The following is a 57,388-nucleotide window of genomic DNA, read 5'->3' as shown; positions in this document are numbered from 1 at the left end:
AAGCTGAAATTGAAGAAAATTTGCGCTTTTTAGCTTCAGATGAGCTGCAGGGAAGAGCTACAGGAACCGAAGGGATAGAGAAAGCAGCTACTTTTATTGAAGAGTACTTTCAAGAGTATAATGTAGAGCCATATTTTGAAGATTATCGGGATCGCTTTGAAGTTGAAGGGAAAGAAGCATTTAATATTGTTGGCTTTTTAGAGGGGAATGATCCGGAATTAAAGGACGAGTTTATAATTATAGGCGCTCATTACGACCATATAGGCATAGGAGAAGCTGTAGGCAACGATTCTATTGCCAATGGCGCGAATGATAATGCAGCAGGGACAGTCGCAGTAATGGAACTGGCCAGAAAGTTCGCTTTAAAGGACAATAAAGGTAGGAGTATACTGTTCGTGCTCTTTTCCGGAGAAGAATTAGGTCTTACAGGTTCAGAACACATTGCGCAGAAGCTAAAAGCTGAAAATTTAGATTTATACGCGGTCGTTAACCTCGAAATGATTGGTATTCCGATGCAGGGAAAAAATCATCTGGCATATTTGACCGGCTACGAAAATTCAAACTTTGCTGAAAAATTCAACGAATATGCCGGTGAAAAAGTTTTGGGCTTTTTGCCACAGGCAAAAGAGTATAACCTTTTTCAGCGGAGCGATAATTATCCATTTTTTGAGGAATTTAATATTCCGGCGCAAACTATCAGTACTTTCGATTTCACCAATTATGAATATTATCACCACGTTTCAGACGAGGCCGATAATATGGATTTTCAGCATATGACCAATTTAATAGATGCAGTTTTTCCCGCCATATTAGAAATGACAAATACTGAAGAAAAAGAAATAAAACTCAACTAAAATGAAGCATGTGATCATCACCGGAACAAGCCGGGGAATTGGTTTTGAACTAACCAAAAAGTTTTCGGAAGCCGGACATAAGGTACTCGCCTTATCCCGTAATCCCGAGCCTGTTTCGGAACTTAAACTTGAAAATGTAGAAGTATTAGCTTGTGACATAACTAAAAAAGAAGATCTGGAAAAAGTCAGCAGTTTTGTTTCTTCAGAATGGAAAAATGTGGATATTCTTGTGAATAATGCAGGACTGCTTATTAATAAACCTTTTGCAGAGTTGAGCCTGGAAGATTTCAGCAGCGTTTACCAAACCAATGTAATGGGAGTAGTAGGACTGATTCAGAAAATGCTGCCTTTTATGGCAAAGGAAGCTCACGTGGTGAATATAAGTACGATGGGCGGAGTTCAGGGAAGCATGAAATTCCCCGGATTATCGGCCTATAGTTCCAGTAAAGCTGCCGTGATCACTTTAACTGAACTGCTTGCTGAAGAGTACAAAGAAACCGGTCCTTCTTTTAACGTTTTGGCACTAGGGGCTGTACAAACAGAAATGCTGGAAGAGGCTTTTCCCGGCTACAAAGCGCCACTTTCTGCGGAAGAAATGGCAGACTATATTTTCGAATTCAGTTTAACCGGAAATAAATTTTACAACGGCAAATTATTACAGGTTTCCAATAGTACTCCCTAATTTTAATGAAGCATATTCTTGAAAAATATTTACCAGGTCATGCGCTGGAGCCCGTTTTTGTGCTTATTCAGACCAATAATGTGCATCTTAAAATAGTCAATGAGCGCAGAACAAGGCATGGTGATTATCGAAAAATGCCGGATGGAGTACAGCAAATCACCATAAACGCGAATCTAAATAAGTACCGGTTTCTCATAACTTTAATACATGAAATCGCTCATCTAGTAGCTTTTAACAGATTCGGAAGGAATATAAAGCCGCATGGGCAGGAATGGAAACTTACTTTCCGCAATTTGATGTTACCCTTTATAAGGCCCGAAATTTTTCCGAATAAACTTTTACCTGTAATTGCTCATCATTTTCGCAACCCAAAAGCCAGTAGTGATACCGATGCAAGACTTTCAATAGCTTTAAAAAGTTACGACCCACAGAACGATAAAAATTATATCTTCGAGGTGCCTTTTGGAGCAGTTTTTCAAATTTACAATGGAAAGATCTTTAAGCGCGGCCCCAGGAGGATTAAGAGGTATGAATGTTTAGAGATTTCGACAGGAAAAATTTATTTATTTCAGCCAAACGCAGAAGTAGAAGTTTTAAAAAATTAATCACGAGTTAGATGAATAGTAACTATTACGCAATATTGATGGCTGGAGGTGTAGGTTCAAGGTTTTGGCCAGTAAGTACCTTAGCATGCCCTAAACAATTTCAGGATATATTAGGAGCCGGGGAAACACTTATCCAGACAACCTTTGCCCGTCTCGAAAAAATAGTACCATCGGAAAATATTATCATCCTCACCAATGAACGTTATGAGGAAACTGTAAAAAAACAAATTCCCACAATTAAACAGGAACAAATTGTACTGGAACCGGTGATGAGGGACACTGCTCCCAGTATACTGCTCGCGGCTTTAAAAATCCAGGAGAAGAACAAGGACGCCATTATGATGGTGGCACCAAGTGATCACTGGATCCAGGGGCTGGAAAAATTTGTGGATGATGTGAATTTTGCTTTTGAAGCTGTTCATGAAAATGATAAACTTGTTACTCTGGGAATTAAGCCAACTTTTCCAAATACAGGATATGGATACATAAAGTTTCAACAATCTGAAAATGAAAAACTCATTCCTGTAGAGCAATTTACAGAAAAACCTACCTTCAAAAGAGCTGAAAAATTTTTGGAAGAAGGCAATTATGCCTGGAATGCAGGAATTTTTATCTGGAAAACTTCTTCTATAATAGAGAATTTTAAAAAGTATCTGCCAGAGATGCATAATCTCTTTCAAAAAGGAAAAGAATACTGGAATACCGAAGAAGAGCAGGAGTTCATAAATGACAATTATCACCTTGCCAACAAAATATCCATAGACTACGGAATCATTGAAAAGGCTGAAAATGTTTATATGATTCCGGCCGATTTCGGGTGGAATGACCTGGGAACCTGGGGATCGCTGCAGGAGCAACTTCCTCAGGATGCAGACGGGAATACCGCAATTAATGCACGACTGCTTCCGTTTGAATCCGAAGGTAATATCGTTCGAGCATCGGAAAATAAGGTAGTTGTACTGGAAGGTCTTAAAGATTATATCGTTCTGGAGAACGAGCAGGTGCTGCTTATTGTTCCGAAGAAAAATGAACAGGGGATTAAAGAAATACGGCAAATGGCAATTGATAAGTTTGGGGATAAACTTGGATAATAGATGGAAAACAATGAAAATTCTTCGGGTACTTCCGGAGCCGAAAATGGGAATGGGAACAATATTCCTTCTGCAAAGCATATCATAAAACATTCGCGGTCGTTCTTTGGGGAGTTGCTGGATATCCTTAGCGATACAGACAGGGATAGCACCATAGAGACGGTAAAGAAGGATATTTCTTTTAAGGGCCATAACGCCTGGATCCTCATTTTTTCAATATTTGTGGCTTCCATTGGGCTAAATGTGAGCAGTCCTGCAGTGGTAATTGGGGCGATGCTTATTTCTCCATTAATGGGGCCTATTGTAGGAGTTGGTTTATCTGTTGCCATAAACGATATCGATACGTTAAAACGTTCTCTGGTAAATCTGGCCGTTATGGTGGTGCTGAGTGTGCTAACGGCTTACCTTTACTTTCTTATTTCTCCTATAGAGCAGGAGACACCAGAACTCGTCGCACGTACTTATCCAACTATTCTGGATGTTCTTGTCGCAATATTCGGTGGTCTGGCATTAATTGTAGCAAAAACCAAAAAAGGAACCATTGCCAGTGTAATTATGGGGGTGGCTATAGCCACAGCTCTTATGCCGCCACTTTGTACTGTTGGTTACGGCCTCGCAATTGCCAATTGGGAATATGCCGGCGGCGCCTTATATCTTTTCGCCATAAATTCGGTTTTTATAGCACTTTCGACATTTGTGGTCGCAAAGGTCCTGGGCTTTCCATTAGTAAAGTATGCAAATAGCAAACGCCGAAGAAATACTGCCAGGCTTGCTTCTTTGTTAGCAATACTTGTAATGATCCCAAGTATTTTTCTGTTTGTAAACCTTCTTAGAGAGCAGGTATTTGTGACCAGAACAAAAGAGTTTGTGGAAAATCAGATCGATTATCCCGGAGCTGAAGTAGTGAAATTTGCCCAGGATTATAAAACAAAGTTTGTGGATGTTTATTTAATTGGTCGTCCCGTACCTCAATCTCAAATTCAGGATTGGGTTGAGGAGATCAGATCTATGGAGGAATTACAGGAAGTCACCCTAAGAATTCATCAGGGAGCAGATCAGACTTCTGAAATGGCAGCGCGTCTTACTTCTGAAGTTAAATCTGGAATTCTGGAGGATTTGTACGTAAGAAATCAACAAGTAGTGGAAGATAAGGATGCACGTATTCAGCTTCTGGAAAACGAACTGCTAAGATACAGATCTGCCGGGATTCCGTTCCAGGCGATAAGCAGGGAGGCTAAGATTAATTATACCAACCTCGAGCAGCTAAGTTACTCAAATAATATTGTAACAGACTTTACCAAGATGGACACTATTCCGACTTTTAACGTGAAATGGGATAGTTCGATGTCGAGAAGCGCAAAACAACGGGAAATGAATAAGCTAAGAGAATGGTTGCAGGTGAGGTTATCCCTGGATACGCTTGCTGTACAATCTGTAAATTAGTTTAAAGCCCCTGAAGCTGGGCCTGTTTTACTTTTTTAAATAAGTCTGAAGAATATACAAAATCAGTTACGGCCTCATTGTCGGTTTTAAAGATCTGGCTTTTGTCACCTTTCCATGCAAGCACACCATCTTTAAGAAAAGCGATGTTTTCACCGATTTCCAATACAGAATTCATGTCGTGGGTGATCACGACGGTAGTAATATCATATTCGACAGTGAGCTCATGAATAAGATTGTCTATAACAGTGGCTGTTTTAGGATCAAGTCCTGAATTTGGCTCATCACAAAACAAATATTTTGGACGATTTACAATTGCACGGGCAATAGCCACCCTCTTTTGCATCCCACCACTTATTTCTGCAGGGAATTTTTTACCGTTTCCGGTAAGATTTACTCTTTCCAGAACTTCGTTTACCCGGTCAAGATGATCTTTTTTACGTCCTTTTTTAAACATTCTCAAAGGGAACATCACGTTTTCTTCAACCGTCATGGAATCAAATAAAGCACCACCCTGGAAAAGCATTCCTATTTCTTTCCGGAGTTCCCTTTTTTGCTCCGGACTAAAATTGGAGTAAGGTTTTCCGTCGTATTCAATAGTTCCTTTTTCCGGTGTAAACAGACCAAGCATAGACTTTAAGAGCACACTTTTACCAGACCCCGACTGTCCTATAATAAGGTTTGTTGTCCCGGTTTCGAAAACAAAACTTATCCCTTTCAGGACATCCTGTTCAGCAAAACTTTTATGTAGATCCTTTATTTCTATCATCTTAACTTAGTAATAATTGGGTTACAACATAATTGGTAATAATAATTACCACACTGGTCCATACAAACGAAGTGGTACTTGCTTTACCAACTTCCAGTGAACCACCCGTCATATAATAACCGTGATAAGCAGGAACAGTTGCCAAAATCATGGCAAACAGAAATGTTTTAAAGAAAGCATAAAACAATTGAAAGCCAACAAAATCATCCTGCAGTCCGCTTATAAATTCATCCGGTACCACAAAGCCACCCAATACTGCCGACATATAAGCACCTACGATTCCCAGGAACATCGAAATGGCAATAACAAACGGATAGGTAAGCATCGCAATGATCTTGGGGAAAATTAAGTAATTAAGGGAGTTTATTCCCATTACTTCCAGGGCGTCAATCTGCTCTGTAACCCTCATGGATCCTATGCTGGAAGTAATAAAAGATCCAACTTTTCCCGCCATAATAATAGAGATAAATGTAGGAGAAAATTCTAGAATTATGGATTGCCTCGCAGCGTAAGCAATTAATGCTTTTGGAATTAAAGGATTGTTTAGGTTTAAAGCCGTTTGAAGCGCAACTACCCCTCCAATGAAGAACGATAGAAAAGCCACAATTCCCAAAGAACCTATTATAAGTTCATTTATTTCCTTAAAAATTAATTCTTTCAGAACAGAGCGCTTGGTCATTCTTCCAAACACCCCTTTAATCATTAAAAAGTATTCACCAATAGAATGCAGATAACCCATCAAAGAATTTTTGTAAAGCTAAAATACAAAAAAGTAGCACGAAAGTATTTAACGTAGAATTAAAGTTTATGGTCCTGAGTTTATTATTTTTGAGCCATTCAACAAGAAACTATGATTCGAAATTTTTTTTTACTACTGACGACAATATGCACCTTCTCTCTGATTGCTCAGGAGGGCGATAAGGAGAAAACCAGGCTTGTGGTTGGTATAGTGGTAGATCAAATGCGATATGATTACCTCACCCGCTTTGGAGATAGGTATGGTGATGAAGGATTTAAAAGACTGATTAATGAGGGCTATAGCTTTAAAAATAATCATTTTAATTATGTGCCCACCTATACAGCCCCCGGCCATGCTTCGGTTTATACAGGGACAGGTCCTGCAAATCATGGGATCATAGGAAATAACTGGTATAACAAGTTTGAGGATGAACTCGTGTACTGCACGGGGGACGAAACTGTGCGGCCCGTGGGAACAAGTTCTGATGCCGGAGAAATGTCACCGCATAGAATGAAAGTGACCACCGTTGCAGATCAAAATCGCTTGCACACCCAGATGCGGGGAAAAACTATAGGAGTTTCTATAAAAGACCGCGGTTCAATATTACCTGCCGGCCATACTGCTAATGCAGCCTACTGGTTTCATGGCAAAGACGAAGGTAAGTTTATTACCAGTTCGTTTTATATGGAGGAGCTGCCGCAATGGGTGAAGGATTTTAACAATTCCAATGTTGCGGAATCGTATTTTAAAACCTGGAATACACTCTGTCCTATAGAAAGTTATACTGCAAGCGGAGTGGATATTAATAATTTTGAATATGGTTTTAAAGGTAAAGAAAACGCATCTTTTCCTTACGACCTTGCTGCTTTAAGAAGTAGCAACAACGAATTTGATCTTATTGCGAATACTCCGTTTGGAAATGATTTAACTCTCGATTTTGCCCTGGCTGCAATAAAAGCTGAAGAATTGGGACAGGATGAAGATACAGATTTTCTTACTCTAAGCTTTTCCAGTACAGATAAAGTGGGGCATAACTTTGGGGTAAATTCCAAGGAAATTGAAGATACCTATCTCAGGTTGGATAAGAATATAGCCACTTTGCTTCAGTATCTGGATGAAAATGTGGGTAAAGGAGCATATACTATTTTCCTTACTTCAGATCATGGTGGCGGTGATGTTTCAGCCTATCTCGAGTCTTTGAAAATTCCTGCAGGATATTTTGATTCCGACGATTTTACTGAAAAGCTAAACGAATTCGTAGTTAAAGAATTTGGGGAAGCTAATCTCATATCCAAAATTTATAATGACCAGGTGTTTTTTAATTATCAGGCACTGTACGATGCTGAAATTAATGCCGATGAACTTGAAGAAAAAATTACCCACTACATCCTTCAGCAGGAACAGATAGATAAGGTTTATACCCGATCACAGCTGGAAGACGGAAGTTATACAGATGGAATGGCAGCTGCTATCCAGGAGGGTTTTAACCAGAAGCGCAGTGGCGATGTCATTTATGTTTTAAACCCGGCGGTTGTTTCCTATTCTCCGCAAGGTTCGATGCATGGGAGTGGTTTTACTTACGATACCCACACCCCGCTTATTTTCTTCGGAAATGGTATTGACCACGGAAGTACAACAGAGCGTTCAGAAATTGTGGATATAGCGCCTACAATATCAGCATTACTGGGAATTGCATTTCCTAATGCAGCAACCGGTAAGCCATTGTATCAAATGTTGGATAGGGAATCATCAGAATAATTTTTTCCGGATATTTTTCCATCGGAAATTTCTAATAAAGCGGCCTTCTTCTTCGGAAACAAGAAAAGGTTGCTTTTCTTTTTCAGCTTTAACGTAGCCGGCAAGATACTCCTGAAGAATTTTTGGGTCCCTAAAGTTAATACTCATCTTCAAGGCGCTGAGGAAAGCCAGTCTAAAGCCGTATCTCATCTTATAAAGCGCTTCCCCCTGAAGTTTCTTTGCCTTTGGGTTATACGATTTTCCCGTTGGTCGCAGGTGCTTCACCTTTAGCGAAGGAACGGTCATTGTTCGATAATTGTAATATTTAGCCAGTAACTCATCTACCGTGTCCCAGCCAATAGAAGCTTTTAGTCCGCCTATTTTTTTAAAACATTCTGCAGAATAGAGTTTTACCGGTCCGCGAATATGCTCTTTATCTGAAATTTTTTCATGCACCCATTCTCCGTTTTGACTTTCAACATATACATTTCCGGCACACATTCCAAGATTAGGGTATTTGAGAAAATAATTCTTTATTTCTTCAAAGTAGTTTGGTGGAAGTAATACATCTGCATCAAATTTTCCTAAAAGATCATAATTTCGGGCACTAAATGAAAGTCCGAAGTAAAAATTATTAATTACTTTTGATCCCGGCATGTGCAGAGACTGAGAGTCATTTTTATAAACCTTTATCCAATCGTATTTTCTGCTAAATTCTTGAGCAATTAAAAATGTGCTGTCAGAGGAGTTATCATCGGCAACGATTAATTCATCCGGCACCGTCGTCTGGCTTACAAAAGAGGAAAGACAATCTGAAAGGTGTTCTTCTTCATTATATGCCGGAATAATAATGCTGAGTTTCATGCAGGGAATTGCTTCAATTTTCAACCAAATATGAAGAAAAACATCCAATTCTTTATAGGCTTCTGCTTTCTTTTTGTCAATTCAGTTGTTAGCCAGCAGTATGAGGTGGGATGCTATACCAAAATTGACAATTCTTCACAGAATTTTTCGGGTGCACTTAGTTCGGGGGATCAGTTTGGATATTCCGTAGATAATATCGGAGATCTTAATAATGATGGGATCGAAGATATTATAGTGGGAGCATTTACAGATGATGATGGCGGTGCAAACAAGGGAGCGGTTTATGTTCTTTTTTTAAATGAAGATGATACAGTAAATAATTTTCAGAAAATAAGCGATACACAGGGAGGCTTCAACGGAAACTTAGACAATAATGACGTCTTTGGTGCTTCTGTAGCATATCTGGGAGACCTTAATGGTGATGGCAAGCCTGAAGTTGCCGTTGGTGCTGAATATGATGGTGATGGAGGTTACTGGCATGGTGCCGTATATATTCTGAGCCTGAATACAGATGGTACGGTGGCTGCTCATGCGAAAATAAGCGACTTTGAAGGTGGTTTTTCAGGAATATTTGACGGGGAAGTTGTATTTGGAACAGATGTGGAAAATATCGGAGATTTTAATGGTGATGGTATTCAGGATATTGTGGTTGGCGCCCGTAGAGATCCGGATGGAGGATTAGAAACAGGTGCAATTTGGCTGCTTTTTCTAAATGATGATTTCACGGTAAAAGATTATAAGAAAATAAGTGAAACCCGGGGTGGATTTACTGGCAATCTTCAGTCGGGTGACTACTTTGGTGGGTCAGTTGCTTCTCTGGGGGATTTGGACGGCGATGGCGTGGTAGATCTGGCTGTGGGAACATACAGGGATGACGATGGAGGATCAGATTACGGCGCTTTTTATGTGCTGTTTTTAAACTCTGACGGATCTGTAAAAAACAGTCAGAAAATTTCGGCCACTACCGGTGGTGGTAACTTTTCCCTGAATTCTAATGCTATTTTTGCGAAGTCCATTGATACTTTATCGGATATTGACGGCGACGGATTAATAGAAATTCTTGTAGGATGTGCAAGATGTAATAATCCGGTAACCGGGCAGCAGACAGGTGCTTTTTTTATTGTAGAGTTGAATAGTGACGGGACGGTGAGTGAAAATTATCAGTATGCAGAGAATGTTGGCGGATTTGCCGGAGATCTTGTTTCCGGTGATTCTTTTGGGATTTCTGTCGCTTTTATTTCTAATTCTGATCCGTTAAAAGTAGTGGCAGGAGCTTTTAAAGACGAAGAAGGGGCTGTATGGATTATGAATTTTTCTGAAAATCTTTCTGATGTACAAATCGAAAGCAGCGCTTCTGAATGTAATAGTGAGAATGCTGAGTTAGTATTTTCTAACCTTGGTGCTAATTCCGAATATGATATTCATTATTCGCATAATGGTTCTTCTCAATCTACAGGTCTGCTTTCCAGTGATGCTAACGGCGAATTAAGAGTTTCCGGCCTGCCGGAAGGGGAGTATTCAGATTTCTCTATTACTAAAGGCCCGTGTACTTTTAATTATGACGACATTTTTACTTTGGAAAGTAGCGAAAGCCTGGATGTGCAATTCGAAACCGTTGCAACTTTAGGGTGTAGCGGGGAAGATGGGAGTCTCATTATTTCTGGTTTAAATCCTAATGCTCCTTATGAAATTAACTATACCTTTGATGAAACTACCCAGACTACCGGTTTTGTAAATAGTAACTCTGGCGGGGAAATAACTGTAGATTCTCTTGCTGCAGGAATCTATTCGGAATTTCAAATTATCAGCAGTGGTTGTACGTATAATTATACGGAAGAACTTCAGATTCAGACACCTCTGTCGGTAGAACCTGTAATCCAAACAAACAACCCCGGTTCCTGTTCTTCACAGGATGGTTCTATTTCTATTGCAGGACTGGATCCCACAGTTTCTTATTCAGTTTTATACGAATATGATTCAGAATTATTTGTACTCGAGGAAATTATTCCTGATGCTTCCGGTACGCTAATCATAGAGGATTTGGGAGTAGGGGTCTATACCAACTTCGAATTACTATACGATGACTGTAGTATTACTTTTAATGAAGATTTCACTTTAAATGCTGCGGAAATCTCTGTTGAAATTGAGGGGCTGATTCCTCCCGAATGTGAAACCGCCAATGGCAGTATTATCCTGAAAGGTGTGAATCTCAGTGCAGCCTATTCCGCTGAATTCAACTTAAATGGTGCAAATTTTCAGGTCGGTCCATTTTCTTCAGATGAAGAGGGGCAGCTTGTAATTAGTGATCTTGAACCGGGAGCATATTCAGATATTATAATTTTTGATAATGACTGTTCTTATCCTGTAGCGGATTTTATTCTGAATTGTAACACGCCTGAAGAGGAGGTATGCTATACTTTTCCTCTTTTCTTTACACCAAATAACGATGGAATAAACGATAATTGGAAAATTGAAGTTCCTAATGCGACCTGTAATCCAAATTTTGAGTGCTTTATCTTTGACAGGTATGGAAAATTACTGAAAATTCTTCGCGGGCCGGGCGAAACCTGGGATGGTATTTTTAACAACAGGCCAATGCCTTCAGACGATTACTGGATAAAAATTGAGTTTCCGGAGAATTTAGATGAAGAGGTAAAAAAGGCAAATATCAGCCTAATTCGATAAAATTACCGTCGTTCTGCATAAACAGCATAGTAACGCGGAGTAAACTTTCGTAATAACGGTCGCACTCCAATCTTTTTAACGGGATTAGTCCATTTTTTGGTGTTTTTTATCTCCCATCCGGCCTTTTCCAGCAGCCAGTCGAACTGCCAGTCCTCAAATTCATGGAAATGACGGTCCCATTTATCGGTTTTACTTCTGTAGGCACTGGAAAACCACAATTTCAACGGAATAGTAGCTACAAGTTTCTCTGCCTGTACATCTTTCAGAACATTATATGGGGCGACAAGATGTTCAAAGATCTCAAAAGCGGTCACAACATCAAAATTGCCATTTTGGACCGCAGATGTGTCGACATCCAAATCTTCCCCGCTGGTGTTTTGAACGGTATAATCATGCTCCTGCATAATTTTTACAAATGGATTTTCTACTCCCAGGTCGAGTACTTTGGCCGGAGCCGGTACATTTTCTTGTAGAAAATTGAGTGTTTCGCGATACCTTTTATGCGGAAAATTGTTTTCGTACATTCCTGTTAGTATTCGTAGACGATCGCGTTAATGTTCATTCCTGCACCAACACTGGCAAAAATCACAACATCTCCTTTTTCCAGTTTCTGGTCTTTCATTTCTCCTTTTACTACAAGGTCAAAAAGAGTTGGGACGGTGGCTACGCTACTGTTTCCGAGCTCCTGGATAGTCATGGGAGTTACATTTTCCGGCGCTTTTTTGCCATACAATTTGTAAAATCGTTCTATAATGGCATCATCCATCTTTGCATTTGCCTGATGAATAAAGATCTTCTTAAGATCATCTATGGACTTGCCACTGTTTTCAAGACAGGATTTCATTGCATTTGGGACATGCTTTAAAGCAAATTCGTAGATTTTACGGCCATTCATTTTTATATACCGCTCGTCTTCAGGGGATTCTGCTTTATTTGATTTTCCGAAGTAGATATAATTTGCTTCTTCATAAGAATGTGTTGCACTGCTATGGCAAAGGATTCCACCTGTATCTTCTGTAGCTTCCACCACCACTGCTCCCGCACCATCAGAAAAAATCATCGCATCCCTGTCGTGTTTATCTACGACACGTGATAAAGCTTCGGCTCCAATAACAAGGCATTTTTTGGCCATTCCGCAGCGAATAAAAGCTTGTGCCTGGATCATCCCTTCAATCCAGCCGGGACAACCAAAAAGAACATCATAGCCCACGCAAGACGGATTCTTTATTTGCAATTCATACTTTACGCGGGTAGCCATACTGGGTACCGTATCGCTCTGCATACTCTGGAATTTAACATCGCCGTAGTTGTGGGCAACTATGATATAATCTAAAGTTTCAGGATCTGTTCCGGAAGCCTTTATCGCCTTTTGTGCTGCGATAATTGCCATTTGCGAAGTAGTAAGGTCTTCATCGAGATAGCGTCTCTCCTTAATTCCTGTAATGGCTTTAAATTTTTCTATTGTGGTCTCATTATCCTGGGGAAAAGTAGAACCGTCTATATTATAAAATTTATGTTGATGAAAATCGGCATTTTTCGTGATCACATTTGGGATATAACTTCCCGTACCGGTAATTTTAATGTTCATCATGCAATATTCTGATTATTGGCTTCTAATTTAACGAAATATTAGGAATTGTCCCCGTCGCTCGGCGAATAATTACGATGTCTGAAAGACATTTCTTTTATAGAAATTAAAGAGGCTGCTTTAAAATGGCAGTTTTCGTCTAACTGTTTTTGAAGCAGCCTCATTTGATTCCTCAATTTTAATGGCTCGAAATTCTGAAATTTATTACCCAAAGAGTAATTTTCTCCGCAGAAATTCTCTGCTTTTATTGCTTAAGCATATTCTTCAGTAGGAGGGCAGGTACACATCAGGTTACGATCCCCAAAAGCTTCATCTACACGTCTCACACTTGGCCAGAATTTATTTTCAGCAATATAATTTAATGGATATGCAGCTTTTTCCCTGCTGTAAGGAAAACTCCATTCATCTGAAGTTAGCATCTGCAATGTATGCGGCGCATTTTTCAGAACATTATTATCTTCTTCAGCTGAAGTTTCACTAATCTCTTTTCTAATCGAAATAAGGGCATTACAAAACCTGTCTAATTCTGCTTTGCTTTCACTTTCTGTAGGCTCTATCATTACGGTTCCCGCTACCGGGAAAGATACAGTGGGAGCGTGGAAGCCGTAATCTATAAGCCGCTTCGCAATGTCGCTCACCTCAATTCCGTTTGCTTTAAAAGGCCTGCAGTCCACGATCATTTCATGCGCAGCGCGTCCTCTTTCTCCGGAATATAAAGTTTTGTAATGTTCACTTAAACGTTCTTTCACATAATTGGCATTCAGGATAGCGTGTTCTGTAGCTTTCTGAAGTCCCTTGCTGCCCAGCATTTTTACGTACCCGTAGGAAATAAGGCATACAAGCGCAGATCCCCATGGCGCAGAAGAAATAGCACCAATAGCATTTTCTCCGCCGGTTTTAATCACAGGATTTCCTGGTAAAAAGGGTGCCAGTTGTTTTGCTACACATATTGGTCCTACTCCAGGGCCGCCACCGCCATGTGGGATAGCAAATGTTTTATGTAGGTTGAGATGGCAAACATCGGCACCAATTGCACCTGGATTTGTCAATCCAACCTGGGCATTCATATTTGCGCCGTCCATATAAACCTGTCCGCCGTTGTTGTGGATAATCTGGGTAATTTCCTTAATGGCAGATTCAAATACTCCGTGAGTGGAAGGATAAGTCACCATCAACGCAGCCAGGTTATCCTTGTGTTTTATCGCTTTTTCCCGAAGGTCGTCCACATCAATATTACCATTTTCACTGGCTTTTGTCACTACCACCTTCATTCCGGCCAATACTGCAGAAGCTGGATTTGTTCCGTGAGCAGAGGACGGGATAAGACAGATATTGCGATGTTCTTCTCCAATCGATTTCTGATAAGCCCGAATCACCATTAACCCGGCATATTCCCCTTGGGCACCTGAGTTTGGCTGAAGTGAGGTCGCCGAAAAACCGGTAATTTCGGTTAACTGATCTTCCAGTCGTTTAAGGACAATCTGGTAACCTTCTGCCTGTTCCACGGGAACGAACGGATGAATATTCCCCCATTGCGGATTACTTAACGGAAGCATTTCTGAAGCGGCATTGAGCTTCATCGTGCAGGATCCCAGAGAGATCATGGAATGGGTAAGGGATAAATCTTTTCGTTCCAGTTTTTTGATGTAGCGCATCAACTCTGTTTCCGAGCGGTAAGAATTAAAAACATCATGAGTTAGAAACTCTTTTTTCCTGCTTAATTCTGTTGGAATAGCTTCGTTTTTCAAAAGTGTTTCAATCGAATCACATTCTTTGTCGGCTACTTCAGCGAAAACGGCATTTATCGCGTTAAGATCTTCCAGCGTGGTGGTTTCATTTATAGAAATAGAAACCGTTTCTGAATCTGGGTAATAGAAATTAATTTCATTTTCTTCAGCTATAGTTTTTACTGCTGTAGCATTAGCTTTAAGCCTTATCGTATCGAAGTAAGAAGTATTTAGCTGCTCAAATCCTAATCTTGCAAGTTGAGTAGCAAGATTTGTTGCAGAATAATGTACGGTGTCAGCAATATACTTGAGTCCATCAGGACCGTGATATACGGCATACATCCCCGCCATAACTGCAAGTAAAACCTGCGCAGTACATATATTGGAAGTGGCTTTGTCCCTCTTAATATGTTGTTCCCTGGTTTGCAGGGCCATTCTAAGGGCGTGGTTGCCATCCAGATCTTTGGTTACACCAATAATTCTTCCGGGTAAATTTCTCTTATATTCTTCTTTTGTGGCGAAATATGCAGCATGTGGCCCGCCATAGCCAAGCGGAATCCCAAAACGCTGAGTGGTTCCCACCACAACATCTACTCCCAGTTCTCCCGGAGCCTGTAATTTCACAAGGCTTAAAATATCTGCAGCAACAGCTATTTTAATTTCAGCTTCTTTACATTGAGACACAAATTCTGTGTAGTTGTGAACCTGTCCGTATTTTCCCGGATATTGAAGCAGCACTCCAAAAAACTCCGAAGAAAATTTAAATTCCTGATGATTTCCTATAACCAAATCGATCCCTAAGAAATCTGCCCTGGTGCTTAAAAGGGAAATAGTTTGAGGTAAAGTTTCTTCAGAAACAAAAAATTTATTTACATCATCTTTTTTTTGCTTTCTGTCGCGAACAGCATGCAGTAAAGCCATCGCTTCTGCCGCTGCTGTAGATTCGTCCAGAAGTGAGGCATTAGCAATCTCCATTCCGGTTAAATCGCTTACCATAGTCTGGAAATTAAGCAGCGCTTCAAGTCTTCCCTGTGCGATTTCTGCCTGGTAAGGGGTATAGGCAGTGTACCACCCCGGATTCTCCAGAACGTTTCGCTGAATCACAGCGGGTAATATTGCCTGGTGGTATCCTAAACCAATATACGTTTTGAAAATTTTATTTTTGGCAGCCAGTTTCCCGATATGCTCGGCATATTGATTCTCACTTAAGGCAGCCGGTAAGTTTAAAGGAGATTTTAGCCGAATGTCGTCCGGAATAGTTTCGTAAATTAACTGCTCCAGAGAGTCAACTCCAATAGTGTCCAACATTTCTTTTAGTTCGCTTTCCCTGGGGCCAATGTGGCGCAGTGCAAAAGAATCTGTTCTCATAAATATCGTTGTGGTTTTGTGCCGCGAAAATACGGATTTTAAATCTAAAAATTTATCATTTGAGGCTTTACAGATGTTAAGATTTAAGTCCTGCTGCCGGTGCATTTATTATGCTTAATTTTGACTAATGGGTTTTTTCAAAAATTCTATAGATCTCTATATAAACAGCAGCATTCATGTAGCTTTGGCGGTCGTTTCCCTTAGCACAGTTACCATGCTGGAGTATAATATCTCACCAGATTATGACCTGCTTCTCTTTATTTTCTTCGGAACAGTTACGGGATACAACTTTGTGAAATATGCGGGTATTGCTAAACTGAAGCATTTAAGCCTCACGAGAAATCTTAGGATTATCCAGGTATTTTCGCTGTTTTGCTTTTTAGCGGGAGCTTACTTTTTTTTAATTCAGGACGTTAAAGTAATAGCAGTAGCCATTGTTCTGGGTCTTTTTACGCTATTTTACGCAGTGCCTTTCTTAGGAGAGAAGCGAAATTTAAGAAGCCTTAGCGGAATAAAAGTTTTTGTAATTGCTATTTCCTGGGCCGGTGCAAGCGTTCTGCTTCCAATAGTAAATTCTATGGACGTATTAACAGCAGATATTCTTATAGAATTCCTGCAGCGTTTCCTGCTAATGGTAGTTTTAATGCTGCCTTTCGAGATTCGGGATGTAAAGTACGACGCAGCAGCGCTTTCCACACTTCCGCAGCAAATGGGGGTAGAAAAATCCAAAGTTTTGGGTTACGCGGTTTTAATACTAATTCTTTTACTGGAACTTTTACAGGGAAACGTGGTTACGATTAATTTCCTTTCACTGGTTTTGATATTGATAATAACGGGAGTTTTTCTTCTGAAATCGGAAATAGAACAGCATCCTTATTTTTCCTCATTTTGGGTAGAGAGTGTGCCGATCTTCTGGTTGGTGATTTTGCTGCTTCTCAGGAATTTTGTTTAGCAAGTTCTTCTCTAATTCTTTCTTTCCAAACTTTCTTGTCCACTTTGCTGCAGGTCTTTATGTCAGACTTTTTAATAAGTTTTGTGAGATGGGAATTGCGGTGGGTATATTCTTTACAACGTTGGCAAATCGCAATGTGCATTAGCAGTTTTAACTTGTTAATTCTGCTAAGCTCCCTGTACTGGGCTTTATCACAACAGTTTTCTGCTTTTGAGCAGTCAATAAGGAAGAAATTTTTAAACATAATCTAAAACCAGTTTTTTTCAAGACATGCGGCAAGAGATACTCTCGCCCTGTGTATGATTACCCACAGGTTAGACGGCGTGATATTAAACTCATTACAAATAACTTCTGTATCTGCACCATCAATTGTTTTCATTTTAAAGATTGCTGCCTGTTTTTCGTTTATTTGATCAAGACATTCCAGGATAGCCATTCCCAATTCGGTATTCTCCATTTCATCTTCGGCATTGCGGTCAGAATAATCTGCAACCTGCTCCTCCAGCCATTCTCCATCGCTAAAATCGTCAGAATAATTAATATGTACTTCAGCTTTTCCCTTTCTGGAATTTATTCTGCGGTAATGGTCAATTATTTTTCGCTTCAATATTGAAATTAACCAGGTGCGTTCACTTGCTTCCCCTTTAAAATTTTTCATCGACTTTAATCCGGCCAGGAAAGTTTCAGAAATAAGATCATTAGCTATCTCCCGGTCGTTCACCCGAACAATCGTATAGTTAAATAGATAGTCTGAATATTTGTCCACCCACTTTGTAGGGTCGAGGCTGTGAGCTGGCATAAGAAATTTTCTTACTCAAAAATATAAAAAGAAATATTCAAATAAGTTATAAAAACGATAAGATTTTATGCTGAAAACTGCAGCCAATTTCCTTATTAACTGGTAATTGGCTGCGTAATTTTCTTATTCCTTCGGAAGTAATCCCGCTCTTTTTAACAAAGCTTCGGGTTGAGGTTCTTTTCCGCGGAAGCGTTTATAAAGCGTCATTGGATGCTCGGTTCCTCCCTGAGACAATATATTTTCCCTGAATTTATTCGCCACTTCCCTGCTGAAAATTCCCTGCTCCTGGAAATATTCAAAAGTATCTGCATCCAGCACTTCTGCCCATTTATAAGAATAATATCCGGCAGAATAACCGCCCTGGAAAATGTGTGAAAATGAAGTGCTCATACAATTTTCAGCAACATCGGGATATAACTTTGTGGGCTCAAAGGCTTTGTCTTCATGTGCTTTTACATCGTCAATATCAGTAGGGTCGATGCCATGCCAGCTAAGGTCGAGCATTCCAAAGCTCAATTGTCGCACCGTAGCCATGCCTTCGTGAAAATTAGCCGATTCTTTTATCTTTTCTACGAGCTCCATCGGGATGGTCTCTCCGGTTTTGTAATGCTTTGCAAAAAGCTGAAGTGCCTCCTTCTCATAACACCAATTTTCCAGCACCTGACTAGGTAATTCCACAAAATCCCAGTAAACGTTAGCTCCTGAAATACTTGGGTAAGTTGTGTTGGCCAACATGCCGTGCAGGGCATGTCCAAATTCATGAAAAAGAGTGGTTACTTCGTTAAAAGTTAACAATGAAGGTTCTTTTTTAGATGGTTTTGTGAAGTTGCAGACGATAGAAATATGCGGACGTTCATTTTTGCCATTTTGGATGTATTGCGGTTTATACCCGGTCATCCAGGCACCGCCACGTTTCCCTTCCCTGGGATGAAAATCTGCATAGAGTAAAGCGATGTCCTTATTTTGCTCATCGGTTACCTGGTACGTCTTTACATCGGGATGATATTTGTCAATATCAGCTACTTCCTTAAAATTAAGTCCGTAAAGTTTATTGGAAACAAGAAAAACACCTTTAATAACACTTTCAAGCTCAAAATAAGGCTTCAGTTTCTCGTCATTAAGGTCAAAAAGTTCCTGTTTTAGCTTTTCGCCATAAAGAGCAGCATCCCATTTTTGCAATCGGTCGATTCCATCCAGTTTTTTGGCGAAATTTTCAAGTTCTGAAAATTCCCGTTCGGCAGCAGGCTTAGCTTTTTCCAAAATTTCGTCTAAAAAGCTGTTTACCTTGTCCGGAGTTTCTGCCATGCGCTGTTCCAGAACAAAATGCGCATGAGTTTCGAAGCCAAGCAGGTTTACACGTCGATGCCTTAATTTGGCAATTTTCAGCACATTTTCCTGGTTGTCCAGTTCATCATTGTGAAAACCTTTGGATCCAAAAGCAAGCGCCATTTTTTTCCGAAGCTCCCTGTTTTCAGCATATTTCATAAAAGGAATATAGCTTGGATACTGCAGGGTAAAGATCCAGCCTTCTTTTTCTTTATTTTCGGCTACAGATCTTGCTTCTTCTTTAAAGCTGTCCGGCAGCCCTTTTAAGTCTTCTTCGTTGGTAAGATAAAGTTCAAATTTATTGGTTTCCTCCAGCACATTTTCACCAAATTTAAGGCTAAGAGAAGAAAGCTCTTTATCAATTTCCCTTAGTTCCTTTTGTTTCTCTTCAGGAAGATTTGCACCGTTTCTTGAAAAGGTTTTGTATTTCTTGTCAAGCAGCGTTTTTTGTTCTACGCTTAGCTCCAGTTGATCCTGAATTTCGTAAACACTTTTTACCTTCTCAAAAAGGGCTTTGTTTAAAATAGTGTCGTTTTTAAATTCGGTTAGAAGCGGAGAAACTTCCTGTGCGATTTTCTGAATTTCTTTATTGGTTTCGGCAGAATTTAAATTGAAGAAAATACTGGTTACCCGATCCAGCTGTTTTCCCGAAAATTCCAGGGCAGCTATGGTGTTCTCAAAATTTGCTTTTTCCTTCGAGTTTGCAATAGCATCAATTTCTGCACGAACAGTATCAATAGCAGAAATAATTGCTGGCTTGAAATGCTCATTTTTTGTCTTAGAAAAAGGTGCGTAGGAAAATTCTTCAAGTAAAGGATTATTTGTAGTCATAGGAATTAACTTGACGTTTTTAAATTATTTAATGACTTAAATCATTAATTGTATATTTTTTAACTATCTTTACGCTTCTTTAGAAAACATTAAGATGTAGCTTACTTTTTAAAAGTTGTGGATTAATATATTTAGAATGGTTAATAAATAGATTTTACACTAAGTAACTACTGCGCAAGCCACACGAAAGTGTGGCTTGTTTTATTTCTGAACCTTCTTTGCGCCTTCTATTACCTTTTCTTTTAAACCTTCTTTATAAACCAAAATTTTATCCAGTGTGCATTTATCCGAGGCGCCAATAATTTGAGCTGCAAGTATACCGGCATTTTTTGCGCCGTTTAATGCCACCGTAGCCACAGGAACACCCCCCGGCATTTGTAGGATGGAAAGTACAGAGTCCCACCCGTCGATAGAATTACTGGATTTAACGGGAACACCAATTACAGGAAGGGGGGAGAGGGAAGCAATCATTCCCGGTAAATGTGCTGCACCGCCGGCACCGGCAACTATTACCTGTATGCCGCGTTCATGAGCGGTTTTTCCGTATTCAAAAAGCTTTTCGGGAGTACGATGGGCAGAAACTATGTCCACTTCAACTTCAATATCAAAACCTTCCAAAATATCTATTGCGTCCTGCATTACCGGCATATCGCTGGTACTACCCATGATTACTGCTACTTTTCCCATAGTTTGTTTTCTGATGCTCACAAAACAGATGTGAGATAATTGTTATTTTTTAGCTATTACTTTAATTGAATTTTTTACCTCTTCGGCAATTCTTCTCGCTTCGGAAATTTCCTCATTTACAATGGTTACATGTCCCATTTTTCGGAAGGGGCGTGTGATTTTTTTTCCGTAGATGTGGGGTGTCACCCCATCCATCTTCATGATTTCTTCAATATTCTGATATACCACTTCGCCGGTATGATTTTCGTCACCAACCAGGTTTACCATAATTCCGCCAACCTTACTATCTGTATTCCCCAACGGAAGGTCGAGAATCGCCCGTATATGCTGCTCAAACTGGTTAGTGTAACTGGCTTCTATACTATAATGTCCGCTATTGTGGGGTCTTGGAGCAACTTCATTTACCAGGATTTCATCATCCCTGGTCTGGAACATTTCTACTGCCAATAGCCCTACATGCTTAAATGCTTCGGAAACTTTTTTAGCCAGGTTTCGTGCTTTTTCAGCTACTTCAGCATCAATTCTTGCCGGACAAATTACATACTCTACCTGATTGGCAACAGGATGGAATTCCATTTCTACAACAGGGTAGGTCTTTACTTCGCCTGAAGGATTTCTAGCCACGATCACCGCAAGCTCGTTTTTAAACGGAATCATTTCCTCTGCAATACATTCTGCGTCAGGTAGATTTTTTAAATCATCTTCAGTTTTTATAACAGCGACTCCTTTGCCGTCGTATCCGCCGGTTGTGCTTTTCCAGACAAAAGGAAATTTTCGCTTCCCTTGCTCAATGTCCTTCAGTAATTCTTCTTTGTTCTTGTAAAGTTGAAAAGCTGCTGTGGGAATGTTATTTTCTAGATAAAAATTCTTCTGAATTCCTTTATTCTGAATTTTCTCCAGGGTAGCGGCAGAAGGATAGGTCTTTATACCTTCTTCTTCCAGTTTTCGGAGGGCATCGATATTAACTCCTTCAATTTCAAAAGTAACTACATCTGCTTTTCTTCCAAATTCAAGAACCGTTTCATAATCCATTAAATCGCCCTGCTCAAAATAGTTACAAGAAATCCTGCAGGGAGCTTCAGCATTTGGATCTAAAACATTGGTCTGGATATCAAACTTCCGTGTTTCATAAAGCATCATTTTTCCCAGCTGTCCGCCGCCGAGAATTCCCAATTTAAAGTCTGAAGAAAAATAATTCAGCATATAGATTTCAGTTTATACAAAAATAATTTTTTAAGGCGGATTGCACTACTTATTCTTATAGAAATCTGATAGTTTGGATGATTCAGAATCCTTATCTTTGCCTCTTTAAAATTTTATGCTTTGATTCAACTTCACGATTTACAATTTGAGCCTTATATTTCCGAAGAAGAGATTGAAGGTGCTGTAGAGAAAATTTCTGCCCGGCTTAATGCCGATTATAAAGACCAAAACCCGATTTTTATTGGTGTTTTAAACGGCTCTTTTATGTTTGCTTCAGAAGTTATAAAGCGCTTCAAAGGAGATTGTGAGGTGAGTTTTGTTAAAATGGGTTCCTACGAAGGCACTTCTACCACGGGAACAGTGAAGACTTTGGTGGGACTAAACCAGAAAGTTGAAGGAAGAAAAGTAGTTATTCTCGAAGATATTGTAGATACCGGCAATACGCTTGAGGAAATAAACAAAATTCTGGAAGCTGAAAAAGTAGCCGATTATAAAGTAGCCACGCTGTTCTTTAAACCTGAAGCTTATAAGAAATCATTGCATATTGAATATATAGGAATTGAAATACCTGATAAATTTATTGTTGGGTACGGCCTGGATTACGACGGTTTGGGCAGAAACCTTAGGCAAGTATATAAACGCAAAGAATAAAAAATGACAAATCTGGTACTTTTTGGCCCTCCCGGCGCTGGCAAAGGAACACAAGCTTCAATTTTAAAGGAGAAATATCAACTGGTTCACATCTCTACCGGAGATGTTTTTCGGTACAACATCAAGAATGAAACAGAACTTGGTAAAAGTGCAAAATCCTATATGGATAAAGGGCAACTTGTTCCGGATCAGGTGACTATCGATATGCTAAAAGCAGAAGTTGAAGGAAATGAGGGTGCTAAAGGCTTTATTTTTGATGGTTTTCCAAGAACCCGCGCCCAGGCAGAAGCATTGGGTGAATTTCTTGCTTCCAAGGGCGAAGAAGTTGATGCTATGATCGCTTTGGAAGTAGAAGACGAGGTTTTGGTGCAGCGTTTACTGGAACGCGGAAAAACTTCCGGAAGACCAGATGATGCCGATGAGTCTGTGATTAGAGAACGAATAAAAGTCTACTATGAAGAGACTGCTATTTTGAAGGAATACTATAAAAAGGACGACAAGTACTACGGCGTAGATGGGGTTGGATCTGTAAAAGAAATCACCGAAAGATTAAGTGCGGTTATAGATAAACTTATCTAAACGATAACAGAAGAAAAAAGAAGCTGCCTCAAAATGGCAATTTTCGTCTTTCTATCCAGGAAGTGACGAAGTTGTCTCCGATTGCCTCAAATAAATATAAATATGACTGAAGGGAATTTTGTTGATTATGTGAAAATTCACGTTTCTTCCGGAAATGGAGGGAGTGGTTCTGCACATTTACACCGGGAAAAATATATTACTAAAGGTGGTCCCGATGGGGGAGATGGCGGCCGGGGAGGCCATGTGATTATTCGCGGCGATAAAAATCTTTGGACGCTCTTTCATTTAAAATTTAAGAGGCATGTAAGGGCAGAACATGGCGGTAACGGATCAAAATCCAGAAGTTCAGGTTCTGATGGGTCTGACGAATATGTCGATGTTCCTTTGGGAACAGTAATCCGAGATACCGAAACCGAAGAAATAATCCATGAGATTACTGAAGACGGAAAAGAATATATCGTAGCAGAAGGCGGAAAGGGCGGTCTTGGAAACTGGCATTTTAAGAGTTCCACAAATCAGACTCCGCGCTATGCGCAGCCGGGAATTGAAGGACAGGAAGTAGATGTTACGCTGGAATTAAAAGTTCTTGCCGATGTTGGACTTGTCGGCTTCCCAAATGCCGGGAAATCTACGCTGCTTTCGGTAATTACTGCTGCAAAACCTAAAATTGCAGATTACGAATTTACTACTCTCAAGCCTAACCTCGGAATTGTACAGTATCGGGATTTTAAAACTTTTGTAGTTGCCGATATTCCGGGGATTATAGAAGGAGCTGCGGAAGGAAAAGGGCTTGGTTATCGCTTTTTGCGGCATATCGAGCGAAATTCTACTTTACTATTTTTAATTCCTGCCGATGCTCCCAATATTGCAAAGCAGTATGAAATTCTGGTTGATGAATTGAGAAGGTACAATCCGGAGATGCTGGATAAAGACCGGCTTATTGCGATCTCAAAAAGTGATATGCTGGACGCGGAACTCAAAGTAGAATTAAAGGCAGAACTCGATAAAAACCTAAATGCAGATTACGTATTTATTTCTTCAGTAGCACAACAGGGGCTTACCGAGTTGAAAGACCGCCTTTGGGAAATGCTCAATAAAAAGCCTGAATAGACCGTTTCTTCGTATTTTCATTTTCGGGATAGTTTTTGATTAACTTTAGATCATTTCCGCATGGCGGGAAAAATTAAAGTTTATCCTTTAAATGTTTATGATATGAAAATAATAAAAATTCTGTTTATCTGTGTGCTTTTCGCAGGCTGCAATGCTCCAAAAATTGCTTACGATTACGATGAAACTGCAAGTTTCAGCAATTATTCGACTTACGCACTTTTTCCCGATTTTCGTTCAGGATTAAGCCAGCTGGATGAAGCAAGGCTAATAAGGGCACTGGATAATGCGATGCAGCAAAAGGGCTTTTCCACAGCAGATGATCCTGATCTTTTTGTAAATGTCTATACTGAAACATTTCAGCAACAGAGTGGGAACAGTATAGGCCTTGGAGTTGGAGGCGGTGGAGGTAATATGGGAGTTGGTGTATCCGGCGGAATTCCAATTGGAGGTCCTGAGAATTACCTCAAAATGACCATAGATTTTATAGACAAAGAAAAAGATAGCCTTGTGTGGCAGGCAGTGGTAGACGTTAAGTTTAATCCTAATGCCAGTCCGGAACAACGACAGGCGCTATTTGATAAAGTGCTGCAGAAAGCATTAAGGAACTATCCCCAAAAAAATAATCCCGGTTTTTCCAGGATCTAACAGAAAAACAGGCTGCCTGAAAATTGCAATTTTCAGGCAGCCTCTTTATTTATTTAGTTTGTAGCATCTTCTACAGCGTCTCCCACATCATCGGCAGCGTCTTCAATATCGTCTGCGGCTCTTTCAACACCCGATTTTTCTTCTCTACAGGAAGTGAAAACACCGGTAGAACAAACAAGCGCAAGTATTAGCATCAATTTTTTCATATAATTACTGATTTTTAAATATTAATTATCGTCTGTTGGATCACCATCCAGCTCATTTTCTACCTGATTGGCGCCTTCTTCAATGGCGTTCCCGGTTTCCCGTGCACCTTTTTCAATAGCATCGCCTGTGTTGCGAGCTCCCTCTTCTATAGCGTTGCCGGTTTCCTCAGCAGCATTTTCCATTTCTCCTCCCATACGGTCCAGGTCATCATCTGCATCCATTTCATGCTCCATTTCTTCGCGTTCCATTTCCATTTCCATTTCAGTTTCTTCTTCGTTCACCTCGCGGCAGGAAGTAAAACTTGTACTGATGGTAAATAATAAAGCAAAAAGCAAGACTGATCTTTTCATATTAACATATTTGGTGATTCGATTTTTTAAGCACTATAATTAAACAGTTTGCATTTTTCTGAAAGAAATCCTACAGTAAGAAGCTGCTTGATTCAAAACCGTTTAATCAATTAATTTTAACCAAAACTATCTATGTAAAAGATACGAGCGTTAAATTTGTTGCTAAATTATAGTATATAAGATGTTAAATTTTTTGTAAGGATTTAACAGAAGGGGGCGTTTTATTGTGAATTATTTTTGTAGTGCTAATTTTTTACGTTGGATTTGTATTGGTCATTTGAGGTTTCAATTAATTTTTTCATAAGTGGTATTACCATATCCCAACCTCCCTGAGATTCCTTAAATCGTTTTTCGGCATTTTCTGCACCAGAGAAATCTCCTTGAATAATTGTTAATTTAGTTCCTTTTTCCAATGGAGTTAACTTATAGGTTAGGTTTACGTAATTTTCAGGAATATCCTTTATCCCGATATTAGGATCAAACATTGTGAAAGATAATTTTTCTCCCTGAATAACATCTGTGATTACGCCTTTAACGTAAATAATTTCTTTTCCATCCTCTGTCACTCCCTTCCAAATAATCTGATTTCCAATTTTCCAATCTGATAAAACTTCACATCCAAACATATACTGTGTTGTCATTTTAGGATTGGATATCAGGTTCCAAACGCTTTTAGGCGTAGCATTAAACGTGACTTCCTTCTTAATAATCATTGATTTGCTCATCTTTTTAATTTTTAATTAATGTTCAAATTTGATGAGTGTTTGATTTTTTAAATTGCAAAATCAGGATTATTCCTAATATTATCGGGAGAGGTGCCAAATTCTTTCTTAAAATGCATTAGAAAAATGCTGAGGAGAGCTGTATCCTGTTTCATAAGCAACCTCTTTCGCAGATTTTTCAGTTCCCAGAAGGAGCCTTTTTGCTAAAGTCATTCGGGTTTTATGGATATACCCAAAAATGGTTGTTTCAAATAACTCCTTAAATCCTTTTTTTAGTTTGTATTCATTTAAACCAACTAATTTCGATAGTTCCACGATAGTAGGTGGTCTTTCAATTTTTAATGCCAAGATCTCTTTTGCTTCAAATAACTTTTGTTTATCTACGTTAGATCTTATGAAATTGTTCTCCTTTTTTTTATCATAAAGTTCAGCTTGTAAAACAAGTAATTCAATACTTTTGGAAAGTAAAAAAAGGTCTTTTAATTCATTGGTATATGAAGAATTAATGATTTCAGTTATTACAGACTGAATTTTAAAATTATTGGGTCGCCAATTTTCAGAAAGGATTGCGCTTTTTTTATTTAGTATTTTTTCGGAAAAACGCTTTAAAGGATCAGTTCCATTTTGAGCAATATTCACAAAAGATTCAGTTGTAAAGTTTATTCCGAAAGTTTCGATGCGTTTACTTTTATTTGAAACTTCTATTTCAAATCCGTCAGAATACAGAAGGTTATTGTGATGACCTGTAAAAGAGTATTCTGCATTTAACTGTTTGTACTTAAAGTCGTAATTCCCGCTTAGGCCAAAATGCAACCTAACCAGTTCTGTGTCATTTTTCGATACGCTTTTTCCAAATGAGTTGTAATCGACAATGTTGTGGGAAATAGAAATATTTTCTATTTCCCAGCTCTTTTTCTTTACAGAGGTTTTGTTAAAAGAGTCCTTCATTTCGGTTGATTGTCTGCTTACATTTATTTAATGGGGATAAGTTACGGGAATAGTGCGAATATGTGCTGGTTTAATTATTTGTCTATTCTCCTTTTATACGGCTTTTAGTTATCAAAGAGGTAATTGCGTATGGCCGCTGTAGCACCTGTATTACTATTAATAAAATGGCCGGAAATCATTCCGGTTTTTCTGCGGAAAACTTCATCGTTAATTAATTTTTGAAATACAGAAGAGGCTTCCCGGGGCGTTTCAACAGAAAAAAGTCCGGCGAGTTGCTGAAGTTTTATTGCTTCAGGAAATTTTGAAAAATTGGAGCCAATTACGATAGGAACACCGAAAGTAGCGGGTTCAAGGATATTATGCAACCCCGAATTTCCCGCGGCACCGCCTACATAAGCAACATCTGCATAACTGTAAATTTTACCCAGAAGGCCAATAGTGTCAATTATTAAAATATCAAAAGCAGATAAATCCTGATGATCTTCAGTATAACGTACAGAGGTTTTCTTTAGCTTTTTCTGCAGCTCCAGTATCTTTTCTTCTTTTATCTCGTGCGGCGCAATAATAAATTTCACCTTTTCTGCAGCGGAATTGATGTAATTCAGGAGCAAATCTTCATCTTCCGGCCACGTACTTCCGGCGACAATACAAAGTTTATCCTGAAGAAAATCTTCTACAAATGCTAATTTATTATTGTATTCAATTTGTCGCGAAACACGATCAAACCTGGTATCTCCGCTAATAGTCACATTATCGAAATTATGCTTTTTAAGCAATGCTTCAGAAGCTTTATTCTGAACAAAAATGTGCTCAAAGCTTTGTAGCGATTTACGCATCCAACCGCCGTAATTCTGAAAGAAAACCTGATTTTCCCTGAAAGCACTCGAAATAAGGAAGGTTCGGATCTTCCGTTTACGTAATTCCTTTAAATAATTTGGCCAGATTTCATATTTCACGAAGAAAACGAGCTCCGGAGAGACAATATTCAAAAATTTCTGAACTTTTTTAGCCGAATCCATCGGCAGGTAGGTAATAACATCAGCTAGAGGATGTTTTTTCTTGTTTTCGTAACCTGAAGAAGAAAAAAATGTGACTAAAATTTTCCTATCAGGCATTTCAGCCTTTATCATTTCAATTACCGGGACTGCCTGTTCAAATTCGCCAAGGGAAGCAGCATGAAACCAGATCACCCGGTCATTTTGCCCAATTTCGGCTTTCAGTTTATCAAAAACTTCTTTCCGGCCCTCCACAAATAATTTAAGCCGGGGCTTAAAAATGGCAATTATCGGCAAGAAGAGTTCAAATAAACCAACAAGAATATTATAAAGGATATACAAAATGATTTTCTTTAATACCGCTAAAATAGGCCTTTCCTAAAAATTGCATTGGCTGTAGGGACGATATTTCGTATTTTCGTTAGACAATAAAAAGATGATGAAAAAGATACAAATGGTTGACCTTAAAGGTCAATATGAAGCTATAAAAGGTGAAGTAAACGATTCTTTCCAGGAAATTCTGGAATCTACGGCATTTATAAACGGTCCTGAAGTTCAGAAGTTTCAGAAGGGAATGGAAGAATACCTGGGCCTAAAGCACGTGATCCCCTGTGCGAATGGGACAGATGCTTTGCAAATTGCCATGATGGGCCTTGATCTCAAACCCGGTGACGAAATAATAACCGCAGATTTTACTTTTGCTGCAACAGTAGAGGTTATCGCGCTGCTTCAGTTAACTCCGGTGCTGGTAGATGTAGAACCCGATACTTTTAACATAGATCCCGAAGCCATAAAGAAAGCTATTACACCAAAAACAAAAGCTATCGTGCCGGTGCACCTGTTTGGCCAAACGGCAAATATGGACGCTATTATGGAAATTGCCAAAGAACATAATCTTTACGTAATTGAAGATAATGCGCAGGCGATTGGTGCAAATTACCATTCTGGGAAAAATGGAAAAGTAAAAGCAGGCGCAATTGGAGATGTGGCCGCAACTTCATTTTTTCCGTCGAAAAATCTAGGTTGTTATGGCGATGGCGGTGCAATTTTTACCAATAATGATGATTTGGCGCACACGATAAGAGGAATTGTAAACCACGGAATGTATGAGCGGTACCATCATGATGTTGTGGGCGTAAATTCCAGGCTGGATAGTTTGCAGGCAGCAGTTTTAAGAGCGAAATTGCCAAAACTGGATCAATACAATAGAGCCCGCCGCGAAGCTGCGGAAAAATATGATGCAGCCTTAAAGGGACAGGAGCATATCGAAATTCCGGTTAGGGATGGTGAGCCTGATTCTCATGTTTTTCATCAATATACGCTGAAGATCACCAACGGAAAAAGAGACGAACTGGTAAAGCATTTACAGGAAAAGGAAATCCCGTGCGGAGTGTACTATCCTATTCCTTTACATAAGCAGAAAGCTTATGCCGATGAGCGGTATAATGAAGGAGATTTTCCCGTGACGAATCAACTGGTAAAAGAGGTGATTTCCTTACCGATGCATACGGAACTTGAAGATGATCAGATTACATATATTACCAATACAATTGTTGAATTCTTGAAATAGGAATAGGTGAAAAAAGAAGGCACGAACGGTATTTTGTTCGTGCCTTTAATTTTTTAGAATGAAAAGGCGATATCTCAAAAATGCCAATTATCGGCATTTATAGGTTCGTGGTTTTTAGTTCGGAGTTCGTATTTTTGTCGGTGACCATGTCGAGCGGAGTCTAGACATTTTTAGAGTTTCATGTTTCTGTCACCTCTCTTTTTTCCCTGGATGAAAAAGGAAACATAAAAAGCCGGATCAAATTTAATATTGAAACAAGATTTCACCTTTCACTCTTCACAATTTTAAATCTCTCCCGAGTTAACTTCCGCGTTTCGGTCAATTTTTTTAACAAGTCCCTGTAGAACTTTTCCGGGACCAACTTCAGTAAAAGTTTTTGCGCCGTCTTTTATCATATTCTGAACGGATTGTGTCCATTTTACAGGTGCAGTTAACTGAAAAACCAGGTTCTTTTTAATTTCCGAAGGATCTGTAACTGCAAAAGTGCTTACATTCTGATAAATTGGGCAGGTCGGTTTATTAAAAGTCGACTTTTCTATTGCATCAGCCAATTCTTTTCTTGCGGGTTCCATTAAAGGAGAGTGAAATGCCCCGCCTACAGGAAGAACCATCGCCCTGCGCGCACCTTTATCTTTAAGTTCTTCACACGCCTTTTCTACGGCGTCTACTTCTCCTGAAATTACAAGTTGCCCCGGACAATTATAATTTGCAGCGACAACTATTCCTTCTACATCTGCACATATCGCTTCCACAACTTCATCTTCCAGTCCAAGTACTGCTGCCATGGTAGATGGTTTTAATTCACAGGCTTTTTGCATGGCCAGCGCTCTTTTGTGGACAAGCTTAAGTCCTTCTTCAAAACTTAAAACTCCGTTAGCCACCAATGCAGAAAATTCCCCGAGGGAATGTCCCGCCACCATATCTGGATTAAATTTTTCTCCTAAAACTTTACTTAGAATAACGGAATGTAAGAAAACCGCCGGCTGGGTAACCTGCGTTTTTTTAAGGTCTTCGGGAGTTCCTTCAAACATTATATCGGTTATGGAAAATCCAAGGATTTTGTTGGCACTGTCGAATAATCGCTGCGCCTCCGGAGATTTTTCGTAAAGATCTAATCCCATTCCCGAAAATTGTGCTCCCTGACCAGGAAAGATATATGCATTCATGTTTTTTGGTTTTGAAGAGCTAAAATAGCCATAATAAAAAAGACCTCATAATAAATAGAATATTACGAGGCCTTTATTATTATTAGATGTATTTTATCTTAAATATTTAGCTTTCCTTTTTCACCTATATCCTGCTGGTCACCACCAAGGGCTGCAAGTCCCATTTTAAAAAGGGTAATATATTTATTTTGTTTGGAATCCCAGTAGTAAGCTTCCTGTGGTACAATTTTAATTGCAGAAAGGCTTGGGTCATCAGAGCCTGAGAACCACGCATCATCTACTTTGGAATAAAAATCCTCCAGTATTTCCTTGTCTGTAACGATAGATGCTTTTCCGAAGATGCTTATAAATTCCATATCAGAATTATTCGCATAGAGCATTTGTACGTCTGCATCCTGCGCAATGTCTGTATTATGATCACTGTTCATGCTGCTTAGAAACCAAAGATTTCCTTCGTCATCCACTTTTTTAGTGGACATAGGAATTGCACTTACAGGTTTTTTGGTTAAACCGGTTGCCAAAAATCCTGTTTTGATATCCTCTACCAGGTCGATTAGTTTTTCTTTTGCTTCTTTATGATTTAAATTCTTCGTACTCATTTTCAATAATTTAGTGTGAGGTTTGAAGGTAATAAGCAGGTTTCATCATTCTAGCTAATAAACTGCTAAAAGATAATTTTTTACTGTTAAGAATTGCAAAATTAAGAGTAGCGGCGAATGATGCTTTCAACAGATTTTTTGTAGCCTAATCCAAAGATGTTGAGGTGAACAAGGAGGTAATACAGTTGCCAAAGCGGAACTCTTTCTTCAAAACCGGACTCCAGCGGAAAATGCGAGTTGTAACTTTTAAAAAGTTCAGCGTCAAAACCTCCAAATAACTTCATCATAGAAAGATCCATTTCCCGTGGCCCATAAGCTACAGCTGGATCTATAAGACAGGGAAAACCTTCAGCATTAACAATGTAGTTTCCGCCCCAAAGGTCTCCATGGATGAGTGCGGGAGGTTCATCCGCAACTAACTCGGAGACATTTTTTAAGAAAGTTGCAGTATTTCCGAGGTCGTAACCGGTATTTTGCGCCATTTTCAGTTGAGGTTCCAGGCGCTGTGAGATATAAAATTCTGAAGCTGAAACACATCTTTTATTGTACTGCGGAAGGCTGCCAATATAATTGTCTGTTTCAAAACCGAATTTTTCTGAAGTTGTCTTGTGCAGAGCGGCCATTTGTTCTCCAAAAACCTCCCAGAATTCCGGTGTTTTATCAGCTGATTCTATGTATCGCAATATCAGGTAGGATTGATCCTGCACTTCTCCTGTATAGAGGTTTTCCGGAACATCGATAACCTCAGCTTTCCGTAGCTCATCAAGCCCCGCTTTTTCTGTCTTGAACATGCCTGGATATTTATTGCTGTCATTAATTTTTATAACCAGCTTTTCTGAAGTTCCGGTTTCTATAAGAAAGACATCATTAATATCCCCGCCTGTGAGGGGCTGGAATTTTTTTACGGAAAATCCATTTTCTTCACCCGCCTGATTTATAGTTTCTGAAAATCTACTTTCGGCGCTCATAGGTAATATAGGTAAAGGAGTATTCGTGTCGCTCGTCCTTTGGATGGAATTCTTCAGAAGATATTTGCCATTTTTCAGAGTCGATATTTGGAAAAAAAGTATCTGCTTCAAAAGTGCCGTGAACCCTGGTGAGTTCAATTCTATCAGCTTTTTCTATGGCAAGTTTATAAATTTCTCCTCCGCCAATTACAAAAACCTCCTCGTCATTTCTGGTAGCCTGCAAGGCATCTTCCAGTGAATCTACCACTATAGTATTTTCCGGCTGATAATCTTTTTTGCGGGTAATAATAACATGTGTGCGGTTGGGCAGGAGTTTTGGGAACGATTCGAAAGTTTTACGGCCCATAATAATATGATGTCCCGAAGTGATTTTCTTAAAACGCTTAAAATCATCCGGTAAATGCCATACAAGGTCGTTCTCTTTGCCAAGTGCGTCATTTTCGGCCGCCGCCGCTACCATGGTTAACATAAATCTTAAGTATTGTAAGGTTTGCGTGGCGTCTCGGGATCGGTGCGGTTATTCCTGGTTTCTTTTGCTTCGTTTAGAGGATAATCTTTTTCTACTTTCCCCTGCATTTCGGCTATCTTTTCCTTCTGTTTCTTAACCAATAGTTCCATTTGCCTGTCCTGCCATTTCTTGCCCATAAAGGTGTGTATTACAAAAACATTGAAAAAGTGCACAAGAAAGATCAGTGCCCATAACAGTACTGCCCATACAAACCAGTTGTAGCCCAGAGGCTGAAATTGTTCCTGATACCCTATAACCACATTTAAAACAATTAAAAAAACCGCCCCGATCAGAAATACCACGAAATGCTGAAAAAGCCTTTTCTTCTGAAGGGTACGCTTGCGAGCATATTCATAGAGTTCCCTGTTTTCGGCGTCCAGTTTGGAGGTGTTTTTCTTTTTAGAAAGCATAATTAAAAGTACTTTAGTGTAATATCAAATTTACATTTTTTAAAAAAGAATTTCCCGCCACCTATGGATAATTTGCGAAAAGGCTTTCCGGTTTTGAAAAATTACACTTATTTAAACACGGCAGCTTCCGGACTCTTGCCTGAAAAAGTTTTTGAATATCGGCAGGATCACGACCTGGATTTTCTTGTTTCCGCGAGCATTTTAAAGGAAAAACAGGGAGAAGTTCTTACAGAAGTAAGGGAGACGGTCGGGAAATTTTTTCGGTGTGCACCAGAGAGGGTGGCACTGGTTCCTAATTTTTCCTACGGATTCAATACTTTGTTGGAAGGCCTGGAGAAACCTATGAAAGCCTTACTTATCAAAAATGACTATCCTTCTATTAACTGGCCTGTGGAATCGCGGGATTTTAATTGTTTTTACGCAGAGATCGACGCACATCTGGAAGACAATATTAGAGCCGCGCTTAAAAAGCATCAACCCGATATTTTTGCCTTCAGTATTGTGCAGTATATAAACGGTTTAAAGCTGAGTGTTGATTTTCTGAAAGAACTAAAAAAAGAATTTCCCGACACACTTTTTGTTGCTGATGGTACCCAGTTCCTGGGAACTGAAAGCTTTAATTTTGATTCTACCGGAATTGATGTGGTAATAAGCAGTAGTTACAAATGGCTGAATGGTGGTTATGGAAATGGTTTTATTCTATTTAGTAAAAACGTTGAAGGAAAAATTAGCCCTAAACATCTGGGATTTGGTTCGCTGCAGGGAAAGTATAAGTCACATGAAGGGAATTTCATCGGCAAGTTTGAACCGGGACATCAGGATACCCTGAATTATGGAAGTTTAAGTGTCGCCTTAAAACTGCTTGAGAAAACCGGAATGGATAAAATTGAGGCACAGATTCAGAAACTAAAGAACTTCTCAAAAGAAAAATTTTCAGAGATGGACCTGCTGGAAGATCTTGTGGTAGAGCGTAACGAACATTCTTCGATCTATAACATAAAAGGGGATAAGAAATTATTTCAGTTTCTAAGAAATAAGAATATAATTACCTCACAGAGAGGTGATGGTATTCGCGTGAGTTTGCATTATTTTAACACTATAGAAGAGGTGGAAAAACTGCTGACTGCACTAGAAGGCAGACGTTGATTTACAAAATGTTTAGCGAATTCTAAAAAAGGAACCTTCTGAATCGTTTTTTTATAAAATGTAAAAACGATTTCCTATAATTTCACAAAACTGATTCAACAAGTAGATTTTCACTGGTTTAAATCAATTCTATTGCTATTTTTACTGAAATTTATAATTCGGAATTTATGGCAATCATTAAACAATATTTAAAGTCGAAGCCAGAGTGTAAGGTTACTTTTAATGTACCTGCTAAAGAAGCTTCTTCTGTCGCAGTTTCAGGGGATTTTAATTCCTGGAAAAAAACAGAATTAAAGAAGCTGAAAAATGGCATATTTAAAGGCCAGTTGAACCTTCCTATAGATAAAGCTTACGAGTTCCGGTATCTTGTTGATGGGGAATGGGTAAACGAAACTGAAGCAGATCGTTTTAACTGGAGCGATTTTGCAGCAGCAGAAAATAGTGTGCTGGAAGTATAAGCATATCATTTTCTGGTTTACTGGCAGGTTACTTTTTACAGCAATTTAGTGCTGAAGATTATTCTGTGACCTTAACTCCTTTCCAGAATGCCACATAATTCTCAATAGGTTTTGCAGCCTTGCTGGGCGATGGATAAAACCAGGCGGCATCTTTATTCTTTTCTGCTCCTATTATAATATGAAAATAGGAAGCTTTGCCTTTCCATGGGCAGCGCGTATGGGTGTCGCTATCTTCTAAATATTCCTGCTTAACCGCAGACATTGGGAAATAATGATTGTTCTCTACAATCCTGGTTTCATCACTTTCTGCGATAATTTTATCTTTCCAGATAGCTTTCATAGGCTTTAATTTTGTTCTGTTAATATTCGGTATAATCCACTTTCTGCATCTTTTTCATACTCTTCACCTTCTATTTCTACATTGTTTATTCTGGTAAAAGAGCAGCAGTCTTGGTTAACTCTTTTCGCATCTACTAATAAAGTAAAAGATATATCTTCTCCTACTTCAATTAAATAATTGGCATCTTCAGATAGCCATCCTATTGAGCCTATTTGAAGAATATTATAGTCATTTTCAGAAATAAAATCAACTTGTACATTAGAATCGTCAGCCTGGTTTATTATAGAAATATCTTCTTCCTGAAAAGTGCCGTTGGTAAAAATGTTTTCGCCGGAAGTGGCATCTACAAACTCAAAGCTAAAAGGTTCGGGAGGTGTAAAACAGGCTATGTCCTCACAATCATCTTCGCATGATAAGAAAAAGAAGGTAAAGCCGAATAGTAAAAGTACTTTTTTCATCTTAAATTTTTAGTTAGCAGTACTAATTAGATGAATTTCATAGCAAATGGTTGCGTCAGGAAAACGTGCTTTTTTAATAGATTTTAATCTTTCCTGAAAACATAATTCTTATAAAATTGTTCACTATCGGTAAAAGAATTCTCAATTCTTAAACCAGATTCGCCTGCGAGCCAATCTACTACATCGTCGTCATACTTTTGAGAAATCTCGGTATGTATGGTTTCCCAGGCTTTAAAATGTGCAGTGAAATCCAGCTTTTTGATGTTTACTTCCTGCTGTATTTTACTAACCAGAAAACTCTTTGCTGTTCCTGTTTCGGGATCGTATGTTTCCCAGTGTAGAAAGGAGTCCAGGTTAAAATCTGCATCTAACTCCTGGTTTATCCTGTTAAGGAGATTTTTGTTAAATGCTTCTGTTATTCCGGCAGGATCATTATATGCATCCAGAATTTTCTGTGGACTTTTTTTCTGATCAAAACCCATAAAGAGCATGTCCTCAGTGCTCATGGAGGACTTTATGTTCTTAAGAAAATCTATTGCATCTTTATGTAACAAATTACCAATATTGGAGCCTAACACAAGAATCACTTTTTTTCGTGCATTATAATCTGATAAGCGTTCCAGGGTTTTAAAATAAGTGCCCTGCTGAGTTTTCACCTCGACTTCTGGTAGTTCCTTCAGGAGGGACGCTTTTAATTCATCCAAAACATTCTGGCTGATATCCACAGGTTGATAAGTGAAATCGTATTTTTTTGCGGCTAAATGGCGTAACAGAATTTTTGTTTTCTTGCCATCACCGGCACCAAGTTCTATCAGGTCAAAACCTTCAGGGCCATTAAAAGAGTCAGCAATTGCCGAAGTATGTGCTTTAAAAATTTCGGTTTCACATTCGGTAAGATAGTATTCAGGCATATCCATTATTTTCTGAAAAAGCTTATCTCCTTTCTCGTCATAAATATACTTTGACAGCAAATATTTTGGATAACTGTTAAGTCCTTTATAGGTGTCTTCCTCGAATGCAGACTTAAATATTGTAATGGGCTTCATTTGTAATTCAATTATTTTGCCAATCTCAGGCTTGTAAATTGCCAGCGAAGTTCTGGTTGGAAAAAGTTTCTGTACGTATGGCGGGCATGTTTTTCTGAAGTGGCTACAGAACTTCCCCTTAGTACTTTCTGGTTTACCATAAATTTTCCATTGTATTCCCCCAAAGCACCTTCTGCAGTTTTAAAGCCGGGGTAAGGCGAATAAGCACTCTCAGTCCATTCCCAACGGGTTCCCCAATTAAATTGCTTCTGGGCAATCTCCCATTCGGCTTCTGTGGGTAAGCGCATGCCTTTCCATTGTGCGTATGCAAAAGCTTCAAAATAGGAAATATGGTTAACAGGAGCATCAGGAATTAAACGGATTAATCCGCTAAGGGTATATTGATGCCAGTCCCCGTTAACGTTATGCCAGTAAAGTGGAGCCTTAATGTTGTTGGTGTTTTTCCAGTCCCATCCTTCTGCATGCCATAGTAAAACATCTTCGTACCCCCCATCTTCAATAAATTCTAAATATTCCCTGTTAGTTACCAGTTTTGTGGATATTTCAAAATTCTGAAGGTAAGTTTTATGAACGCCTAGTTCGTTATCATAGCAAAAGTCAGTGGATTGATGGCCGATTTCGTAAACACCTTCTTCAATTTTTAACCATTCAGCTTCAAAATCCTCAATAGGATTTTCTTCAAATTGCTTGTTATAGACTGGGAGCAATGGATTATTACCCAGAATAAATTTGATATCCGTCAAAAGTAATTCCTGATGTTGTTTTTCATGGTGACATCCAATTTCTAAAATGCCGCACAGTTCTTTCGATATTTCCGTTTGCTCAAGAAAATCAATTATCGCTTTTGTGACATAATTTCTGTAGGCATATACCCATGCTACGGTGGGCCTGGAAAGGTTCCCGCGGTCTGTTCTTACTACTTTTTCCCCAACACTTTCGTAATAACTATTGAATACGTAAGCCGAATTTTTATCGTAGAGCTCGTAATCCTTATTGTGATCCTTTAGTACAAATTCTTCAAAAAACCAGGTGGTATGGCCTAAATGCCATTTTGGAGGAGAGACATTTTCTCTCGGCTGCACCACGTAATCTTCGACTTCCAGGAAAGAACAGATTAATTCTGATTGTGCTCTGGTTTCAGTAAATAATAATAGTAAATCTTGTAGTGAAAGCATAAAAACAAGCACGTTATAGGGTGTGCTTTTCAAATTTACACTTTTTTGTTAATGACCGAAACAAACGCTAGTTAACGAGAAGTTAAAGTGCGCCTTGTCAGGTTGCTTCAGTAAGTTTAGAGAAAAGATCTATTCCTGAGCGGTGATCTTTTGCACTAAGAAGATATCAGTTAAAAAATAGGAATAGGCGGAATTCAAATGTAGTTGTAGACTATAAAAAGGAAATAGGAGAAAAAAGCAAAAACGTTTTTTCCTCCGAACTACAGAGTGAGAGGGATAGTGTATTTAATGGAAGTCGGTTTTCCACCTCTCATTCCCGGCTGCATCTTCGGAATTTTCTTGATCATGGCTTCAGCGGCCTTATTAATTTGGCCATTTTCGCCTTTAACAGAACGTACAACGACAATCCCTTCTTCATCGATAGAAAGCGCTATAGTAGCCTTTCCTCTTATAAAATCTCCTGCCTCGTTCCTGGGATATTTGTAGTTCTCCTTTATGTGCTGCATGAGGTTTTGATTAAAACACTTCTTTTTATCTTCACTGTCTTCGCAGCCCGGCCAAACAGGAGCCGATTCTTTAACAGTAATGGTGTTTCCATCAACTTTAACGCCTTCCTGGGCAAAACCCATGGATGCAGTGAACAGCAGGAGAACTACTAATATCTTTTTCATACAAAATTTGTTACGGTAATGTTTGGGACATTACACTAGAAATTAAACGGAATTGTAAACTTCCTGTCATCGGGTTCACCTTCTAAAGTTCCGGGTTCCATGTCAGGTATTTTTTCAAGCATTTCTCTGGCAGCCTGATTTACCTCTGGCTTTGGTCCTTCAACAGAGTTAATAACAACTTTTCCTTCTTCATCTACAGTAAAGGATACGGTAACCTTTCCGCGAACGTACTCTCCGGCATTATTTTTTGGATATTCGTAATTTTCCCTAACGTGCTGGGAAAGCTTTTTGTTAAAACATGCGCTAACGTCCTCACTGTCTTCACAGCCGGGCCATACAGGGGACGTTTGCTGCGCCTGTGCAGCGCTGATTCCTCCGATTAATAAGCATGAGATAACCAGTAACTTTTTCATGATAAATAGAATTTAAATTAATTTGATTTTAGACTGCAACTTTACCTTTAATGGCAGGATGCGGATTATAATCCTCTAATATAAAATCTTCAAACTTAAATTCAAAAATATCTTTGACTTCAGGGTTAAGCTTCATTTTTGGCAATTTTCGGGTTTCCCGCGATAATTGCAGCTTTACCTGCTCCATATGATTGCTGTAGATATGGGCATCTCCAAAAGTATGGATGAATTCTCCCGGTTGTAAATCACATACCTGCGCCACCATCATGGTGAATAGTGCATAGGAAGCAATATTAAAGGGGACTCCAAGGAAAATATCTGCACTTCTCTGATAAAGCTGACAGGATAGTTTACCATCTGCTACATAAAACTGAAAAAAAGCATGACATGGCGGCAAAGCAGCCTTGCCATTTTCCACATTTTCAGCAAAAGATTTTGAAGTATCGGGAAGAACAGAAGGATTCCAGGCGGTAACCAACATTCTCCTGCTGTTCGGGTTATTCTTTAAACTATGGATGACTTCTTTTATCTGGTCTATGTCCTCGTCATTCCAATTGCGCCACTGGTGACCATACACAGGTCCCAGATCTCCGTTTTCATCTGCCCATTCATTCCAGATGCGCACTCCGTTTTCCTTAAGATACTTCACATTAGTATCACCCTTTAAAAACCAGAGTAACTCATAAATTATAGATTTTAAATGCAGTTTTTTTGTGGTGACCATTGGGAAACCCTCATTAAGGTCAAACCGCATCTGGTAACCAAAAACACTCTTGGTCCCGGTTCCTGTACGATCACCTTTTTCAGCGCCATTCTTCAGTACATGTTCTAGTAAATCGTGATATTGTTTCATTAAAATTGTGCTATAAATATGTTCTAAAAATAAACAATTGTATGTTTTTCTCTGAATCTTATGTCATTTACTTCTTAAGTATTTATTAACGAAAAGCAGATCCCGTCTACTGAAGATCTATAAGTTTTGCACACCCTGAAGAAACGATGCAATCCTGCAAGGTCTTTTTTGACCTTGTAGGTTTAGTCTTTAAATCCAATTATAATCCTGATTTTTTTCGAATCTTTTGAGTGCTGCCTTAAATTTGTCAATTTTCGACCAGAATATATTTTAAAAGCTGAAATTGTTCTGCTGAAGACAAGGTTTTATAAACGTTACAGAAGTATCCAATCCTGCAAGGTCTTTTTTGACCTTGAAGGTTTATTTTGTGGATATCAATTTAAACCTGAATTTTCCAATGCTTTCCGGTGAGGCTTCAGAAATGTCAATTTTCGACCTGACTTCTAGCCTGTCTTTCCTCTCTCTTGTTTTTTCATCCCAATATCATCCCAGCAATAGTAGCGGAAAGAAGCGATGCAAGTGTCCCTCCTATAAGTGCCTTCATACCAAATTCTGAAAGTAATTTTCTCTGTCCGGGGGCAAGGGAGCCTATCCCGCCAATCTGTATTCCTATGGAAGCGAAATTTGCAAATCCGCATAACATATATGTCGCCATGATTACTGACTTTTCATAAGTAAGGCTAAGTGCATTGGCAGGATTTTTAAGATCTGCCAGTTGTACGTAACCAACAAATTCACTGGCGGCAAGTTTTATTCCTAGCAGCTGTCCCATCAACATCATATCTTCTTTTGCCACGCCAATTATCCACATAAGCGGTGCAAAGATTAATCCCATTATCGACTCAAGGGAGAATTTTCCGTAAGGAGTATATTCTGCCATAAGCGTGTTGAGGTGCGTCCATCCTCCAATCCAGCCCAGAACATAATTTATCATTGCAATAAAAGCTATAAAAACGAGAAGCATTGCAGCGACATTGGCTGCCAGCTTAAGACCTTCTGTAGTACCGTTGGCAATGGCATCAAGTATATTGGAACCTATTTTTTCTGAAGAAACCTCTACATCGGAATTTACTGCTTCCTGCTGCGGATACAATATTTTTGAAATTACTATAGCGCCGGGAGCGGCCATTACGGAGGCAGCAAGTAAATGCTTGGCAAACTGAAGCCGTAGTACAGGATCATCTCCTCCCAAAAATCCGATGTAAGCAGCGAGTACTCCACCGGCTACCGTGGCCATTCCACCAATCATTACCAGCAACATTTCAGAGCGGGTCATTCTTTCTAAATAAGCCTTGATCATAAGCGGGGCTTCTGTTTGCCCCAGGAAAATATTTCCGGCAACACTAAGACTTTCAGGACCGGAAATACCCATTAATTTTGTGAGTACCCAGGCCATTCCTTTAACGACAAACTGAATAACACCCAGATAAAAAAGCACAGAAGTAAGTGCGGAAAAGAAGATTATGGTCGGCAATACCTGGAACAGGAATATAAACCCAAAGCTGTCTACGTCCATCATTCCCCCAAGAAGGAATTCACTTCCCGCAGCGGTAAAATCCAGGATTAAGACAAAAATATTTCCTACAAATTCAAAAATTCGCTGTACAAAAGTAATTCGTAATACTCCTACAGCCAGTAAAAGCTGAGCTCCAAGTCCAATCGCGATGGTTTTCCAGTTAATAGCTTTTCTATTACTGCTAAAAAGAAATGCAATTATTAAAAGCACGATCATTCCCAGTACTCCGCGGGTCACGCTTCCAAAAGAAGGACCTTCGCTTGGGATCATTTCTTTGGCCATTTGCGCCGGAACTGCTTCTTTAACCGTCTCTGTCTTTTCCTGAAAGGTATATGCGTTACCACCTTCAGAAATTCCCAGTACTGTTTCACTTAAATTGGTGACGCGGTAATTTCTAATGGTATCTTTCGGTTTGTTGTAGAAAAAAACCAGGACGTTATTCTGATAAATAAAATCACCTGAAGCAATCGTGTCGTTAACATCAGCTTCTGTAATACTAAATCTTCCTTCTGATAAATTCAGGATATTTTCTGAAGTAAAAGCTGCATTTGGGGAGGATATAGTGTCTTCGTCCGGGTTAATTTCCCAGCTTTTGGTAATACTCTGGGAAGAGGCGGTGGTTATACCAAAAAGCATTAAAAACAGGATAGACCAGCTCTTATTCATCTAGAAAAAAGTTTAAAAGAAAAAATGGCAATTATCGGAAATAGATCTGGCAATCGTGTAATTAACTTGAAATTCACGTTTACTTACGTTTGGAAATTTCATCTCTTATACGTGCGGCCTTTTCATAATCTTCGCTGTTCACTGCCTGCGATAAAAGATCTTTAAGTTCTGAAAGCGATAGCTTTTTATAATTAGTATCGTCAGATTTTATTTCGATATCATCAGGAAGCAATTCTTCAGAAATGATTTCCTCTTCTTCTTTACGTGTAGACTGGCTTCGCTGCGGCTCTTCGCCTTTAAGGAAAATACCGGCTTTGTCCAGGATGTTTTTGTAAGTAAAGATGGGGGCTTCAAAACGTAAAGCCAGGGCTATAGCATCACTGGTTCTGGCATCTATAATTTCCTCAATCTTATCACGTTCACAAATAAGACTGGAATAAAAAACCCCGTCTACCAACTTGTGAATAATTACCTGTTTTACCACAATAGAAAACCTTTCCGCAAAATTCCGGAAAAGATCATGGGTTAAAGGTCTGGGAGGTTTTATCTCTTTTTCCAGGGCAATAGCAATAGATTGTGCCTCGAAAGCCCCAATAACGATAGGCAGTTTTCTTTCTCCGTCTACTTCGCTAAGTATTAAAGCGTAAGCTCCGTTTTGGGTTTGACTGTAAGAAATTCCTTTAATGTTAAGGCGCACTAAACTCATATTCCAAAAATTGAAAAAGGGCTGTCTAAATAAGGACATTAGACAGCCCTTTTAATGGGGCGCAAGTTATAAAAATTATGCGTTTTTATCTTTAAATTCCTTCAATTTTTCGTTGAGCCTCGGGACGATCTCGAAAGCGTCACCCACAATCCCATAGTCTGCAGCCTTGAAGAAAGGAGCTTCAGGATCGTTGTTAATTACTACTTTAGTCTTGGCGGCATTAATTCCTGCAAGGTGCTGGATCGCTCCGGAAATTCCCACTGCGATGTAAAGGTTGGAGGCTACAGGCTTCCCTGTTTGGCCAACATGTTCGCCATGCGGTCTCCATCCCATATCACTTACCGGTTTTGAACAGGCAGTAGCGGCTCCCAAAATTTCAGCCATTTCTTCAATCATTCCCCAATTCTCAGGACCTTTTAGTCCGCGTCCTCCAGAAACTACGATTTCGGCGTCTGCTATGGTTACTTTGTCTGTTGCTTTATCTACAGATTCAACATTTACAGTGAAGTCCTCTTCAGAGAGGCTTGGAGAAAAGTCTTCTTTCTGTGCATCTCCCTGGTGTTCTTTAATACCGAAGGCATTTTTCGAAACTCCAATTACTTTTACATCAGTACTAATCTGAGTAAAACTGAAAGCTTTATTTGTAAAGGCTGTTCGCTTTACGGTAAAAGGATCTGTGCTTTCAGGAAGTGCCACAACATTAGAAGCGTAACCTGCCTCCATTTGTACAGCGAGAATGGGCGCTAAATATTTACTGTTGGAACTTTGTGAGAGTACTATTACTTTAGCATCTTCCTTTTCTGCGGCCTGTTTTAATGCATCAGCATAAGCCTCAGCGTTAAATTTAGAAAGTTTATCGTTGGAAATAGCCAAAACCTTGTCTACACCATATTTTCCTAATTCTGAAGTATCCTGCGCATTAAAAGTGACCGCAGTTACTGATGTTCCTGTTTTATCGGCAACTTCTTTTGCGTAAGAGGCTACTTCAAAGGATGCCTTTTTCAATTTTCCTTCTTCTGATTCTATATATACTAAAACTGACATGTTTCTTTATTTTTTATCTTTCCGCCTGGGCGGAAATCATTTACTTTTTATTTCCTGATTTAAATACAGCATTGAAAAATCAGATCACCTTAGCTTCGTTGTGAAGTAAATCTATGAGTTCATCAAGATTTTCGGGATCAATCATCTTTACATTTCCTTTAGGTGCCGGTTTTTCAAACTTCACCGTTTCTGTTTTAGTTTCAGGTTCACTGGGTTCTATTACATTCAGTTGTTTTTTTCGAGCCTGCATAATCCCTCTCATATTTGGGATTTTAAGGTCGCTCTCTTCAACAAGACCTTTTTGACCTCCTATAACCAAAGGCAAAGATGCAGTTAAAGTCTCTTTACCACCTTCAATTTCACGAATAGCCTTTGCCTTTTCGCCTTCAATTTCTAAACCAATACAATTGTTTACAAAATTGGCTTTAAGAAGTGTCGCCAGCATTCCCGGTACCATTCCACCGTTATAATCAATTGATTCACGACCGGCAATTATAAGATCATACTCACCGTCCCTGGCTACTTTTGCAAGCTCTTTGGCTACCTGAAAACCGTCCAGCGCAGTGGTATTAACGCGTATGGCAGAGTCGGCACCAATAGCAAGTGCTTTTCTTAAAGTAGGCTCTGTTTCGGCTCCTCCAACATTTACCACATCTACGGTGGCTCCTTGTTTTTCTTTAAACCACATGGCGCGGGTAAGCCCAAACTCATCATTAGGATTAATTACAAACTGAACTCCGTTAGTATCAAATTTGCTGTCACCATCAGTGAAGTTAATTTTTGATGTAGTATCAGGTACGTGGCTAATACACACTAAGATTTTCATATATATTTAAATTTTATAGTAATAATTGTGCTCTTTCACGAAGGTACATAATTAAATTCAAAAATACTATGCATGCATAATAAATTTTATGAATTTTATATTTCTGTTTATTTAAAGCTTCTTTTGATTTTGTTTTTAGGAAATAGCCTTAAAATGAAGGGGATAGGTCAATTATGACAGGTCGAAAATTGACATTTCAGGCTACCCCTTTATTATTTAAAGGAATCTTCGAAATTTTTGTACTGGTATTATGGTAAAAAACTTTATTGAATTGCTATTTTTGTTCTTTCAAGTTATACAATAACATAATACACTATAATGAAGACAATTCAATTTAGGGAAGCCATTCAGCAGGCAATGAGCGAAGAGATGCGCAAAGATGACACCATTTACCTTATGGGGGAAGAAGTAGCAGAATATAACGGAGCCTACAAGGCTTCTAAAGGTATGCTGGATGAATTTGGTCCTGATCGTATTATTGATACACCTATTTCTGAACTTGGTTTTTCCGGGATTGGAGTTGGTAGTGCAATGAATGGTAACCGCCCGATAATTGAATTTATGACTTTCAATTTCTCTTTAGTTGGGATCGATCAAATTATAAACAATGCTGCGAAAATGCGTCAAATGAGTGGCGGGCAGTTTAATATACCTATTGTTTTTCGTGGGCCAACGGGTTCTGCAGGGCAATTAGGAGCAACACACTCGCAGGCTTTTGAAAGCTGGTATGCAAATACTCCGGGACTTAAGGTAATTGTGCCTTCTAATCCTTACGATGCAAAAGGGCTGCTTAAAGCGGCTATTCGCGATAATGATCCTGTTATCTTCATGGAAAGTGAACAGATGTATGGAGATAAAGGAGAAGTACCTGAAGAGGAATATGTAATCGAAATTGGTAAAGCAGATATTAAGCGCGAAGGAACTGATGTTACTATTGTTTCCTTCGGAAAAATTATTAAAGAAGCTTATAAAGCTGCGGAAGAATTAGAGAAAGAAGATATTTCCTGTGAAATTATTGATTTAAGGACCATCCGTCCAATGGATCATGAGACAATTCTGGAGTCTGTTAAGAAAACTAACCGTCTGGTAATACTTGAAGAATCCTGGCCTTTCGGAAATATTTCTACCGAAATCACCTACCAGGTTCAGGAAAAAGCATTCGATTATTTGGATGCACCTATTGTAAAAATAAACACAGCAGATACGCCTGCGCCTTATTCACCGGTTCTCCTAAAAGAATGGTTGCCGGACAGTGAGGATGTGATAAAAGCTGTTAAAAAGGTGCTTTATAAATAAGATAGACGGTTTAATGAGTTTACTGAAACTTCACCATAGCCCGGTAGAGTTTTTGTTTTTTCAAAAAAATTATAAGAAGATTTCTTTCGTGTATTGTTGCTCCTGGTTGTGATCCAAAAAGTTATGGCCCGTTTCTTTGTTTAGCTTCTAAGGCTTTACCTTTTTAATAACATTATATAAAGTCTGGATTACCTATATTTACCGCCTTTAAAATTTGAAAATAAAATAATAAAATGTCTGAAACTTTTGATGTACTAATAGAGATCCCAAAAGGGAGTAGAAACAAATACGAGTACGATTTTGAACTGAAAAAGGTACGTTACGACCGGATGATTTTCTCATCCATGATGTATCCTGCAGATTACGGATTTATTCCAAACACCCTGGCACTGGACAGTGACCCGCTGGATGTTTTGGTTTTAGTGTCTGAGCCAACTTTTCCCGGTATTGTAATGGAAGTAAAGCCAATTGGTGTTTTCCATATGGCAGATGAAAAGGGGCCTGATGAAAAAATAATCTGCGTACCGATTTCTGATCCTATCTGGAACAGACTTAATGACCTCTCTGATTTAAATGGCCATATGCTTAAGGAAATTGAACATTTCTTTAAGGTTTATAAGGATCTTGAAAAGAAAAAAGTAGACACTGGTGATTTTGGAAATGCAGAGGAAGCACGTGAAATTATTAGACAATGTATTGAACGTTTTGAAGAATACGATGGCGATAAAAGCAGGTTCGGTATATAATTCGTAATTTTTATTACTAAAAATTAGATATTTGAAAGCAATAACCCTAAAAAGTTATTGCTTTTTTAATTGTTATTGATTTACTACATTTAGCCATACTAACTAATTCTTTAGGTTATATGGAAGCAATGATGATTTACGTGCCTGCAATACTGGCTATTTTGGGACTGTTGTATATGTGGTTCAAAAGATCCTGGGTCATGAAACAGGATGCCGGGGACGGTAAGATGCTGGAGATCTCCTCACATATCTACGAAGGTGCTCTGGCTTTTTTAAAAGCAGAGTACAGGCTACTTACCATCTTTGTTATTGGAGCCAGTATAGCTCTTGCCGTTATTGCTTTTGTGGTACCTACTACCCATTGGCTCATCATTGTAGCTTTTATTTTTGGCGCTTTCTTTTCTGCCCTTGCAGGAAATATGGGAATGAAAATCGCAACCCAAACCAATGTAAGAACCACCCAGGCAGCACGTACCAGTCTTCCACAGGCTCTAAAAGTTTCTTTTGGCGGAGGCACCGTAATGGGTTTAGGGGTTGCAGGCCTTGCTGTTCTTGGTCTTAGTGCATTTTTCATCTTTTTCTTTTATTATTTCATGAATGGCGAATGGACAAATACTGCACAAATGACGGTCGTACTGGAAACTCTTGCCGGATTTTCCCTGGGAGCAGAATCTATTGCACTTTTTGCACGTGTTGGCGGCGGAATTTATACTAAAGCGGCAGATGTAGGCGCCGATCTGGTTGGCAAGGTAGAAGCTGGAATCCCTGAAGACGACCCGAGAAACCCCGCGACTATAGCAGATAATGTTGGTGACAATGTGGGCGATGTTGCTGGAATGGGAGCCGATCTCTTCGGAAGCTATGTTGCAACAGTTCTTGCCGCAATGGTGCTGGGAAATTATATTATAGAAGATATGGGTGGTGATATTACCTCAGAAGGTTTCGGCGGAATTGGACCTATTTTGCTTCCGATTGCTATTGCCGGTGCCGGAATTATAATTTCTATTATTGGAACTTTACTTGTAAAAATAAAAGACAATTCAGCAAAAGAAAATGAAGTGCAAAGAGCGCTGAATATTGGGAACTGGGTTTCTATTGCATTGGTGGCAGTTACGAGTTTCTTCCTTGTAAAATGGATGCTTCCGGAAACAACTATGAAGATGGGATTTTTTGTTGGTGGTAGCGAAGGGTTTAATTATGTTACCATTCCGTCCATGCGTGTATTTTATGCTACTTTAGTGGGAATTGGAGTGGGAGGTCTTATTTCTGCTTTTACTGAATATTATACCGGTCTGGGAAAAAAACCGGTGCTCTCTATTGTTCAGAACTCGAGCACCGGCGCAGCTACTAATATTATTGCCGGCCTTTCCACCGGAATGATTTCTACTTTTTCTTCAGTGTTGCTCTTTGCTGCTGCAATCTGGGCCTCCTATGGTCTGGCAGGATTTTATGGTGTGGCTATGGCAGCTTCAGCAATGATGGCGACCACGGCAATGCAGCTTGCTATCGATGCTTTTGGACCAATTGCTGATAATGCCGGAGGTATTGCTGAAATGAGCGAACTCCCTGCTGAGGTAAGGGAAAGAACAGATATACTAGATTCCGTGGGAAATACTACGGCTGCTACAGGAAAAGGCTTTGCAATTGCTTCTGCAGCCTTAACTTCGCTGGCTCTTTTTGCAGCTTATGTCACCTTTACCCGAATTGACGGTATTAATATTTTTAAAGCTCCGGTTCTCGCAATGCTTTTTGTAGGCGGGATGGTGCCTGTGGTATTTTCTGCGCTTGCGATGAGTTCTGTAGGAAAAGCTGCCATGCAAATGGTAAACGAGGTGAGAAGACAGTTCAGGGAAATCCCGGGTATTCTGGAGGGAACCGCAAAACCGGAATATGATAAATGTGTTGAAATATCTACCAATGCAGCTTTAAAAGAAATGTTGTTACCGGGAATTTTAACAATAGGATTTCCTGTTGCAATCGCTTTTTTACCAATGATTTTCGGATACGATAATTTGCTAATCGCCGAAATGCTGGGCGGATATATGGCGGGAGTCACTGTGAGCGGAGTGCTCTGGGCGATTTTTCAGAACAATGCCGGCGGTGCATGGGACAATGCAAAAAAATCCTTTGAAGCCGGAGTATTAATTAATGGTGAAATGACCTATAAAGGATCTGATGCTCATAAAGCGGCCGTGACTGGAGATACTGTTGGTGATCCTTTTAAAGATACTTCAGGACCATCTATGAACATCCTTATCAAACTTACCTGTCTTATTGGTCTTGTGCTGGCTCCCATCCTGGGAGGCCATACTGTAGATGCTGAAGATGTGCGGGAAGAAACCCCGGAGAACGCTACAGGTGCTTTTAATACTGAAGAAAATAACGATAATACCCTGGCAATCTTAACTTCGGAAGAAAGCAGGTTAAGTGTTAATTTCCTGAAAAGGCCTTAGCGATAATCCATCATATTCCTTAATTTCATACATTCTATGAATTATGAAGATCTAACAATATTAGGGATTGCACTGGGACTGGGAATGCTTGTTGGCTTGCAACGTGAACATTCCCAGCAGCGCATTGCCGGGGTTCGTACTTTTACATTAATCGCCATTCTTGGTGCTGTTGCAGGATTCCTGACCCGGGATATGGGAAATGAATTTATTCTGCCTGCACTGGGACTTTCACTGGCTGTACTTATTTATGCAGGAGGAAAAAGCGGGAAATCTGAAGCAGATCCCGGTAAAACCACAGAAGTGGCCATTCTGCTTATGTTTGCCATTGGTGCCTACCTGGTGCTGGGAGATCGTGTAATTGGCGTTGTTGCCGGTGGGTTGTTAACGATGCTGCTTTACGCAAAAACTCGTTTGCATAGCTTCATTGACAAATTAAAAGATTCAGATATTTCGGCCATAATGACCCTCGCAGGGATTTCACTTATCATTCTGCCTATACTGCCAGACCAGACCTATGGTCCTTATGACGTGCTGAATCCGCACAATATCTGGTTAATGGTGGTTTTTATTGTTGGACTGAGCGTTGTTGGTTATTTCATTTATAAATTTGTAGGAAAGGATTCCGGAGTTATTTCCAACGGAATTCTGGGGGGATTAATAAGTAGTACAGCTACGACCGTTAGTTTTGCACGTAAGCAAAAACAAGCTCCCGATATTGCAAAAGTTGCCGTTTTTGTAATAACCACCGCCTCAGCTATAGCCCTGGCAAGGGTAATGATAGAGATTTTCGTTGTTGCTCCGGGTGAATTTGCTGCGCTGGCTATGCCTATTGCTTTTAATTTTGTTATAATGGGAATTATTTGTGCCTGGCTGTTTTATATCATCAAATCAGATGATGAATCTGAAGAATTACCCGAACCAGAAAATCCGGCACAACTAAAAGCAGCTCTCATCTTTGGCTTTCTCTACGGACTTATTTTACTTCTTGTTGCTTTTACAAAAGAACAGTTTGGGAGCGGGGGATTGTATATCGTAGCAATTATAAGCGGATTAACAGATGTAGATGCGATCACACTTTCCATGGCGCAAATGATTAAAGGTGGCGAGGTAGAAACTAATCTCGGCTGGAAATTAATTCTGCTTGCTTCACTGTCAAACTTACTTTTTAAGGGAGTTATGGCGGCAATAATCGGCACCGGAAAAATTGCTAAGTGGCTTGCAATAGCCTTTGGACTCTCTATTGCCGCAGGACTTTTAACGATCTTTCTCTGGCCGCAAGCCTGGCATTTCTAAAGTCAATAATTGCCATTTTTAGTACTTCTCTTTCTTGCAAGTGAGTAGTGAAGAGTGAATAGCCTCTTCTGCGGAAAACTTTTAAGATTAATAGCTTTTTAATATTCAAGTATTCATGTCCGTTTTTACTGAATACCGAAAATTGCCATTTCCAGCACCTCTCTAAGCTTCTGTTTTCGGAAGTATAAACAGGAAGTTTTCATAATTGTAAAAGAACTATTAAACTTATTATAATCCCCTGTTTTCTTTTAAAATTCCGAATTTGAAGTGGTAATTTCAGGTGAAATATTCATTAACCAGACTAAAAAAAGAACAATGGGAAGATTAGAACAGAAAACAGCGATTGTAACCGGTGGCGCCACAGGTATTGGAGAGGCAATAGCAAAACGATTTTGTGCTGAGGGGGCAAAAGTGCTTATTATTGGACTGCCAGATAACCCGGTAGATGCCGTTGTGAAAGAAATTGAGGAAAAAGGAGGTGAGGCTTTAGCTTTTCACAAAGATATTTCTTCCGAAGAAAATGTGAAGGAAGCTCTAAAAATAGTTATTGATAAATGGCAAAAACTGGATATCCTTATTAATAATGCAGGTGTTTTTCCTGAAAGTAATACTGCAGATGAATTTTCTGTAGAAGCATTTGATAATCTTATTAAGAACAACGTCCGCACCACGTTTATGTTTACAAAATACGCATTACCGGAATTGCAGAAAACAAAAGGCTGTATTGTATCTGCCGGATCAGAATCGGCAATTCTCGGTATTCCAGAAGTGGCTGTTTATGGCGGAACGAAAGGGTTTAATCATGCGTTCACCAAAGGAATTGCCGGCGAACAGGCGAAAAACGGCGTCAGGGCAAATATTGTTGCTCCGGGAGCCATAGATACGGCCTGGACACATAAAGAAATCGGTCCTATGAACGAAGAAATGGAAAAAACGATGGTAAACGCGACTCCAATGGGAAGACGCGGTACTGTAGAGGAAGTTGCTAACATTTATCTATTCCTGGCTTCAGATGAAGCTTCCTATGTTACAGGTTCCGTTTATTGTGTAGACGGAGGGATTACCATTGGAAAAGGAGCAGTGGGACAGCAGGTTCCGGATGAAATGAAAGAAAAAGACGTGAAAATGGACGTGAAGCATTCTAAAGAGGGAGCGACTGAGCTGAAATAGATATTTTCAGACTTTGGTTTTTATTATATAATTAGAAGAGATACCTTCAGGACTTCCTGTAGAAGTATATGGGGAGTTTTGGGGGTTTTTAAAGTGATCCAATGGGATATTTCTTAATTCCCATAATGTTCATTTCCTTAAGGGTGAGGTGAATTTTGTGGCGGTGGGACATGAGTTTTTCTCTTAACTTTCCATCGGTCGCTTTGGCTAAACATTCTAAATATTTTGCATAGCTCCTGGTCTCACGTCTAAAAGTTTCATAGAAGTTTCGTTTTCCTGCAATTTTAAAGGCCGGAGAACTATTTCTGATTTTCTTCGGACTGGTAAAATTGGGAATATTATTGTTACTAAGAATATAAACTTCCTGTTGTAGCTCTTTTATTAGCTTTTCAAGTTCTTCATTAAAAGTTTCCTTTTGTTTACAGAGACGTAGAAAAACGTTTTTTATGTATATTTTGTTACAGGATAAGTAGGCATTCTGGTAGAAATGGCAATTTATAAGATTGTCAGATCTCAGCTCTTCCAGCGATTCAATTAATAATATTTTCTTTTTTAATTTCATTATTATCAAAAATTTGTAATATAAATTTAGGATATGATAAGGAAGTCAATTAACCTATTTGCTTATTTAACAATTATTTAGGTTTGTTTAATGTTTTAATTAATACAAAGCTGAAGTCGGATTAAACCATGGTATTACAGCCAGTGTTCTGAGTTAAAACAGCGTTAATCCAATGTATTTGTCTAAGTAAAACAAGCTTTTATTGTAGCTTTAGTAGTCTAACTTCTAAAAACTGCATTATGGCAAAAGATCATGGACCACAGATAAAAAATGACGAGCAGTATGAAAAATTACGCGATAAGGGGATGAGCAAAACTAAAGCTGCGCGTATAGCAAATGATCCAAACTCAGGCGAAAAAGGAGGGAAGGCAGATAAATATGAAGAACGAAGTAAGGAGGATCTTTACCAGGAAGCCAAAAAAGTAGGAGTAGAGGGAAGGAGCAAGATGAGTAAAAAAGAGCTGATTAAAGCCCTGCGGAATTCTTAGAACATCCTAACATTTTTAACGTTTTTATTCGAAGTAATTTTCCTACTTCATTACAAAATTTTCATTTTTTCTGTAAGAATAAATTTTGATACGGCTGCTTTTTCAGGAGCAATTCCGAAGACAAAATCTTCTTCAAATTAATTATTATGCTAAAATAATTCACACAACTATGAGATCTATTTGGAACGGTTCAATAAGCTTTGGTTTAGTGTCTATACCCATTAAAATGTATTCCGGTTCTGAAGATAAAAAGATCGATCTGGATATGCTGGACAGGCATGATAATGCCCGTATCCGTTATAAAAGGGTAAACGAAGATACGGGAAAGGAAGTAGAATGGAAGGATATTGTAAAAGGCTTTAAACAGGGCGAGAAATATGTGGTGTTGGAAAAAGAAGATTTTGAAAACGCCAATATGAAGAAGAGTAAGACCATAGATATCGAGGAATTTATTGAAGAAAAAGAAGTTGCAGATGTTCTTTTTAAAAAGCCTTATTTCCTTGAACCACAGAAGGAAGGCGGAAAATCTTACAATTTACTGCGCAATGCATTAAAGAAAACCAAAAAACTGGGTGTGGCGACTTTTGTGATGAGACAAAAAGAACATCTTAGCCTTGTGGGTGTTTATAAAGATGCACTGGTTCTCCACGTGATACGATTTTCTGATGAAATACGTGATCCCGGGGACCTGAAACTACCCGAAACAAAAGTAGCCAAGAAAGAGGTAGATATGGCAATATCACTGATCGAACAGTATACCACCGACTTCAGTTTCGAAAAGTTCAAAGATGTTTATAATGATCAATTAATGAAGATCATCAAGTCCAAATCTTCCGGAAAAATTTCCAAGGCAGAGAAATATGAAAGCAAACCTACTCCTGCAAAAGATCTTATGGCGCAACTTAAAGCAAGTTTGGATAAGAAGAAAGGTAAAGCTTCCTGATGGGCTTAGAAGAATACTTTAAAAAGCGAGATTTTGAAACCACCCCTGAGCCTAAAGGATCAATATCCAATGATGGTGGGCAGCTAAGGTTTGTTATCCAGCGGCACCAGGCCAGCAGATTACACTACGATCTAAGGCTGGAAATGCAGGGGACGCTTAAGAGCTGGGCTGTTCCCAAAGGCCCTTCTATGAACCCAAATGACAAGCGCCTGGCAATACAAACCGAAGATCATCCTTTACAGTACCTCACTTTTCACGGCACGATTCCAAAAGGCAATTATGGAGCCGGGGTAATGGAAATCTGGGATGAAGGTGTATACAGGGGAGCCGGTGGAATTGATAAAAAGCAGCTTATTGAACAACTAAAAAAAGGTGATCTAAAACTGGAATTCTTCGGAAAAAAAATTATGGGCACTTTTGCGCTTGTGAGAACCGGACGGGGAGAAGGAAATCAATGGTTACTGATCAAGAAAAACGACGACTTTTCTATTGATACCCCGTACACTGCTGAAGATTACACTTCTTCTGTAGCAGTAAAAAATCCGCCGGAACCTAAAGTTAAAACCCTTCAGCCTACCGAGGCTATTAAACCAATGATGGCTACCACCACAAAATCTATATTTAACGATCCGGAGTGGATTTATGAACTTAAGTGGGATGGTTACCGCATGATTGCCAACGTAAAAGATGGTGAGGTGGAGCTGTATTCCAGAAACGGAATTTCCTATAATCAGAAGTTCGCCAGGCTGGTACGGGACCTGGAACAAATTGATCACAATGTAATCCTGGACGGCGAAGTGGTGGTGGTGGATAAAAAGGGAATTCCAGATTTTCAGAAGTTGCAGAATTACGATGAAACTACGTTGGGAGAATTACGATTTTATGTTTTTGACATGCTGTTTCTGAATGGACTCAGTATGATGGAACTCCCGCTGGTTCAACGAAAATCATTAATCGAGGAAGTAATAGAAGATACTTACCATACTTACTATTGTGAGCATATGGAAGGAATGGGGAGTGCGTTTTTTAAACGGGCAATAGATGCAGGAGTGGAGGGTGTGATTGCAAAAAAAGCAGATTCTACATATTCCCCGGGTTATCGCAGCGAAAAGTGGCTGAAGATAAAGTCTATAGAAAGCACTGAAGCTATTATTTGCGGCTATACAGATTCTGAAAGTGGTAGTTTTGGTTCCCTGATCCTGGGAATGTTTAAAAATGAAAAACTAACCTATATAGGCAATTGCGGATCGGGATTTTCAGCTTCCAAACAACGGGAACTGATCAAAATGTTTGAAGCTATGGAAACTGATGAAAATCCATTCGAAAAAAAAATTAATCTAAAGGGGCGGAAACCAAACTGGATAAAACCGGAATTTATTTGTGAAGTTCAGTTTACGGAGTGGACCAAGAGCGGAAATATGCGCCACCCGGTTTTTAAAGGTCTCCGAAATGATAAAAATGTTCCCGAAATAACCGGCGAAAAAGTAGTGGAAACGCCCGTAGAGGAAACGCCGATTTCAGCTTCTGATGCACCTTCAGGGTCTGCTTCAGGTTCATCAAAAGCGGGACATTTGGAAATTGGTGGTATAGAAGTTCCTTTCACCAACCTCGAAAAAATATACTGGCCGGAATCAGGATTTACAAAGTATGATCTTATCGATTATTATTTAAATATTTCCGAAGTTATTCTTCCGTATTTAATCGATCGCCCGCAAAACCTTCATCGCCATCCAAATGGAATTAAAAAAGAAGGTTTTTACCAAAAAGATAATGAAGGTATTTTACCGGACTGGATTGAAACGACTAAAATTCATTCAAAATCTTCAGAAAAAGATATTGAGTATATGCTTTGTCAAAAGGAAGCGACTTTACTTTATATGGCAAATCTGGGTTGTATAGAAATTAATCCGTGGAGTTCGCGTGTTCAGAATCTCGAGAATCCAGATTTTACGGTAATTGATATTGATCCTTCAGAAAAAAACACCTTTGAAGAGGTGATAGAAGTGGCGCAGGCAGCAAAAGTGGTGCTGGAAAAAGCAGGGATAGAAGGCTATTGTAAAACTTCCGGATCAAGTGGCATCCACGTTTACATTCCGCTGGGAGCGCTTTATACCTATGAAGAAGGACGGGATTTCACAAAGTTGCTCTGCTATTTCATCAATGAAATGCTACCCAAAATTACTACAATGGAAAGAAATGTAAGAAAGCGCAAAGGTAAAATTTATCTCGATTACCTTCAGAATAGAAGAGGGCAAACCCTCGCCGCACCCTACTGTGCAAGACCAAAACCAGGCGCAACGGTTTCTGCACCGCTGCTTTGGAAAGAGGTGAAATCAGGATTGCAATTATCGGACTTTGATATAAAAAGCATGCCTGAAAGAATAGAGCGGGAAGGAGATTTGTTTGCCGGGGTGCTTAAATCTGGAATAGATATGGGGGAAGCGCTGGAACGACTGAATGCGTAAGGGATGAAAATTGGCAATTTTCGGCAGTAGCTGTTTTGCCACATTATTAATAAGAATAGAATCGCTTAAAAATGTTTAAACGCTTAAAGAAATTTATAGGAAGATATAAAAATCTGGATCAGGTACTTATAATACCTTACCGCAGCTATGGTACGTATTCCCGGCTTTACGTTTTTGGTAGGGCTCTGGATAATGAGCCGCTAAAAATCGTTCAGGATCAGTCATTTTGGAAAACATCAAAAAATACCTGGAAGCAGTTTGACAGTTTTGAAATTCCGGATGCTGAAATAGAACTGGTAATTCCGGGGAAAATTAAACTGAGTCATAAAACCAGTGGTGAGGGGTATTTTCTCTTTGATAAAACGCTAAAAGAAAATGTAGCCGAATATGCAGATGAAGAAGGCTGGATCGATTATCAACTGCATTACAAAGGTGAAATTTCACCTAAGACAGAATTACTGGAAGATTATTTTAAAGGTGAATTTCTCGTACCTCCTGCAGATGCCGAATACGGGGTGATTAGTGATATTGATGATACCATCCTACATACCGGGGTAACTTCATTTTTAAAGTGGCGGTTGCTCAAAAATTCTTTGCTAACCAATGCCTATCGCCGGATTCCGTTAAAAGGTGCACCTGATTTGTACAAAAAACTGCACCATGGAAAAAGCGGAAAAAACCAGAATCCGATGTTTTACCTGAGTAATAGTCCGTGGAACATGTACGAATATCTGAAGCTTTTTCTGGATCATAATGAATTTCCTAAGGGACCTATTCTACTTCGTAATTTCAGGGCACCTTTTGACAGGACCACAAAGCCGGAAAAACCTCATAAACAAAAGGAAATAGCGAATATCCTGAAGACCTATCCCGATCTAAAGTTTATCCTGATAGGGGACAGCGGGGAACATGACGCTTCGATTTATACTGAAATTGCCGCCCAATATTCCGACAGGATTCTGGCGATTTATCTGCGGAGTGTTAAACATAAAAGACAAATGGAAAGGGTGCAAAGTGTGATTGATAATTTTGATTCCACGCCGTTACTAATGGTCCATAGTTCTGAAGAAGCTGTTGAGCATGCCAGAGAGAATGGGTTTATAAAGTAGTAGTCCGGCTGAGCCTGTCGAAGCCCCGTTCGTGCTTCCATTCCCCCACTTCGACAAGCTCACTTCGACAAGCTCACTTCGACAAGCTCACTTCGACAAGCTCAGTGTGACACCAGAGTTACTGTCAGGCTGAGCCTGTCGAAGCCCACTTCTGCTCCATTGCCCCACTT

56 protein-coding genes (1 of these 56 only partly in view) are annotated in these 57,388 nt (G+C 39.3%); 24 read left to right on the top strand and 32 right to left on the bottom strand.

Features of this window, described 5'->3' with window-relative positions; translation table 11 throughout:
• The 5 genes in view from RM545_RS02265 to RM545_RS02245 are tightly spaced (at most 11 nt apart) and all read left to right on the top strand, a layout consistent with a single transcriptional unit that may run on beyond the window.
• Nucleotides 1-854, top strand: the 3' portion of a protein-coding gene (locus RM545_RS02265) for a M28 family peptidase (protein WP_311493681.1). It extends 133 nt beyond the left edge of the window; the window shows 854 of its 987 coding nt (coding positions 134-987); its start codon lies beyond the left edge, outside the window; its stop codon occupies nucleotides 852-854.
• A gap of 1 nt (nucleotide 855) precedes the next feature.
• On the top strand, nucleotides 856-1,536 hold the full coding sequence (locus RM545_RS02260; protein ID WP_311493680.1) for an SDR family NAD(P)-dependent oxidoreductase: 681 nt from the start codon (nucleotides 856-858) through the stop codon (nucleotides 1,534-1,536).
• Nucleotides 1,537-1,541: 5 nt separating this feature from the next.
• A complete protein-coding gene (locus RM545_RS02255) occupies nucleotides 1,542-2,141 on the top strand; it encodes a SprT-like domain-containing protein (protein ID WP_311493679.1) in 600 nt (199 codons plus the stop codon).
• An 11-nt stretch (nucleotides 2,142-2,152) separates the two neighbouring features.
• Nucleotides 2,153-3,232, top strand: a complete 1,080-nt coding sequence (locus tag RM545_RS02250) for a mannose-1-phosphate guanylyltransferase (RefSeq protein ID WP_311493678.1) — start codon at nucleotides 2,153-2,155, stop codon at nucleotides 3,230-3,232.
• Nucleotides 3,233-3,235: 3 nt separating this feature from the next.
• Nucleotides 3,236-4,675, top strand: a complete 1,440-nt coding sequence (locus RM545_RS02245) for a DUF389 domain-containing protein (protein WP_311493677.1) — start codon at nucleotides 3,236-3,238, stop codon at nucleotides 4,673-4,675.
• A 1-nt stretch (nucleotide 4,676) separates the two neighbouring features.
• Here the strand turns inward: RM545_RS02245 and RM545_RS02240 are convergent, their stop codons facing one another.
• On the bottom strand, nucleotides 4,677-5,441 hold the full coding sequence (locus tag RM545_RS02240; RefSeq protein ID WP_311493676.1) for an ABC transporter ATP-binding protein: 765 nt from the start codon (nucleotides 5,439-5,441) through the stop codon (nucleotides 4,677-4,679).
• 1 nt (nucleotide 5,442) lies between these two features.
• Nucleotides 5,443-6,180 (bottom strand): MlaE family ABC transporter permease, encoded by a 738-nt coding sequence (locus RM545_RS02235; protein ID WP_311493675.1) that lies wholly within the window; start codon nucleotides 6,178-6,180, stop codon nucleotides 5,443-5,445.
• 111 nt (nucleotides 6,181-6,291) lie between these two features.
• Here RM545_RS02235 and pafA point away from each other — a divergent pair, with 111 nt between their 5' ends.
• Entirely contained in the window at nucleotides 6,292-7,938 is a 1,647-nt protein-coding gene (pafA, locus tag RM545_RS02230; RefSeq protein WP_311493674.1) for an alkaline phosphatase PafA, read from the top strand.
• On the opposite strand, the gene RM545_RS02225 is transcribed toward pafA, so the two are convergent.
• A complete protein-coding gene (locus RM545_RS02225) occupies nucleotides 7,930-8,781 on the bottom strand; it encodes a glycosyltransferase family 2 protein (protein ID WP_311493672.1) in 852 nt (283 codons plus the stop codon). The genes pafA and RM545_RS02225 overlap by 9 nt on opposite strands.
• Nucleotides 8,782-8,811: 30 nt before the next feature.
• Between RM545_RS02225 and RM545_RS02220 the strand changes: the two genes are divergently transcribed.
• Nucleotides 8,812-11,466, top strand: coding sequence for a T9SS type B sorting domain-containing protein (locus RM545_RS02220; RefSeq protein ID WP_311493670.1), 2,655 nt, complete (start codon nucleotides 8,812-8,814; stop codon nucleotides 11,464-11,466).
• Between the two features lie 2 nt (nucleotides 11,467-11,468).
• Here RM545_RS02220 and RM545_RS02215 read toward each other — a convergent pair whose 3' ends face one another.
• From RM545_RS02215 to gcvP, 3 genes are all read right to left on the bottom strand, one after another.
• On the bottom strand, nucleotides 11,469-11,990 hold the full coding sequence (locus tag RM545_RS02215) for a class I SAM-dependent methyltransferase (RefSeq protein WP_311493668.1): 522 nt from the start codon (nucleotides 11,988-11,990) through the stop codon (nucleotides 11,469-11,471).
• A gap of 5 nt (nucleotides 11,991-11,995) precedes the next feature.
• Nucleotides 11,996-13,054, bottom strand: a complete 1,059-nt coding sequence (locus tag RM545_RS02210) for a 3-oxoacyl-ACP synthase III family protein (protein ID WP_311493728.1) — start codon at nucleotides 13,052-13,054, stop codon at nucleotides 11,996-11,998.
• A 251-nt stretch (nucleotides 13,055-13,305) separates the two neighbouring features.
• Entirely contained in the window at nucleotides 13,306-16,149 is a 2,844-nt protein-coding gene (gene gcvP, locus RM545_RS02205) for an aminomethyl-transferring glycine dehydrogenase (RefSeq protein ID WP_311493666.1), read from the bottom strand.
• Between the two features lie 127 nt (nucleotides 16,150-16,276).
• On the opposite strand from gcvP, the gene RM545_RS02200 reads away from it, so the two are divergent.
• Nucleotides 16,277-17,101: a UbiA prenyltransferase family protein gene (locus tag RM545_RS02200; RefSeq protein ID WP_311493664.1), complete on the top strand. Its 825-nt coding sequence runs from the start codon at nucleotides 16,277-16,279 to the stop codon at nucleotides 17,099-17,101.
• Nucleotides 17,102-17,348: 247 nt separating this feature from the next.
• Here RM545_RS02200 and RM545_RS02195 read toward each other — a convergent pair whose 3' ends face one another.
• From RM545_RS02195 to RM545_RS02180, 4 genes are all read right to left on the bottom strand, one after another.
• Nucleotides 17,349-17,900: a sigma-70 family RNA polymerase sigma factor gene (locus RM545_RS02195; RefSeq protein ID WP_311493662.1), complete on the bottom strand. Its 552-nt coding sequence runs from the start codon at nucleotides 17,898-17,900 to the stop codon at nucleotides 17,349-17,351.
• Nucleotides 17,901-18,023: 123 nt separating this feature from the next.
• Nucleotides 18,024-20,057, bottom strand: a complete 2,034-nt coding sequence (locus RM545_RS02190; protein WP_311493661.1) for a M3 family metallopeptidase — start codon at nucleotides 20,055-20,057, stop codon at nucleotides 18,024-18,026.
• Between the two features lie 201 nt (nucleotides 20,058-20,258).
• On the bottom strand, nucleotides 20,259-20,744 hold the full coding sequence (gene purE, locus RM545_RS02185) for a 5-(carboxyamino)imidazole ribonucleotide mutase (RefSeq protein WP_311493660.1): 486 nt from the start codon (nucleotides 20,742-20,744) through the stop codon (nucleotides 20,259-20,261).
• Nucleotides 20,745-20,786: 42 nt separating this feature from the next.
• Nucleotides 20,787-21,947, bottom strand: a complete 1,161-nt coding sequence (locus tag RM545_RS02180; RefSeq protein WP_311493658.1) for a 5-(carboxyamino)imidazole ribonucleotide synthase — start codon at nucleotides 21,945-21,947, stop codon at nucleotides 20,787-20,789.
• A gap of 120 nt (nucleotides 21,948-22,067) precedes the next feature.
• Here RM545_RS02180 and hpt point away from each other — a divergent pair, with 120 nt between their 5' ends.
• The 4 genes from hpt (at nucleotide 22,068) to RM545_RS02160 (ending at nucleotide 24,932) form a co-directional block, all read left to right on the top strand.
• The gene (hpt, locus tag RM545_RS02175; RefSeq protein ID WP_311493656.1) at nucleotides 22,068-22,598 is read left to right on the top strand and encodes a hypoxanthine phosphoribosyltransferase; all 531 of its coding nucleotides are present in this window, start codon (nucleotides 22,068-22,070) and stop codon (nucleotides 22,596-22,598) included.
• A gap of 3 nt (nucleotides 22,599-22,601) precedes the next feature.
• Complete coding sequence (locus RM545_RS02170; protein WP_311493655.1) at nucleotides 22,602-23,177, top strand: adenylate kinase; 576 nt, start codon at nucleotides 22,602-22,604, stop codon at nucleotides 23,175-23,177.
• 102 nt (nucleotides 23,178-23,279) lie between these two features.
• Nucleotides 23,280-24,287 carry a GTPase ObgE gene (gene obgE / locus RM545_RS02165; protein ID WP_311493654.1) on the top strand — a complete coding sequence of 336 codons (1,008 nt, stop codon included), beginning with the start codon at nucleotides 23,280-23,282 and terminating at the stop codon, nucleotides 24,285-24,287.
• 102 nt (nucleotides 24,288-24,389) lie between these two features.
• Nucleotides 24,390-24,932 carry a DUF4136 domain-containing protein gene (locus tag RM545_RS02160; protein WP_311493653.1) on the top strand — a complete coding sequence of 181 codons (543 nt, stop codon included), beginning with the start codon at nucleotides 24,390-24,392 and terminating at the stop codon, nucleotides 24,930-24,932.
• Nucleotides 24,933-24,985: 53 nt separating this feature from the next.
• On the opposite strand, the gene RM545_RS02155 is transcribed toward RM545_RS02160, so the two are convergent.
• The 5 genes from RM545_RS02155 to RM545_RS02135 form a co-directional block, all read right to left on the bottom strand.
• Nucleotides 24,986-25,138, bottom strand: a complete 153-nt coding sequence (locus RM545_RS02155) for a hypothetical protein (protein ID WP_311493652.1) — start codon at nucleotides 25,136-25,138, stop codon at nucleotides 24,986-24,988.
• 21 nt (nucleotides 25,139-25,159) lie between these two features.
• On the bottom strand, nucleotides 25,160-25,489 hold the full coding sequence (locus tag RM545_RS02150; RefSeq protein ID WP_311493651.1) for a hypothetical protein: 330 nt from the start codon (nucleotides 25,487-25,489) through the stop codon (nucleotides 25,160-25,162).
• Nucleotides 25,490-25,734: 245 nt separating this feature from the next.
• Nucleotides 25,735-26,214, bottom strand: a complete 480-nt coding sequence (locus tag RM545_RS02145) for an SRPBCC domain-containing protein (RefSeq protein WP_311493650.1) — start codon at nucleotides 26,212-26,214, stop codon at nucleotides 25,735-25,737.
• A 105-nt stretch (nucleotides 26,215-26,319) separates the two neighbouring features.
• Nucleotides 26,320-27,159 carry a helix-turn-helix domain-containing protein gene (locus tag RM545_RS02140; RefSeq protein ID WP_311493649.1) on the bottom strand — a complete coding sequence of 280 codons (840 nt, stop codon included), beginning with the start codon at nucleotides 27,157-27,159 and terminating at the stop codon, nucleotides 26,320-26,322.
• A 104-nt stretch (nucleotides 27,160-27,263) separates the two neighbouring features.
• On the bottom strand, nucleotides 27,264-28,496 hold the full coding sequence (locus RM545_RS02135; RefSeq protein ID WP_311493648.1) for a 3-deoxy-D-manno-octulosonic acid transferase: 1,233 nt from the start codon (nucleotides 28,494-28,496) through the stop codon (nucleotides 27,264-27,266).
• A 97-nt stretch (nucleotides 28,497-28,593) separates the two neighbouring features.
• Here RM545_RS02135 and RM545_RS02130 point away from each other — a divergent pair, with 97 nt between their 5' ends.
• Nucleotides 28,594-29,724, top strand: coding sequence for a DegT/DnrJ/EryC1/StrS family aminotransferase (locus tag RM545_RS02130; RefSeq protein WP_311493727.1), 1,131 nt, complete (start codon nucleotides 28,594-28,596; stop codon nucleotides 29,722-29,724).
• A gap of 284 nt (nucleotides 29,725-30,008) precedes the next feature.
• Here the strand turns inward: RM545_RS02130 and fabD are convergent, their stop codons facing one another.
• The 5 genes from fabD to RM545_RS02105 all read right to left on the bottom strand — a co-directional run bounded on the left by fabD (nucleotide 30,009) and on the right by RM545_RS02105 (nucleotide 33,375).
• Nucleotides 30,009-30,890 (bottom strand): ACP S-malonyltransferase, encoded by an 882-nt coding sequence (fabD, locus tag RM545_RS02125; protein ID WP_311493646.1) that lies wholly within the window; start codon nucleotides 30,888-30,890, stop codon nucleotides 30,009-30,011.
• Nucleotides 30,891-30,988: 98 nt separating this feature from the next.
• Nucleotides 30,989-31,489: a pyridoxamine 5'-phosphate oxidase family protein gene (locus tag RM545_RS02120; RefSeq protein WP_311493644.1), complete on the bottom strand. Its 501-nt coding sequence runs from the start codon at nucleotides 31,487-31,489 to the stop codon at nucleotides 30,989-30,991.
• A gap of 101 nt (nucleotides 31,490-31,590) precedes the next feature.
• Nucleotides 31,591-32,457: a fructosamine kinase family protein gene (locus RM545_RS02115; RefSeq protein ID WP_311493642.1), complete on the bottom strand. Its 867-nt coding sequence runs from the start codon at nucleotides 32,455-32,457 to the stop codon at nucleotides 31,591-31,593.
• Nucleotides 32,441-32,926, bottom strand: a complete 486-nt coding sequence (locus RM545_RS02110; RefSeq protein ID WP_311493641.1) for a dihydrofolate reductase — start codon at nucleotides 32,924-32,926, stop codon at nucleotides 32,441-32,443. The genes RM545_RS02115 and RM545_RS02110 overlap by 17 nt, the downstream gene beginning before the upstream one ends.
• 5 nt (nucleotides 32,927-32,931) lie before the next feature.
• On the bottom strand, nucleotides 32,932-33,375 hold the full coding sequence (locus RM545_RS02105; protein WP_311493640.1) for a 2TM domain-containing protein: 444 nt from the start codon (nucleotides 33,373-33,375) through the stop codon (nucleotides 32,932-32,934).
• A 63-nt stretch (nucleotides 33,376-33,438) separates the two neighbouring features.
• Here RM545_RS02105 and RM545_RS02100 point away from each other — a divergent pair, with 63 nt between their 5' ends.
• Nucleotides 33,439-34,521: an aminotransferase class V-fold PLP-dependent enzyme gene (locus tag RM545_RS02100; RefSeq protein ID WP_311493639.1), complete on the top strand. Its 1,083-nt coding sequence runs from the start codon at nucleotides 33,439-33,441 to the stop codon at nucleotides 34,519-34,521.
• A 167-nt stretch (nucleotides 34,522-34,688) separates the two neighbouring features.
• The gene (locus tag RM545_RS02095; RefSeq protein ID WP_311493638.1) at nucleotides 34,689-34,979 is read left to right on the top strand and encodes an isoamylase early set domain-containing protein; all 291 of its coding nucleotides are present in this window, start codon (nucleotides 34,689-34,691) and stop codon (nucleotides 34,977-34,979) included.
• 58 nt (nucleotides 34,980-35,037) lie between these two features.
• On the opposite strand, the gene RM545_RS02090 is transcribed toward RM545_RS02095, so the two are convergent.
• The 11 genes from RM545_RS02090 to RM545_RS02040 form a co-directional block, all read right to left on the bottom strand.
• Nucleotides 35,038-35,319, bottom strand: a complete 282-nt coding sequence (locus tag RM545_RS02090) for a DUF427 domain-containing protein (protein ID WP_311493637.1) — start codon at nucleotides 35,317-35,319, stop codon at nucleotides 35,038-35,040.
• Nucleotides 35,320-35,324: 5 nt separating this feature from the next.
• Nucleotides 35,325-35,777 (bottom strand): hypothetical protein, encoded by a 453-nt coding sequence (locus tag RM545_RS02085; protein WP_311493636.1) that lies wholly within the window; start codon nucleotides 35,775-35,777, stop codon nucleotides 35,325-35,327.
• Between the two features lie 83 nt (nucleotides 35,778-35,860).
• Nucleotides 35,861-36,823, bottom strand: a complete 963-nt coding sequence (locus RM545_RS02080; protein WP_311493635.1) for an L-histidine N(alpha)-methyltransferase — start codon at nucleotides 36,821-36,823, stop codon at nucleotides 35,861-35,863.
• An 11-nt stretch (nucleotides 36,824-36,834) separates the two neighbouring features.
• Nucleotides 36,835-37,998 (bottom strand): ergothioneine biosynthesis protein EgtB, encoded by a 1,164-nt coding sequence (egtB, locus tag RM545_RS02075; protein WP_311493726.1) that lies wholly within the window; start codon nucleotides 37,996-37,998, stop codon nucleotides 36,835-36,837.
• Nucleotides 37,999-38,258: 260 nt separating this feature from the next.
• A complete protein-coding gene (locus tag RM545_RS02070; protein ID WP_311493634.1) occupies nucleotides 38,259-38,669 on the bottom strand; it encodes an energy transducer TonB in 411 nt (136 codons plus the stop codon).
• A gap of 35 nt (nucleotides 38,670-38,704) precedes the next feature.
• Nucleotides 38,705-39,082, bottom strand: a complete 378-nt coding sequence (locus RM545_RS02065; RefSeq protein WP_311493631.1) for a TonB family protein — start codon at nucleotides 39,080-39,082, stop codon at nucleotides 38,705-38,707.
• Nucleotides 39,083-39,110: 28 nt separating this feature from the next.
• A complete protein-coding gene (locus RM545_RS02060; protein WP_311493629.1) occupies nucleotides 39,111-39,935 on the bottom strand; it encodes a thymidylate synthase in 825 nt (274 codons plus the stop codon).
• Between the two features lie 472 nt (nucleotides 39,936-40,407).
• Entirely contained in the window at nucleotides 40,408-42,117 is a 1,710-nt protein-coding gene (locus tag RM545_RS02055) for a NupC/NupG family nucleoside CNT transporter (protein WP_311493628.1), read from the bottom strand.
• A 79-nt stretch (nucleotides 42,118-42,196) separates the two neighbouring features.
• Nucleotides 42,197-42,823: a bifunctional nuclease family protein gene (locus RM545_RS02050; RefSeq protein WP_311493627.1), complete on the bottom strand. Its 627-nt coding sequence runs from the start codon at nucleotides 42,821-42,823 to the stop codon at nucleotides 42,197-42,199.
• Between the two features lie 75 nt (nucleotides 42,824-42,898).
• Nucleotides 42,899-43,867, bottom strand: a complete 969-nt coding sequence (locus RM545_RS02045) for an electron transfer flavoprotein subunit alpha/FixB family protein (protein WP_311493625.1) — start codon at nucleotides 43,865-43,867, stop codon at nucleotides 42,899-42,901.
• 79 nt (nucleotides 43,868-43,946) lie between these two features.
• Nucleotides 43,947-44,693 carry an electron transfer flavoprotein subunit beta/FixA family protein gene (locus RM545_RS02040; protein ID WP_311493623.1) on the bottom strand — a complete coding sequence of 249 codons (747 nt, stop codon included), beginning with the start codon at nucleotides 44,691-44,693 and terminating at the stop codon, nucleotides 43,947-43,949.
• Between the two features lie 318 nt (nucleotides 44,694-45,011).
• Here RM545_RS02040 and RM545_RS02035 point away from each other — a divergent pair, with 318 nt between their 5' ends.
• From RM545_RS02035 to RM545_RS02015, 5 genes are all read left to right on the top strand, one after another.
• Entirely contained in the window at nucleotides 45,012-45,989 is a 978-nt protein-coding gene (locus tag RM545_RS02035) for a pyruvate dehydrogenase complex E1 component subunit beta (protein ID WP_311493622.1), read from the top strand.
• A gap of 233 nt (nucleotides 45,990-46,222) precedes the next feature.
• The gene (locus RM545_RS02030) at nucleotides 46,223-46,735 is read left to right on the top strand and encodes an inorganic diphosphatase (protein WP_311493621.1); all 513 of its coding nucleotides are present in this window, start codon (nucleotides 46,223-46,225) and stop codon (nucleotides 46,733-46,735) included.
• A gap of 119 nt (nucleotides 46,736-46,854) precedes the next feature.
• Nucleotides 46,855-49,188, top strand: a complete 2,334-nt coding sequence (locus tag RM545_RS02025) for a sodium-translocating pyrophosphatase (protein ID WP_311493620.1) — start codon at nucleotides 46,855-46,857, stop codon at nucleotides 49,186-49,188.
• Nucleotides 49,189-49,224: 36 nt separating this feature from the next.
• Complete coding sequence (locus RM545_RS02020) at nucleotides 49,225-50,481, top strand: MgtC/SapB family protein (protein WP_311493618.1); 1,257 nt, start codon at nucleotides 49,225-49,227, stop codon at nucleotides 50,479-50,481.
• Nucleotides 50,482-50,796: 315 nt separating this feature from the next.
• Entirely contained in the window at nucleotides 50,797-51,651 is an 855-nt protein-coding gene (locus tag RM545_RS02015; RefSeq protein ID WP_311493617.1) for an SDR family NAD(P)-dependent oxidoreductase, read from the top strand.
• An 88-nt stretch (nucleotides 51,652-51,739) separates the two neighbouring features.
• Here the strand turns inward: RM545_RS02015 and RM545_RS02010 are convergent, their stop codons facing one another.
• Nucleotides 51,740-52,213 carry a hypothetical protein gene (locus tag RM545_RS02010; protein WP_311493616.1) on the bottom strand — a complete coding sequence of 158 codons (474 nt, stop codon included), beginning with the start codon at nucleotides 52,211-52,213 and terminating at the stop codon, nucleotides 51,740-51,742.
• A gap of 239 nt (nucleotides 52,214-52,452) precedes the next feature.
• Between RM545_RS02010 and RM545_RS02005 the strand changes: the two genes are divergently transcribed.
• From RM545_RS02005 to RM545_RS01990, 4 genes are all read left to right on the top strand, one after another.
• Entirely contained in the window at nucleotides 52,453-52,701 is a 249-nt protein-coding gene (locus RM545_RS02005; RefSeq protein ID WP_311493614.1) for a DUF7218 family protein, read from the top strand.
• Nucleotides 52,702-52,870: 169 nt separating this feature from the next.
• Nucleotides 52,871-53,644, top strand: coding sequence for a non-homologous end joining protein Ku (gene ku, locus RM545_RS02000; protein ID WP_311493613.1), 774 nt, complete (start codon nucleotides 52,871-52,873; stop codon nucleotides 53,642-53,644).
• On the top strand, nucleotides 53,644-56,109 hold the full coding sequence (gene ligD, locus RM545_RS01995) for a DNA ligase D (RefSeq protein WP_311493612.1): 2,466 nt from the start codon (nucleotides 53,644-53,646) through the stop codon (nucleotides 56,107-56,109). Before ku ends, ligD begins: the two co-directional genes overlap by 1 nt.
• A 71-nt stretch (nucleotides 56,110-56,180) precedes the next feature.
• Nucleotides 56,181-57,218, top strand: a complete 1,038-nt coding sequence (locus RM545_RS01990; RefSeq protein WP_311493610.1) for an App1 family protein phosphatidate phosphatase — start codon at nucleotides 56,181-56,183, stop codon at nucleotides 57,216-57,218.
• Nucleotides 57,219-57,388 lie beyond the last annotated feature (170 nt).

Origin of the sequence: Autumnicola lenta (assembly GCF_031846515.1) — a bacterium.
Classification (GTDB): domain Bacteria; phylum Bacteroidota; class Bacteroidia; order Flavobacteriales; family Flavobacteriaceae; genus Autumnicola; species Autumnicola lenta.
Note: the sequence above shows the minus strand (reverse complement) of the source record. Positions and strands in the feature narration are given on the sequence as shown.

Bases quoted from the DNA above. Each gene is read 5' to 3' on its own strand.
- RM545_RS02055 (WP_311493628.1), bottom strand. From the start codon at position 42,117: ATGAATAAGAGCTGGTCTATCCTGTTTTTAATGCTTTTTGGTATAACC.
- RM545_RS02210 (WP_311493728.1), bottom strand. From the start codon at position 13,054: ATGAACATTAAAATTACCGGTACGGGAAGTTATATCCCAAATGTGATC.
- RM545_RS02085 (WP_311493636.1), bottom strand. From the start codon at position 35,777: ATGAAAAAAGTACTTTTACTATTCGGCTTTACCTTCTTTTTCTTATCA.
- RM545_RS02010 (WP_311493616.1), bottom strand. From the start codon at position 52,213: ATGAAATTAAAAAAGAAAATATTATTAATTGAATCGCTGGAAGAGCTG.
- RM545_RS02100 (WP_311493639.1), top strand. From the start codon at position 33,439: ATGGATAATTTGCGAAAAGGCTTTCCGGTTTTGAAAAATTACACTTAT.
- RM545_RS02195 (WP_311493662.1), bottom strand. From the start codon at position 17,900: ATGCCAGCTCACAGCCTCGACCCTACAAAGTGGGTGGACAAATATTCA.
- RM545_RS02260 (WP_311493680.1), top strand. From the start codon at position 856: ATGAAGCATGTGATCATCACCGGAACAAGCCGGGGAATTGGTTTTGAA.
- RM545_RS02245 (WP_311493677.1), top strand. From the start codon at position 3,236: ATGGAAAACAATGAAAATTCTTCGGGTACTTCCGGAGCCGAAAATGGG.
- RM545_RS02150 (WP_311493651.1), bottom strand. From the start codon at position 25,489: ATGAAAAGATCAGTCTTGCTTTTTGCTTTATTATTTACCATCAGTACA.
- RM545_RS02040 (WP_311493623.1), bottom strand. From the start codon at position 44,693: ATGAAAATCTTAGTGTGTATTAGCCACGTACCTGATACTACATCAAAA.
- RM545_RS02020 (WP_311493618.1), top strand. From the start codon at position 49,225: ATGAATTATGAAGATCTAACAATATTAGGGATTGCACTGGGACTGGGA.
- RM545_RS02005 (WP_311493614.1), top strand. From the start codon at position 52,453: ATGGCAAAAGATCATGGACCACAGATAAAAAATGACGAGCAGTATGAA.
- pafA (WP_311493674.1), top strand. From the start codon at position 6,292: ATGATTCGAAATTTTTTTTTACTACTGACGACAATATGCACCTTCTCT.
- RM545_RS02225 (WP_311493672.1), bottom strand. From the start codon at position 8,781: ATGAAACTCAGCATTATTATTCCGGCATATAATGAAGAAGAACACCTT.
- obgE (WP_311493654.1), top strand. From the start codon at position 23,280: ATGACTGAAGGGAATTTTGTTGATTATGTGAAAATTCACGTTTCTTCC.
- RM545_RS02215 (WP_311493668.1), bottom strand. From the start codon at position 11,990: ATGTACGAAAACAATTTTCCGCATAAAAGGTATCGCGAAACACTCAAT.
- RM545_RS02025 (WP_311493620.1), top strand. From the start codon at position 46,855: ATGGAAGCAATGATGATTTACGTGCCTGCAATACTGGCTATTTTGGGA.
- RM545_RS02035 (WP_311493622.1), top strand. From the start codon at position 45,012: ATGAAGACAATTCAATTTAGGGAAGCCATTCAGCAGGCAATGAGCGAA.
- RM545_RS02080 (WP_311493635.1), bottom strand. From the start codon at position 36,823: ATGAAGCCCATTACAATATTTAAGTCTGCATTCGAGGAAGACACCTAT.
- RM545_RS02220 (WP_311493670.1), top strand. From the start codon at position 8,812: ATGAAGAAAAACATCCAATTCTTTATAGGCTTCTGCTTTCTTTTTGTC.
- RM545_RS02200 (WP_311493664.1), top strand. From the start codon at position 16,277: ATGGGTTTTTTCAAAAATTCTATAGATCTCTATATAAACAGCAGCATT.
- RM545_RS02120 (WP_311493644.1), bottom strand. From the start codon at position 31,489: ATGAGTACGAAGAATTTAAATCATAAAGAAGCAAAAGAAAAACTAATC.
- RM545_RS02030 (WP_311493621.1), top strand. From the start codon at position 46,223: ATGTCTGAAACTTTTGATGTACTAATAGAGATCCCAAAAGGGAGTAGA.
- RM545_RS02235 (WP_311493675.1), bottom strand. From the start codon at position 6,180: ATGGGTTATCTGCATTCTATTGGTGAATACTTTTTAATGATTAAAGGG.
- RM545_RS02155 (WP_311493652.1), bottom strand. From the start codon at position 25,138: ATGAAAAAATTGATGCTAATACTTGCGCTTGTTTGTTCTACCGGTGTT.
- RM545_RS02110 (WP_311493641.1), bottom strand. From the start codon at position 32,926: ATGTTAACCATGGTAGCGGCGGCGGCCGAAAATGACGCACTTGGCAAA.
- purE (WP_311493660.1), bottom strand. From the start codon at position 20,744: ATGGGAAAAGTAGCAGTAATCATGGGTAGTACCAGCGATATGCCGGTA.
- RM545_RS02145 (WP_311493650.1), bottom strand. From the start codon at position 26,214: ATGAGCAAATCAATGATTATTAAGAAGGAAGTCACGTTTAATGCTACG.
- RM545_RS02090 (WP_311493637.1), bottom strand. From the start codon at position 35,319: ATGAAAGCTATCTGGAAAGATAAAATTATCGCAGAAAGTGATGAAACC.
- RM545_RS02250 (WP_311493678.1), top strand. From the start codon at position 2,153: ATGAATAGTAACTATTACGCAATATTGATGGCTGGAGGTGTAGGTTCA.
- RM545_RS02015 (WP_311493617.1), top strand. From the start codon at position 50,797: ATGGGAAGATTAGAACAGAAAACAGCGATTGTAACCGGTGGCGCCACA.
- RM545_RS02255 (WP_311493679.1), top strand. From the start codon at position 1,542: ATGAAGCATATTCTTGAAAAATATTTACCAGGTCATGCGCTGGAGCCC.
- ligD (WP_311493612.1), top strand. From the start codon at position 53,644: ATGGGCTTAGAAGAATACTTTAAAAAGCGAGATTTTGAAACCACCCCT.
- RM545_RS01990 (WP_311493610.1), top strand. From the start codon at position 56,181: ATGTTTAAACGCTTAAAGAAATTTATAGGAAGATATAAAAATCTGGAT.
- RM545_RS02180 (WP_311493658.1), bottom strand. From the start codon at position 21,947: ATGCTGAATTATTTTTCTTCAGACTTTAAATTGGGAATTCTCGGCGGC.
- RM545_RS02140 (WP_311493649.1), bottom strand. From the start codon at position 27,159: ATGAAGGACTCTTTTAACAAAACCTCTGTAAAGAAAAAGAGCTGGGAA.
- ku (WP_311493613.1), top strand. From the start codon at position 52,871: ATGAGATCTATTTGGAACGGTTCAATAAGCTTTGGTTTAGTGTCTATA.
- RM545_RS02045 (WP_311493625.1), bottom strand. From the start codon at position 43,867: ATGTCAGTTTTAGTATATATAGAATCAGAAGAAGGAAAATTGAAAAAG.
- fabD (WP_311493646.1), bottom strand. From the start codon at position 30,890: ATGAATGCATATATCTTTCCTGGTCAGGGAGCACAATTTTCGGGAATG.
- gcvP (WP_311493666.1), bottom strand. From the start codon at position 16,149: ATGAGAACAGATTCTTTTGCACTGCGCCACATTGGCCCCAGGGAAAGC.
- RM545_RS02060 (WP_311493629.1), bottom strand. From the start codon at position 39,935: ATGAAACAATATCACGATTTACTAGAACATGTACTGAAGAATGGCGCT.
- RM545_RS02170 (WP_311493655.1), top strand. From the start codon at position 22,602: ATGACAAATCTGGTACTTTTTGGCCCTCCCGGCGCTGGCAAAGGAACA.
- RM545_RS02050 (WP_311493627.1), bottom strand. From the start codon at position 42,823: ATGAGTTTAGTGCGCCTTAACATTAAAGGAATTTCTTACAGTCAAACC.
- RM545_RS02070 (WP_311493634.1), bottom strand. From the start codon at position 38,669: ATGAAAAAGATATTAGTAGTTCTCCTGCTGTTCACTGCATCCATGGGT.
- RM545_RS02095 (WP_311493638.1), top strand. From the start codon at position 34,689: ATGGCAATCATTAAACAATATTTAAAGTCGAAGCCAGAGTGTAAGGTT.
- RM545_RS02130 (WP_311493727.1), top strand. From the start codon at position 28,594: ATGAAAAAGATACAAATGGTTGACCTTAAAGGTCAATATGAAGCTATA.
- RM545_RS02240 (WP_311493676.1), bottom strand. From the start codon at position 5,441: ATGATAGAAATAAAGGATCTACATAAAAGTTTTGCTGAACAGGATGTC.
- RM545_RS02115 (WP_311493642.1), bottom strand. From the start codon at position 32,457: ATGAGCGCCGAAAGTAGATTTTCAGAAACTATAAATCAGGCGGGTGAA.
- RM545_RS02190 (WP_311493661.1), bottom strand. From the start codon at position 20,057: ATGACTACAAATAATCCTTTACTTGAAGAATTTTCCTACGCACCTTTT.
- egtB (WP_311493726.1), bottom strand. From the start codon at position 37,998: ATGCTTTCACTACAAGATTTACTATTATTATTTACTGAAACCAGAGCA.
- RM545_RS02105 (WP_311493640.1), bottom strand. From the start codon at position 33,375: ATGCTTTCTAAAAAGAAAAACACCTCCAAACTGGACGCCGAAAACAGG.
- RM545_RS02065 (WP_311493631.1), bottom strand. From the start codon at position 39,082: ATGAAAAAGTTACTGGTTATCTCATGCTTATTAATCGGAGGAATCAGC.
- RM545_RS02160 (WP_311493653.1), top strand. From the start codon at position 24,390: ATGAAAATAATAAAAATTCTGTTTATCTGTGTGCTTTTCGCAGGCTGC.